Genomic DNA, 54,775 nt, shown 5'->3' on the forward strand with positions numbered 1-54,775 from the left:
TAACCATCCGAAAACTTATCGAAAAGAGCGATTGCTCATTTTGAAACATCTGACGAGAATTAAATTCTCATTTGTGAACTCACTTGCGTGAATTCGATACTCACTCGTTGTTCAGTTTTCAAAGATCAATTTCTTGTTTGTCAGCCGCTTAATGTCTCAGCAGCGACCTTTATAATATATCATACTGTTGTGCTTTTTGGCAAGTGTTTTTTTGAAAAAAGTTTTTTTCGTTTTTCTTGCCTGCGTTCACCTTTTTTGATAACCAAAAGGGGCGCGAGATATAATTTATCATGGCGCCCCCCTTTTCGTCAAGCTATTATTTTATCTTTTTTTTCATTTGTCTTAACTCTTACTATTGCCTTTCTCTTTAATGCTTGAACTGTGAGGACTTCCCGCCCCAAGCATACTTGGACAGCTCCTTCTGGGGAGCAAAACGCGCATACATACGAAATACCGTTTTATAGCGGTTGGCGATAGCATGCCTGATATTCTGGTCCAAGCGTTGATCGCTCAAATCTAACAGCATCTCATCCAGCTCTTTGCGCAAAACATAGTCCAGTTCCTTGCACTCCTTCTCGTTGAACAACATCCCCAACATATGCTTGGCCTCCTTCGCAAGGGTTTCATTTTACAATTTCTCAAATGCAGAAACTGATGGTTATAGAAAAGTAGTTCATTTGCCGGTATGGCACAGTTGAAGTTGCTTACCTTTTATTTACCCACTTTCCTTAAATACATGACTCTAATGTTATGCTCATTTCCCAGATATTTTATGATAAAAGAGAAAATGTAATTGTACTCTCAATAATAGCCGCAACAAACAGCAGGATAACGATCCATATGGATGCCGTTAATGTCTGTCTCATAAAGAAAGACCAATCTTCTCCCCTAGCCCCGCTTCTCCCTGATCTTCTGAAGATACTGGCAACCACCCTAGCTCCAAACTGCAGTCCAAAAGCGCAAGCAATAATAATAGCGGGGATCTCGATAATCCCGTGCGGCAGCAATCCTTTTACAATCAACGAGAACAAATCCTGACCTTGAAGTGCAGACAAGTGCACAATATAGCCGATCACCGCACCATTGATTAAGAGGAATAACGCTGGCAGTATGCCAAACAACGCTCCGAGAAAGATAATGACAACACCTTTGATACTGTTATTCAAAAATATAAATACAAAGAAGCTCCATTGGGGATTGGACGACTCCTTAAGCGTTCCACTAATTGTTCTGAGCCCCTCCAGTTGCTGCATAAGCAGCTTTTCCAAACCTTCTGTACCGATCCAACCTATCACTATACCAAGGGCGAATAGCAGCAATGAGAACAGCAATGCCTTTCGGATAGATTTAAGATCTTTGGCAAAAGTGAAGAACGATAGCATATATACCTCCTGATATTAGCGATCTCCCCATACCGAGGGTCATAACATGACGGTACGAGCATACATTTAGAACAAACAAGCATTTGCTGGGGAGAGGAGCGCTGTCATTTATGAATTCTTTTTATGTATTTAGCGGCAAGAAGATCAAAAGGTTCTTTTATATCTTCGCTGCTGCGCTGCTTGCTGCCGGTGTAGTGTATGTCGAGAGGGGTAATATTACGGTGTTTTCTCAAGCCGCCCCCCCTGCCGCGATCTACAGTATACCGACGGAGAAGAAGCTGATTGCCCTGACGTTTGATATTAGCTGGGGAGAGAAAAGGCCTGGACCTATTCTGAAGGTGCTGGAAGACAAAAAAGTGGATAAGGCAACTTTCTTCCTATCCTCGCCATGGAGCAAAACTCACCCCGATATTGTGACAAGCATCAAAGATGCGGGCTATGAGATTGGCAGTCACGGGCACAAGCACGTCAATTACAGCACACTGAGCAACGAGGAAATTCGTACGCAAATCAGCACCGCTCACACCGTATTGACCGAGTTGACTGGGAAGGAACCGAATCTGATTCGTATGCCTAATGGCGACTTTGACAAAAGAGTGCTGCAGGTGGCCACCGATCTCGGTTACAAAGTGATTCAATGGGACACTGATTCTCTGGATTGGAAAAATATCGGCGTAGACAATATCGTTAACCGTGTGACGAAAAAAGCTCATCCGGGAGATATCGTGCTTCTGCATGCCAGCGACTCCTGTAAACAGACACACGAGGCCCTCCCCAGAATTATTGATGAGCTGCGCGCCCAAGGTTATGAATTCGTTACCGTATCCGAGCTTCTGAGCCAAGGCAGCACTGAAGGCAAGGAAGTCCGGGATTCTGCTTGGCTGAACGACCGGCTGGAGGATGCAGCTGGCATGTAATACCTGAATTGCCTTCCCTGTGGTACCGCTGACTGCACAATAGGCCTAATCCTCAAATCTTAATGACGTGGCGAAATGAGCTCCGAGATGTCGGGTGTGGGGGTGTCCAGTTTCGGATAACTCAGATCAAGACCCTCCAGCGTCTTTACTACAATGGATAGAGCCAAATAATTGCGGTACCACCGGTGATTGGCCGGAATCCAATACCATGGTGCTTTTGCTATACTGCTCTCCCGGAAAACATCTTCGTACGCCTTCTGGTAATCATCCCAATACTCCCGCTCCTGCAAATCACTGACATCAAATTTCCAGTGTTTCTTGGGATCATGGAGACGCTCCTGAATTTTCTCCATTTGCTTCTCCTTGGAAATATGCAAAAAGAGCTTGATGATTGTCGTTCCTTCTTCAACAAGCATTTCCTCAAACTGGCGGATATAGCGGAAACGGTTCTTTAATTCTTCTTTGGTCAGACCACCGTGTACACGTGGAACCAGCACATCCTCATAATGGGAGCGATTAAAGGCAGAAATATAGCCCTTGGGTGGCGTCTTTTGATGCACTCTCCACAAGAAATCATGCGCCGCTTCATCCAGCGTAGGCTTCTTAAAGCTGGTGACCGTGAAACCTTGGGGATTGAGTCCCGAGAAAATATGCTTAACTGTTCCGTCCTTCCCGCTGGAATCCATGCCTTGCAGGATCACGAGCAATGAGTGTTTTTTCTGAGCAAAAAGAATGTCCTGAAGTTCCGCAAGCCGCTCTTTCAGCCGCTCCGTCTCCGCACTTGCCTCTTCCTTCGATTTGAACGACCCCTTTTCACCCGGATCCAGTTTGCTCAGCGAGATTTCATTTGTGTCTTTTATCATATAGCGCTTAATGCCCATATATTCCCCTCCCCATTAAGATGAATCCGCAATAACAGCGTCTTTCTGAGATTACCCTCTAGCTTCTGTTTTTAACCGTTCTTCCCACATAAAATAAAAATCCCCGCCTCCTTGCAGGATAAGGAAACGAGGGGTTCAGCACATTCTCCTTCAGGCAGCCTTGAGCTTCAAAACACGGTGAAGCATCAGGATTTGGAAGGCATTGCAGGCGATCAAAGGAACAATAATAAATACGGTGGCACTGTCAACGCCAATACGAAGCACGCCGATGGTTTCTACGATAGTAATCGCTGTCATAAAGAAAAAAGTCGGAATCCAGGCAGAGAAGTTCGTGCTTCTTACCTTAAAATAAGTCACAACAATAGCGGATAACAGAATCAGAATCCCCAAGAACAGATCTGACGTTACGTCTCGTTCCCCACCCACGACAGAGCGCAAGAAAACGAGTTCCAGCAAGGCGAGCACGGCCAACACCAGTTGTATGTACTGCCAGGCTTTTCGTGGAAATACACCGATACCCATGTAATTCAGAATCAGATAAGCGAAAAAACCAAGCTGGGAATAAACGCTGACTAGCATTCCATACCCCAATAAAATAAGCGGGTACAGCAGAAAATCTGCGGTGCTTTTAAAATCAATCTTGCCATTCACTGCCTGTAGTGCAAGACCGGCAATAACAGCCCCGGCCGCCCCTATAAGCAGCGTTGTCCAAAATAAATAAAACCACTTTTTAATGCTCAGCCAGTTCACCCCCCTCATGTCAGATTTATTTTACCAAGGTTACCGTCAAAAAACCATTGCTCTGTGACATTAAATGTATTCTCAAGCGGCATACTACATATCAAAATCCTACAAAGGAGGGCAGTGCCAATGAAATGGAGGACGATGGGCTTCACCTGTTTCACATTGAGCTTGGTTCTGACCTTGACGGCCTGCGGAAGCGAGCAAAGCAGTTCTTCCTCAGGACAAGGCAGTTACAAGGAAATGAAGACCATGGTTGTTGATATATTAAAAAGTGATGATGGGAAAAAGGCAGTCGAGGAGGCGCTTTCGAGTCCCAGCTCCGGAGGTGGTGAAGGTGGTGGGAGCGGAATGAGTATGAAAATGATGCCGCTTCAGACCACGGAACAAATTCGTACGGCAGTCAAGGATACCCTGACAGCGCCGGAGTATAAAAAGGAACTCGAGAAGATCATGAAAGACCCGAAGTTTGCGGGTGAGTTCGCCAAGGCTATTAATACACAAAGTAAAGAACTCCATCAACAGCTGATCAAGGACCCTTCGTACCAGAAATCGGTTGGGGAAATTATGAAGTCTCCAGAAATGACGAAGATGTATCTGGATCTCACCAAAACCCCAGACTACCGCAAGCAAACGATGACCATTATGCAGGATGCGATGCAGAATCCTCTGTTCCGCATGGAAGTACTCAATCTTTTGAAGACCGTGGTTCAAGAAGAGCTTCAGCCGAAGGCTCAGAAGAAAGAGGGCGGAGGGCAAGGCGGCGAAGGTGGAAAACAAGATAGCGGTGGAGGCGGAGGCGAAGATTCCGGATCCTAAATAATATACAAAAAAGAGGCCTTTCCCCCGCGAAACGGAGAAATGGCCTCTTCTTCTTTTTTATGTGAAATTGCTTTACTCTTCCTCATACTTAGCGATCAGCTTGTCCGCTACTTCAGCAAATAACAAGGCTGCCGTTGTCTCTGCTTTATATACTGAAGGAGAGAAATCCGGCTCCGAGATATGATTATCTGGTGCCCCGAGTGGAATCTGAGCCAAAAGCTCAGTATGTAAAGTCTCCGCCAGTCTGGCACCGCCTCCGCGTCCGAAGATGTATTCCTTCTCTCCACAGGCTGAGCATTCGTAATAGGACATATTCTCAATTACCCCGATCACCTCATGATCGGTCTGCAAAGCCATAGCGCCCGCTCTGGCGGCTACAAAGGCCGCTGTGGCATGCGGAGTGGTCACGATGATCTCTTTGCTCTGTGGGAGCATCTGATGCACGTCCAGGGCCACATCACCTGTTCCAGGGGGAAGATCCAACAACATATAATCTAATTCTCCCCAGCCTACATCACTGACGAATTGACGCAGCATCTTGCCAAGCATCGGTCCACGCCAAATGACAGGACTGTTCTCACGGATGAAGAAGCCCATGGACATCACTTTTACACCAAAACGTTCCACAGGAATGATAGTCCCTTCTTCGACCACCGGCCCTTCCTCAATGCCCATCATATCTGGAACACTGAAGCCGTAGATATCAGCGTCGATCAGGCCTACCTTCTTACCTTTACGGGCCAGGGCTACCGCCAAGTTGACTGTAACGGTCGATTTCCCTACACCGCCTTTACCACTGGCTACAGCAATAAACTTCACACCTGATTCCGGACTGATTAGCTCATGATCATCAAGACCGGCCGCATGGCCTTTTTTAAGCTTAACGTCATGCTCCGCTTCAGCTTCCTCGGAACGGCCACTCCTATGGAGCGAGCGCTCATAGTCTGTGGCATCCCTAAGCCGGATATGCACATTCCCCGCACCGCCATTCTCCAACAAATCCCGCACCTGCTGTTCCAACTCCATGCGTTTTTGCTCTTCTGAATCCAGACAGACAATGGAAAGTGAGACTCGGTCTTCTTTAATCATTATGTCACGAATTAATTGCAGCTCGATAAGGCTTTTTCCGGTTTCCGGGTCTTTAATGTTCTGCAAAAGTTCCTGAATTTGTTCCCTGGTCAGCATGGAAAGCACCTCAGTTTCACTCCGGACAGGAATGCTCCGGTGTTTTTGTCTTATTATAGCATTACCTTTCTGCAGAAGAGTAGTCCTTACCCGGCTGCTCCGACTCGTATCGGAGGATTCCCCGGTATATACTGGTAGCTACTTTACGCTGATATACATCATCCCCAAGCAGCAGAGACTCCTGAGGATGCGACAGAAAACCGACTTCCACAAGCACGGACGGTATCTTCAGCGCCTTCAGCAGATACACCGTGTTAACCGTCTTGGCCACACGATCCGTGTTCTCCAGTGTATTTCTTAGCTCAGCCTGTACGAAATCGGCCAATGGCTTGTTATCTTTGTTATTTGGATAGTAAAAGGTTTGTGCTCCGCTCCAGCGATTGGAGGGAATGCTGTTCATATGAACACTGACAAACAGATCCACCCGCTTCTCCTCAATCGTTCTGACCCGTCGCTTTAGGTCCTCTGTCTTGCGCTTCGCATAGCCCTTAGTATCATTCTGAGCCAAGTCGTAATCGCCCTCACGGGTCATCACCACAATGGCACCGGCTTGCTGCAGATAATCCCGTAGATAAAGAGATACCGCCAGATTGATATCCTTCTCAATCAGCCCTTCCCGGCTAACAGCACCGCCATCCGGTCCTCCATGGCCAGCATCTATAGCGATGACTTTGCCCGACAACGGTAAGCTCCAATAATTCGTTGTTTTAGCTGTGGGCATATCATAAGCAATGATTCCAATCATCAATGCCAATAAGGCTATGCCGAGCATACCTTTTCTGATACTGCTCCATGAGATCCAGACCGAGACTTTACTGTTCTTTCGGCCAGACATAACAAAGACCCCCTCGTCCCGATAGATTCTACTCATCTATATGGGACAAGAGGGTCAATTATTACTGGCTTTGCATTATCGAACCGAGGCCTCCGGTGACATCCCTTCAATTAACACCTGAGCGACCTCCGGGCGGGTGAATTCAGGTGGCGGACAAGTACCCTCACGCAGCAACCCTCGTACCTTTGTACCAGACAAGGTCAAATGATCTTCTCCTGGATGCGGGCAAGTCTTGCTCGAAGCCATATTGCCACATTTTTTGCAGAAAAAACTATGTTCAAAGAATAATGGCGTTATACCAAGTTCATCAGCGGTAAAGTTCGCAAAGATTTCCTGTGCTTCATAAGTTCCATAGTAGTCGCCCACTCCCGCATGATCACGTCCAACAATGAAATGAGTGCAGCCGTAGTTTTTACGTACTATGGCATGGAAAATCGCTTCCCGTGGTCCTGCGTAACGCATGGCTGCCGGAAATACACCTAGAAAAGTTCGATCTTCTGGATAATAATTCTCTAAAAGAACCAGGTAGCTTTTCATCCGTACATTGGCCGGAACATCATCCGACTTGGTCTCTCCAACCAACGGGTTCAGGAACAGTGCGTCTACAACCTCCATAGCGCACTTCTGAATATACTCATGGGCGCGGTGCACCGGATTGCGTGTCTGAAAGCCTACAACCGTTCTCCAGCCCTTATCCGCAAATATTTTACGAGTCTCCGAGGGGTCAAAGTAGAATTCTCCGAACTTCGTTGGCTGCGGACGGTTCAATACTGTAATCGGGCCTCCAACATAGGTAGCGGAACGTGACATTAATTTGCTAAATCCTGGATGCTCAGGGTCTGTAGTCTTGAAAATATTCTGTGCTTCCACGTTCTGATCCACATTATATATACTTTCAACGTTCAGCAAACCGTAGGTTACACCGTCCTCTTCCCCAACCAGTGTTACCTGTTCGCCAATACTAAGGGTTGCCGCTACTTTTTCGTCTAAGGCCAAGGTAACTGGTATACTCCACACTGTACCGTCAGCCAGACGCATATTATGCACAACAGATTGATAGTCCTGTTCGTTCAGAAATCCCGTGAGCGGAGAAAATGCTCCTACAGCGATAAGATCCAGATCAGAAATTGTCCATGTGTTAATGGCAATGGATTTGTTATGAACAGAGGCTTGCAGCAGTTGTTCCCGCTCTGCCCCTTCTACTACACGCCTAACCAATGTTCCGCCATGCGGAAGTATTGAAGTCATTGATACTCTCCCCTTCTGTGTTGTCGCGGCAGTATGCCTTATTTATGCAATCCGCATTCGGTTTTTTCAGAACCTGACCAACGTCCCGCACGCGGGTCTTCACCAGGCATAACCTGTCTTGTGCAATACTCACAACCGATGCTCGGGTAATTACGGTCATGCAGTGGGTTATAGACCACATTGTTCTCACGGATGTAGTTCCAGACATCTTCACTTGTCCAGTTAGCAATTGGATTAAATTTAACAAGACCAAATTTATAATCATATTCGACTTTTTTGGCATTGGCACGGGTAGGCGCTTGATCGCGTCTGATTCCGGTTATCCATGCCTCATATTGAGACAAAATTCGCGTAAGCGGCTCAACTTTACGGATAGCACAGCATTGATTGGGATCTGTACTCCATAGCGCTTCACCGTACTGAAGTGCTTGCTCCTGCGGAGTGATTTGCGGAGCTACACGGACAAACTCCAGGCCATATTTTTCGGAAATCAAATCTCGGGTCTCATAGGTTTCTTGGAAGTGGAAGTCAGTATCGAGGTAAAAAATATCTGTAGAAGGGCTAACTTTTTGAAGCATATCCACCAGCACGACATCTTCAGCACCAAAGCTGCAGGCAAACGTTATATTCGGAAACGTCTCGACCGCCCAGCGGATGATTTCTTCAGGAGAAGCATTCTCCAGTTCTTCAGCTTTGATCTTGATCAAATCTTCTTTTTCAAGCAGGTTCATTAAACATATCCCCCATCCTTATAGAAAAACTTGATTAATCCCAACTATTTTTATATGGAATAGTATATAACTTTCCCTGAAGATGTCAATAAATTTGGATGAAATAAACAAATCGATAAGAGAATACTAATATAAAAAGAAGACCCATCTCCATAGGAAAAGGGTCTTCTTGTATAAAAATTAACGTTTCGAGAACTGAGGAGCACGACGAGCTGCTTTAAGGCCGTATTTCTTACGTTCCTTCATACGTGGGTCACGAGTCAGGAAGCCGGCTTTCTTCAGCGATGGACGGAACTCAGGATCAGCTTTCAGCAATGCACGGGAAATCCCGTGACGGATTGCGCCAGCTTGACCAGAGATACCGCCACCATGAGCCAGTACGATTACATCGTAGCTGTTCAGGGTTTCAGTCAGGTTCAAAGGTTGTTTTACGATCAGTTTGAGTGTTTCCAAACCGAAATATTCGTTGATATCGCGTTTGTTAATGACAATGCGTCCTTCACCCGGTACAAGGCGAACACGTGCTACCGAATGTTTACGACGACCTGTCCCATAGTATTGTACTTGTGCCATGAAACTGTCCTCCCTTATTCTTATCCGCGAAGTTCGTAAACTTCAGGTTTTTGTGCTGCATGTGGATGCTCAGCGCCTGCATAGACTTTCAATCTCAACTTCATTTGATTGCCTTGACGAGTCTTAGGAATCATACCGTGAACAGCAGATTCAAGAACACGCTCAGGTTTAGTCTTAAGCAATTCACCAGCAGTAGTAACTTTCAATCCGCCCGGGTGCATCGAGTGACGATAGTACTTTTTGTTCTCCAATTTCTTACCAGTCAATTCAATTTTCTCAGCGTTGATAACAACTACGAAATCTCCTGTATCAACGTGTGGAGTGAATTGCGGTTTGTGTTTGCCGCGGATCAAAGCAGCGGCTTCGCTTGCCAAACGACCAAGTGTTTTGCCTTCGGCATCAATGATGTGCCAATTGCGTTCAACTTCGTTTGGCTTCGCCATATAGGTGGTACGCATGAATGTTTCCTCCTTGTTCTCGTACGAAAATCTTCTGTTTCGTATATCTTGTTTCTCATTGAATTACAATTGTGAATGTTAGTGTAAAGCAGTTTGTTGGTGTAATCTTGATCGGGGCTGTGGGATAGCCATCAAGAAAACACAACTTTTATTTTACAGTATAAGCATCACAAGTGCAAGTGAAACTTAAGCTTCAATCTGCTTTTTTATAATCGGCCTCTTCATATTCTACACTCCACAGCATCAGCCCTTTAGCCACAGCCGTAGGGCCTGCTGCACCACGATCGCAGGCTGCCAGAATATGTGCTACTTTATCCGCAGAGTACTTCCCTTCACCCACATTAAGCAGCGTCCCCATAATTATGCGGACCATATGCTGCAAGAACCCACTTCCGGTAATAAAAACATGAATAACTCCCTGATCCCGGGGATTCGGCCTGCACATACTTCTGTCTACCTCCATATGCGCTTCATAGATCGTTCGAACATGTGAAGTCTTCGTCGAATGCCTTGAAGCAAAGGAAGTAAAGTCATGCGTACCCAGAAGATGGGCCAATCCCTGCTGCATGGCCGATACATCCAGAATACCCGGATGATGCAGCTGCCAGCGTCTCTGAAAAGGATCCGGGAACTGATTCGCGTTAATCGTATACCGGTAGGTCTTGCGCTTTGCGCTTCTCCGGGAATGGAACGACAGCGAGACTTCTCTCGCTTCCGTAACCACTATATCTTGCGGCAATCTCGCATTCAGGGCCAGACACCAGCGTTCCACCGGAATTTGCGAGGAGGTGATGAAATTGAACGGCTGGCCGTAAGCATGTACTCCAGCATCCGTGCGTCCTGAAGCGTGTATCTTGAGGTTTTCGCCCGTCAAGTTGAGTATAGCCTCTTCCAGCCGGTCTTGAATCGTATTGCCCTGTGGCTGGGTCTGAAAGCCATCATAAGTCGTTCCGTCATAATTGACCTTCATCAATAGATTACGCATTCCATTCTCCTTTACAAAAAAAAGAGCCCCTGCGGGAGCTCCTTCTACTCTAACAAGGCGATTCCCGCGGTTAGTTGCACGGCAGGGCCTATAAGCCCCTGCTGCACAATAACACTGATCTTTCCATCAACCATTTTCCGAGGAAAATGATTTCTGGGGTTACCGGAAATCAATACCTCCGTTACTACGCGCGGTCTACCAGCTCAAGGTAAACCATAGGCGCAGCATCGCCACGGCGAGGTCCCAGTTTCATGATACGAGTGTATCCACCTGGACGCTCTGTGTAACGAGGAGCAATATCAGAGAACAATTTTTGGATTGCATCTTGTTCGCCATCGACAGTCTCGCGACGTACAAATGCAGCTACTTGACGGCGAGCATGAAGATCGCCCTTTTTCGCTTTAGTGATTAGTTTCTCAGCGATGGAACGAACTTCCTTCGCCTTGGCTTCCGTTGTTTGGATACGCTCATACAAGAACAGATCCGTTACCAAGTCGCGAAACAAAGCTTTACGCGCGCTGGAATCACGGCCCAATTTTTGGTATGCCATTTCATTCCCTCCTTTACTATAGCAATCTGATCGCTATTCTTCTGTACGGAGACCCAAACCGAGTTCCTCAAGCTTCTCCTGAACTTCTTCCAAAGATTTACGACCAAGGTTACGCACCTTCATCATATCTTCTTCCGTTTTCGTGGTAAGCTCCTGCACGGTGTTGATACCGGCACGTTTGAGGCAGTTGTAGGAACGGACAGAAAGATCAAGCTCTTCGATTGTCATCTCAAGCACTTTTTCTTTTTTGTCTTCTTCTTTTTCGACCATAATTTCGGCGTCTTTCGCTTCATCCGTAAGTCCTACGAACAATACGAGGTGCTCGTTCAAAATTTTGGCTCCGAGGCTTACAGCCTCTTCCGGTCTAATACTACCATCTGTCCAGATCTCAAGCGTCAATTTGTCATAGTTGGTTACTTGCCCAACACGAGTGTTGTCAATGACATAGTTAACACGTGAGATAGGGGTGTAGATGGAGTCAACCGGGATAACACCGATTGGCTGGTCTTCGCGTTTGTTCCGATCCGCTTGGACATAGCCACGGCCACGGCCTGCAAAAATTCGCATGTGAAGTCTCGCACCAGGTCCCAGCGTTGCAATATGAAGATCCGGGTTCAGGATCTCAACGTCGCTGTCCGCACGGATATCACCTGCGGTCACGACGCCTTCCCCTTCAGCATCAATCTCGAACACTTTCTCCTCATCGGAATGAATCTTCAGGGAGAGAGCTTTCAGGTTCAAAATGATTTCCGTCACATCTTCCATTACGCCAGGAATGGTGGAGAACTCATGCAGAACACCGTCAATTTGGACCGAAGTTACTGCGGCTCCCGGCAGGGAGGACAGCAGGATCCGGCGAAGCGAGTTCCCCAGAGTCGTGCCATATCCACGTTCCAGCGGTTCAACTACGAATTTCCCATAGGTTCCTTCTTCATTGGCTTCTACGGTCTCAATCTTCGGCTTTTCGATTTCTATCACGAGTGTACCCCTCCTTCAAACGTCGCTCCTATATGAAACTGTCACCCATCAGGTGCATCATGTAGTATGCCTAAACACCTATTATTAGCAGATGCGTCAGAATTATACCACAATCACGATACTGATTTCACTATACGCGGCGACGTTTTGGCGGACGGCATCCATTGTGAGGAACTGGAGTAACGTCTTTAATGAGGTTAACTTCAAGACCAGCGGCTTGAAGGGAACGGATGGCTGCTTCGCGGCCCGCGCCCGGTCCTTTAACCATAACTTCAACGGATTTCATGCCGTGTTCCATAGCGGCTTTCGCTGCTGTCTCGGCTGCCATTTGCGCTGCATATGGAGTCGATTTACGGGAACCTCTAAATCCTTGGCCGCCGGAGCTAGCCCAGGAAATTGCATTACCGTGAGGATCCGTGATGGTAACGATGGTGTTGTTGAACGTGGAACGAATGTGTGCCACGCCACTCTCGATATTTTTACGGTCGCGACGTTTGGTACGTACGACTTTTTTCGGTTTAGCCATTGTCTCTTATCCCCCCTTATTATTTCTTTTTGTTTGCTACCGTACGACGCGGGCCTTTCCGGGTACGGGCATTCGTTTTGGTACGTTGACCGCGAACAGGCAATCCACGACGGTGACGAACACCGCGGTAACAACCGATCTCGGACAGACGCTTAATATTTAAGGAAATTTCACGACGAAGGTCACCTTCAACCTTAACTGTCTTGTCGATCGTTTCACGCAGTTTGCTGACTTCATCTTCCGTCAAATCACGGACACGTGTATTAGCGCTAATGCCTGTTTCATTAAGAATTTTCTGGGAAGTCGTTTTACCGATTCCGAAAATATAAGTCAAGGCGATCTCAACGCGTTTGTCACGTGGCAAATCCACTCCAGCTATACGAGCCATTTTACGCTACACCCCCTTCTTAACCTTGTTTTTGTTTGTGTTTCGGATTTTCGCAAATTACCATAACAGTCCCTTTGCGGCGGATGACTTTGCATTTCTCGCAAATGGGCTTTACAGAAGGTCTTACCTTCATGCTAATTACCTCCTAAAAGTTTTACATAAGTAAAACTGGGTTCGAAAGCATACGCTTAGTTTTGCGGAGCAAAACTTATTTCGTAGTTCCCATCTATTTACGGTAAGTTATACGACCTTTAGTCAAATCATAAGGCGATAACTGCACGACGACTTTGTCTCCGGTCAGTATACGGATAAAGTGCATCCGCAATTTCCCGGATACATGGGCAAGAATTTGGTGACCGTTTTCCAGCTCAACCTTAAATGTTGCATTCGGCAACGGTTCAATGACCGTACCTTCCACCTCAATGACATCTTCCTTAGCCACAGTTAGTCTCCTTTCTCTTTCGCGCTTATTCCTTCCGGATCACCATACTTCGTCACTGCAAAACGCAGCTTTCCATTGGTCACCCTTCCGGTCTCTTTCAAACTGTCCACAACCTCACTGCTGATGAAAGGTATGAGCTCCAGATGAAGAATATTCTTCTTCTTCGGCACGTCAAACTTCCGTTTGTCCCCATCGGCAATGTATACAAATCTGCTGTCAACAACTGCGATAACAATGGCAGCCTCTCCGGCATCCTTGCCTTTGAGAATTCTCACCAATTGACCAACCTGCGGGCTGCTCCCAGTACTCAAATGAAGATCACCTACGCATTCAGTTTTGTGAAAATTTCCATGCCGTCCGGAGTAACTGCTACTGTATGTTCAAAATGAGCACACAATGAACCGTCTACCGTAACGACCGTCCAGTTATCTTCCAGCGTTTTGACATACCGTTCACCCACGTTTACCATCGGCTCAATCGCCAGCACCATGCCAGGTTTAAGCCTTGGTCCGCGGTCCGCTATGCCATAATTCGGAATTTGCGGTTCTTCATGCAGTTCTGCCCCAATGCCATGACCAACATACTCGCGTACCACCGAAAACCCGGCTTCTTCAATGTATTTCTGTATGGCGTGGGAGATTGTAAACAAGCGCACATCCGGCTTAACTAACGCCAGTCCTGCGTACAGGGAGCCCTCCGTAACGTCCAGCAAACGCTGAGCCTCTTCGGAAATGCTGCCCACCCCGTAGGTCCAGGCGGAATCACCGTGATAACCGCGGTACTCTGCGCCGATATCCAGCGAAATAATATCGCCTTCGATCAGCTTGCGTTTACCCGGAAATCCATGCACCAATTGTTCATTGACTGAAGCGCAAATGCTGGCAGGAAAACCGTTGTAACCTTTGAAAGACGGCACAGCACCTTGACTGCGAATGTATTGATCTGCAATTCTGTCGAGCTCTCCGGTTGTGATCCCTGGCTCAATAGCCTGTGATATCAAACGGTGACTCTCGGCAACAATTCGACCAGCTTCCCTCATAAAGGCAAGTTCCTGTTCGGACTTACATATGATCATTACACTAACCTCGCAGTAAAGACACTATTTCGGAAGAAACGACATCGATTTCGTTTTCCCCGTTCACCTGACGCAAAAGACCTTTATTCTCATAAAACGCGAGCAAAGGCGCTGTCTTGTTGTCGTACTCATCAAGACGCTTTCCTACGCTCTCTTCATTGTCATCTGGACGTTGATACAGCTCACCGCCATCAATGTCGCAAATGCCTTCTTGCTTTGGCGGATTGAAGATCAGATGATAGGATGCTCCGCACACGCTGCAGATTCTACGTCCCGTAAGACGTGCCATAAGCAGGCCGCGGTCAACATTCAAGTTGATCACATGATCCAAGGAAGTGTTCAAACGACTCAGGATTCCATCCAGCGCTTCCGCTTGCGAAAGGGTTCTTGGAAAACCGTCCAATAAAAAACCTTTTTCGCAATCGGACTGCTGCAGCCGTTCTTCCACGATTCCAATGGTCACATCATCTGGTACAAGCAAACCTTGATCGATATAGGACTTGGCCTGAAGTCCCACTGGAGTTTCCTGCTTGATTGCCAAGCGGAAGGCGTCTCCAGTTGAGATATGAGGAATACCAAGTTCTTTCACGACTACAGCTGCTTGTGTTCCCTTGCCTGCCCCAGGAGGGCCCATGAATAAAAAGTTCACGATTTCTCTCTCCCTCCAAGATTCGCCACCAAGCAAGAAACAGCACAATAGGTGCCGGGAAGTCTTCGTTTCTTAAGCCTCACCGGAACCTATCGCCTATTTATTGATGAAGCCTTTGTAATGGCGTTTAATCAAATGGCTCTCAATCTGTTTCATTGTATCCAATGCTACCCCGATCACGATCAGAATCGATGTACCACCAATCTGAACCGAGTCAGGCAACCCGGAAATCTTCCCGAAGAATACAGGAAGTACGGATATTACAGCCAGGAACAGCGCGCCTGACATCGTCAGACGGGACATTACCTTGGTCAAGTATTTCTCCGTTGCTTTACCAGGACGAATTCCCGGAATGTATCCACCATTCTTCTTCATGTTGTCAGCCATCTGCTGTGGGTTCATCTGAACGAACGTATAGAAGAACGTAAATCCGATGATCATCACAATATACAGAACCATGCCGAGGGGCTCATTAAACTTCAGGTTGCCAGCAACCCATTTTGCCCACTCATGTGTTGACCAGAAGTTGGAGATAACAACTGGGAATTGCAGTAAGGACACAGCGAAAATGACAGGGATAACGCCCGCTGCGTTAATCTTCAGCGGAATATGCGTGTTCTGTCCACCATACATCTTGTTGCCGACTACGCGTTTGGCATATTGTACAGGAATTTTCCGTATACCTTGTTGTACAAAGATTACTCCTGCAACAATAGCCACAAGCACGATCACAACAATCACGACTTTAAGAATATTCAGGAACGTCTGATCCGGCTGAATAAAGCTGGACTGAGCCGTAGCTGCTATATGTCCCGGAACGCCTGCGACGATTCCCGCAAAAATCAGGATCGAAATCCCGTTTCCGATACCCTTTTCGGTGATTTGTTCACCTAGCCACATCAAGAAGGAAGTACCTGCCGTCAGGATAATGGCAACCAGTAAGTAATCGGCAAAGGTAGCGTTAGGCATCATCTGTGCACTATAGATTCGGTTAAAACCTATAGAAGTGGCAAAGCCTTGAATTAGCGCCAATACTACAGTACCGTACCGCGTAATTTGGGCCAATTGCTTTTTCCCGTGCTCCCCTTGTTTAGCCCATTCAGCAAACTTAGGAACAACATCCATCGACAATAACTGCACGATGATGGATGCTGTGATGTACGGGTAGATACTAATCGCAAATATTGAGAAGTTCTTGAGCGCTCCTCCGGAGAAGGTGTTCAAAAGACTCATCAATGCTTCACCGGTCTGATTAGCCGATTGCAAGATATCCTTATTAACTCCAGGAACCGGCACATACGAACCAATGCGGTAGATGATCAAAACGAACAGGGTAAAAAGGATCTTTTTGCGCAAATCTTCAACATGCCATATATTCTTAAGCGTCTTGAACATTAGATCACCTCGGTTTTACCGCCGGCAGCCTGGATTTTCTCTACCGCAGATTGAGAGAACTTATTTGCTTGTACAGTCAATTTAACGGATAGTTCGCCGTTGCCGAGGATTTTAATACCGCTCTTGGAGTTCTTGACAACGCCAGTTTCCAGCAACAACGCAGGAGTTACTTCTGTTCCTTCTGCGAAGTTGTTCAGATCTTCCAGGTTCACAATCGCGTACTCTTTACGGGTAGGATTGATGAAACCACGTTTAGGCAGACGACGGTAGAGTGGGTTTTGACCACCCTCGAAGCCCGGGCGAACACCACCGCCGGAACGGGAGTTTTGACCCTTATGACCGCGACCGGAAGTTTTACCGTTACCGCTACTAGGACCGCGACCAACGCGGTTGCGTTCTTTACGGGACCCTGGAGCAGGAGCAAGTTCATGTAACTTCATCGTTTGCACCTCCTTATTGTTGTTAATTTATTACGAAGGATTTAGCCTTCGATTTCAGTAACAGATACCAAATGGCTCACTTTGTTGATCATTCCGCGAATTGCGGGATTGTCATTGTGAACCACTGTCGAATTGAGTTTACGCAGGCCGAGCGTCTTAACTGTAACACGTTGTGTTTCAGGACGTCCAATTACGCTGCGTACGAGGGTAATCTGCAATTTTGCCATTGACGTTCCCCTCCTTAACCGCGCAGTTCTTCGACAGATTTGCCGCGAAGTTTCGCGACCTCTTCAATGCGCTTCAGACGGGAAAGACCCTCCAAAGTTGCATTGACCATATTCATGGAGTTCGAAGAACCCAAAGATTTTGTCAAGATGTCGCCAACGCCTGCCAATTCCAATACCGCACGAACTGGTCCGCCAGCGATAACGCCCGTACCTTCGGATGCTGGTTTCAGCAACACGCGTCCTGCGCCGAAGTGACCAGTAACCAAGTGAGGAATCGAAGTTCCTACGATTGGAATGTGAATCAGGTTTTTCTTGGCATCTTCAATACCTTTGCGGATGGCTTCCGGAACTTCGCCGGCTTTACCGATACCCGCTCCGACGTAGCCGTTGCCATCGCCCACAACAACCAATGCACTAAAGCTGAAACGGCGTCCGCCTTTTACAACTTTAGCAACCCGGTTAATGTGTACAACTCTTTCTGTCAGCTCTAAACTGTTCGGATCTACACGCAAGTCGTTAACCTCCTTTTAAGAATTATTCTAGAATTCAAGACCAGCTTCGCGAGCTGCATCTGCCAATGCTTGAATCCGTCCATGGTACAAGTATCCACCGCGGTCAAATACAACCACTGTATGACCTTTTGCTTTAGCGCGCTCAGCGACCAATTGGCCTACTTTGCTTGCAGCTTCAACGCTACCGCCATTACCGATGCTACCGCTCAGTTCTTTATCAAGTGTAGAGGCAGATACGATAGTAACGCCTGTAACATCATCGATCAATTGAGCGTAGATGTGTTTCGAAGAACGGAACACATTCAAACGTGGACGCTCAGTAGTACCCTGAATTTTCTTACGAACACGCAGGTGTCTCTTGAGACGAGCCTTGTTTTTGTCCTCTTTTGTAATCATGCTTCCCTTTCACTCCCTTCAGTTTGCCGTAAACAGCTTCACTTTAAGATGCACGGGGTATCTTACAATTAAGATTGGGCCGATTATTTCTTCTTACCGGCTTTACCTTCCTTGCGGATGATACGCTCGCCTTCATATTTGATACCTTTACCTTTATACGGTTCAGGTTCACGTACGGAACGGATTTTGGCAGCATAAGCGCCTACGCGTTCTTTGTCGATACCTTTAACGATGATCTTCGTGTTCGCAGGAACTTCGAACTCGATACCCGCTTCCGGTGTAATTTCAACCGGGTGGGAGTAACCAACGTTCAGAACGATTTTATCTCCGGATTTGCTTGCACGATATCCGACCCCAACCAGTTCCAGAGATTTCGAAAAACCTTCAGTCACACCACTCACCATGTTGCTGACAACGGAGCGGGTTGTGCCGTGAAGTGAACGATGCAATTTGTTATCCGACGGGCGAACAACAGTGATTTCGTTATTTTCAACTGTAATCTTCATGTCTTTATGAAGCTCACGAGTCAAAGTGCCTTTTGGACCTTTTACTGTAATAACGGCGTTGTCCAAAGTGACATCTACACCGCTAGGTACTGCGATTGGTTTGCGACCAATACGAGACATGTGTTGCACCTCCTTATCTTGTGACGTTTATTACCAAACGTAGCAGACAACTTCTCCGCCCGATTTAGATTGACGAGCTTCTTTGTCGGTCATAACTCCCTTGGATGTGGAGATAATCGCGATTCCAAGGCCGCCGAGTACACGAGGAACTTCATTGCTCTTCGTGTAAACGCGAAGGCCTGGCTTACTGATTCTTTTCAGTCCAGAAATAACGCGCTCTTGGTTAGGGCCGTATTTCAAGAAGATACGGATAATCCCTTGTTTGCTATCCTCAACGAATTCAGCATCACGAATGAAGCCTTCACGCTTCAAGATGTCCGCGATTTGTTTTTTCATTGTAGAAGCAGGCATTTCTACTGTCTCGTGACGCACAATGTTAGCGTTACGAATACGAGTAAGCATATCTGCAATAGGATCAGACATAGTCATGTGTGTAAACCTCCTTCCCGTTTATAAACTTCTTACCAACTTGCTTTTTTCACGCCAGGGATCTGGCCTTTATAAGCTAATTCACGGAAACAAATTCTGCAAATTTTGAACTTTTGCAGTACCGAATGTGGACGACCACAACGCTCGCAACGTGTATAAGCACGTACTTTGAACTTAGGTTCGCGTTGTTGTTTAACTTTCATCGAAGTTTTTGCCACTTAGCCTGACACCTCCTAAACAGTTTCGGAGAAATGGATGAACCGACCTTATTTTACGAAAGGCGCTCCCAGTTGCGTAAGCAACTCACGGGATTCCTCGTCCGTCTTTGCCGTCGTTACGATAACGATGTCCATACCGCGGACTTTATCCACTTTGTCATACTCGATTTCTGGGAAGATCAATTGTTCTTTAAGACCCAGTGTGTAGTTACCACGGCCGTCAAAAGCCTTGTTGGAAATACCACGGAAGTCACGTACGCGTGGAAGCGTTACGTTGAACAATTTGTCCAGGAAGTAGTACATGCGATCTCCGCGCAGTGTTACTTTAACCCCGATCGGCATGTTCTCGCGCAGTTTGAAACCGGCGATGGACTTTTTAGCTTTAGTGATTACTGGCTTTTGACCAGCGATCAATTGCATATCGTTAACTGCTGCATCAAGTACTTTCGAGTTTTGAACAGCGTCACCCACACCCATGTTGATGACAACCTTCTCGATCTTAGGTACTTGCATAACAGTCGAATAGTTAAACTTCTGCATCAAAGCAGGAGTAATTTCGTTCAGAAAACGTTCTTTCATTCTTGCTGCCATGAAGATTTTCCTCCTTTCCTTAGGGCTGATTAGTCGATAATTTCTCCGGATCTCTTAGCAACCCGTACCTTCTTACCGTTATCCAATACTTTGTAACCGATGCGGGTTACTTTACCACTCTTCGGATCAATGTGCATTACGTTGGACACATGGATCGAAGCTTCCTGCTCGATGATTCCACCTTGTGGATTCAACTGGTTCGGCTTTTGGTGTTTTTTCACCAAGTTCACGCCTTCTACCAGGACTCGGTTTTGGCGAGGGTAAGCAGCGATGACACGACCTTTTTTACCTTTGTCTTTCCCGCTGATCACAATCACCACGTCGTCTTTTTTCACGTGCAGTTTATTGTTATGGGATTCCAGAACTTTTTTCACTCTAGGCATTTATTACACCTCCTATGACTAACCTTCGGTTTATTAAAACCGTGTGTATTAGATAACTTCCGGTGCCAAGGAAACGATCTTCATGTAGTCTTTATCGCGAAGTTCGCGAGCAACTGGTCCGAAGATACGCGTTCCGCGTGGGCTTCTGTCGTCTTTAACAACAACAGCTGCATTTTCGTCAAAAGAGATGTAAGAACCGTCTTTACGACGTACAGAACGCTTAGTGCGAACAACAACCGCTCTAACTACATCACCCTTTTTGACAACGCCGCCTGGTGTTGCTTGTTTTACCGAGCAAACGATCAGATCGCCAATTGCTGCTGTACGGCGTCCAGTACCACCCAGTACGCGGATACACATCAGTTCCTTCGCACCAGAGTTGTCAGCCACATGCAAACGTGTAAATGGTTGAATCATTATATTTTCCTCCTTCCGGAAAGGCTTTGCCCATTATCTTAGATAATAATCGCTTTTTCTACCACTTCAACCAGTCTCCAACGTTTGTCTTTCGACAATGGACGAGTTTCCATGACTTTAACGACATCACCAATTTTAGCTACATTCTCTTCATCATGTGCCTTGAATTTCTTCGTGGACTTGATGCGTTTGTGATACAAGTTGTGCTTCTTATAGGTTTCAACAGCAATTACGATGGTTTTATCCATTTTGTCGCTGACTACTTTACCAACCAGCACTTTACGTGCATTACGCTCTTCGCTCATAGTTAGCCTCCTTCCTGAATACGGATATAAAATCCGCCATCACTTAACTAATCCCAAGTACTCTTTGATGGATAATGGTTTTAGCACGAGCTATTTCCTTACGCACATCACGAATCCGAGTCGGGTTGTCCAGTTGGCCAGTTGCCAATTGAAAACGGAGATTGAAAAGCTCTTCCTTGAATCCGGCGATCTTTTGTTCAATCTCGGCAGTGGTTAAGTTGCGAAGTTCATTAGCTTTCATTTGCTTCACCACCCACTTCTTCACGTTTCACAAACTTAGTCTTAACAGGCAGCTTGTGAGCGGCAAGACGCATCGCTTCACGAGCGATTTCTTCCGACACGCCTCCGAGTTCGAACATAATCTTGCCCGGTTTAACTACGGCTACCCATTTCTCAACGTTACCTTTACCACTACCCATACGAACCTCAAGAGGCTTTTGAGTAATTGGCTTATCCGGGAAAATCTTAATCCACACTTTACCACCACGTTTGATGTAACGTGTCATCGCGATACGTGCAGCTTCGATTTGACGGTTAGTGATCCAAGATGGCTCCAGAGCTTGCAGACCGAATTCGCCGAAGTTCAGCGTGGTGCCGCCTTTTGCCATACCTTTCATGTGACCGCGTTGTTGCTTGCGGTGTTTAACGCGTTTTGGTACCAACATGATTAGTTGCCTCCTTCCTGAGCAGCTTGTTTCTTAGCTGGGGGAAGAACTTCTCCACGGTAGATCCATACTTTTACGCCGATACGGCCGTAAGTTGTATGTGCTTCAGCCGTTCCGTAATCGATATCGGCACGAAGCGTATGAAGTGGAACTGTTCCTTCGCTATAACCTTCTGAACGGGCAATCTCAGCGCCGCCAAGACGTCCGCCAACTTGTGTTTTAATCCCTTTTGCACCGGAACGCATAGTTCTTTGAATCGCTTGTTTCAAAGCACGACGGAACGATACGCGACGCTCCAATTGTTGTGCAATGCTTTCAGCAACCAGAATTGCATCCAATTCAGGGTGTTTGATTTCATTGATGTTGATGTGTACTTTCTTACCGCCGGCAATAGCAGTAACTGCGCTACGAAGAATTTCTACTTCTGCGCCACCCTTACCGATAACCATACCTGGCTTAGCAGTATGAATTGTTACGTTCACACGGTTTGCCGCTCTTTCGATCTCGATGCGGGAAACAGCGGAATCTTTCAATTTGCCTTTAAGGTATTCACGGATTTTGACGTCTTCCATTAAAAGAGTACCGAAATCTTTGCCTGCATACCATTTAGATTCCCAGTCACGAATAATTCCGACCCGGAGTCCGACTGGATTTACCTTTTGACCCACACGTTATCCCTCCCTTATTTCTCAGATACCACCAAAGTAATGTGGCTTGTGCGTTTATTGATCCGGCTAGCGCGGCCCATGGCGCGTGGACGGAAACGTTTCATAGTAGGACCCTGGTTAACGAAAACTTCGCTAACGAACAAGCTGTTCACGTCCATAGAATAGTTGTGCTCAGCATTCGCAATTGCTGAGTTAAGCAACTTCTCAACCACTGGAGAAGCCGACTTCGGAGTGTGGCGAAGAATTGCAATCGCTTCTCCAACTTGCTTACCGCGAATCAAGTCAACAACCAATTTCGCTTTACGAGCAGAAATGCGCACCGATCTAGCATGTGCTTTTGCTTCCATTGTTTTCCCTCCTCTCGAACGAAGAACTTAATTATCTTCTTGTTTTCTTATCGTCACCCGCGTGGCCTTTGTAAGTACGTGTTGGCGCGAACTCGCCCAATTTGTGACCTACCATATCTTCCGTTACGTATACTGGCACGTGTTTACGGCCGTCATATACACCAAACGTATGTCCGATAAACTGAGGGAAAATAGTGGAGCGACGGGACCAAGTTTTAACAACGACTTTCTTGTCTGCCGCGTTCAGTTCCTCAACTTTTTTCAGCAGGTAACCATCGATAAATGGTCCCTTTTTCAAACTGCGACCCATGTATGAATCCTCCCTTCATGACAAATCTTCAAACCGCGAATCGACGCTTCGCGCTTAACTTACTGCCAGAAGCGTCTTATTTCGTGCGGCGGCGAACGATATATTTATCAGATGCCTTGTTTTTCTTACGCGTTTTGTAACCAAGGGTTGGTTTACCCCAAGGAGACATAGGCGATTTACGTCCGATTGGAGCGCGGCCTTCACCACCACCGTGTGGGTGATCGTTAGGGTTCATTACTACCCCGCGAACTTCAGGACGTTGGCCAAGCCAGCGACTGCGTCCAGCTTTACCGATTTTGATCAATTCGTGATCTTCGTTACCTACGGAACCGATGGTTGCGCGGCAAACGCTCAGGATCTTACGAACTTCACCGGAGTTCAAGCGAACGGATACGTATTTTTCTTCTTTACCCAGCAATTGAGCTTCTGTACCAGCAGCACGAACCAATTGTCCGCCTTTACCTGGCTTCAACTCAATGTTGTGGATAACTGTACCAACCGGAATGTTTTCCAGTGGAAGGGTGTTACCAATTTTGATATCGGCTTTAGGGCCAGACTCAATCTTATCCCCAACTTTAAGGCCTTTAGGAGCGATGATGTAGCGTTTCTCTCCATCAGCATAGTGGATCAAAGCAATATTGGATGTACGGTTCGGGTCATACTCGATTGTAGCAACGCTACCAGGTATGCCGTCTTTCGTACGTTTGAAGTCGATAATACGGTATTTACGTTTGTGTCCGCCGCCGTGGTGACGAACCGTAATTTTACCTTGGTTGTTGCGGCCCGCTTTTTTGCTCAGTGGCGCAAGCAACGATTTCTCTGGCTGGTTTGTTGTGATTTCTTCAAACGTAGACACGGACATTGCGCGTCTGGCCGGAGAGGTCGGTTTGTACTTTTTGATTGGCACTATATTTCCCTCCTTACTTTAAGAGTATTATTCTACCGCTTCAAAGAATTCAAGCGGCTTGCTGTCCGGGCTCAGCTTAACGATGGCTTTTTTCCACTCTGGAGTATATCCGGAGTATTTGCCATAACGTTTCAGTTTGCCAGGTACACGCATTGTGTTCACACTAACTACTTTAACTTTGAAAATAGCCTCAACGGCTTTTTTGATTTCGGTCTTGTTAGCACGAATATCCACTTCAAAAGCGTATTTCAATTCGCTCATGTATTCGGAAGTGCGCTCCGTAATCACCGGACGTTTGATAATATCACGAGGATCTTTCATTACGCGAACACCTCCTCTACCTTCAGAACTGCTTCCTTGGTGATGATCAGTTTGTCGTACGAAAGTACGTCAAGAACATTGATGCCATCAGCCGCTACGAATTTCACCCCAGGGATGTTACGAGCGGAAAGAGCTACGTTATCGTTGTAGCTGTCAGCTACGATCAACGCTTTGCGATCTACTTTCAGATTGTTCAGAATAGCTGCGAATTCTTTCGTTTTCGGAGCATTCAATGTCAAGCTATCCAATACGATAATGTCTTTATCGAGAACTTTCGAAGACAACGCGGATTTGATAGCCAAACGGCGAACTTTCTTAGGCAGTTTCCAGGAATAGCTACGAGGAGTTGGTCCGAAGACTACGCCGCCGCCTTTCCATTGTGGGGAACGAATGGAGCCTTGACGAGCACGACCTGTACCTTTTTGTTTCCAAGGCTTACGTCCGCCGCCACGCACTTCAGAACGTCCTTTAACTTTGTGTGTACCACGACGAAGGGAAGCTCTTTGCAGCAATACAGCTTCATGCAGCACATGCACGTTCGGCTCAATACCGAATACTGTTTCACTCAGTTCAACTTCGCCAACTTCGCTACCACTGATATTAAAAAGTGTTACTTTTGGCATTTCATGTTCCTCCTTTCTTTAGGAATTATTTCTTAACGGTTTGTTTCACTTTCACAAAGCTGTTTTTAGGGCCCGGAATCGCGCCTTTAACCAGCAATACGTTACGTTCTACATCCACACGGATGATTTCAAGCTTTTGAACCGTCACAGTTGTGTGGCCCATGTGACCTGGAAGGCGTTTGCCCTTAGGAACACGGTTAGCTTGGATCGAACCCATGGAACCTGGTCTTCTGTGGTAACGGGAACCGTGAGCCATTGGTCCGCGGCTTTGTCCCCAACGCTTGATAACACCTTGGAAACCTTTACCCTTGGTTGTACCGGTTACGTCAACAAATTCGCCTTCTGCGAAAATGTCAGCCTTAAGCTCTTGTCCAACCTCGAGTGCCCCGAGATCAACACCGCGAATTTCGCGAACGTAGCGCTTAGGTGTTGCATTTGCCTTTTTGGCGTGACCTTGTTCAGGCTTGTTAGAGCGACTTTCCTTCTTGTCGGAAAAGCCCAACTGCACTGCTTCATATCCGTCGATATTCAGGTCTTTCTTTTGCAGTACCACACAAGGTCCAGCTTCGATAACAGTAACAGGAATTACGTTACCTTCTGCAGTAAACACTTGAGTCATACCGAGTTTTTTTCCCAAGATACCTTTCATGTTGACACCTCTTTTCTTTTCCTAAGTTCCTAATGTTAGTATTACAATTTGATTTCGATATCTACACCGGACGGCAGATCCAAGCGCATCAAGGCGTCCACAGTTTGTGGTGTTGGGTTCACAATATCGATCAAACGTTTGTGAGTCCGTTGTTCAAACTGTTCACGGGAATCCTTGTACTTGTGCACCGCACGGAGAATAGTAATGATTTGCTTCTCAGTTGGCAGCGGGATCGGCCCGGATACACCAGCACCGGAACGTTTTGCTGTTTCAACGATCTTCTCTGCGGATTGATCAAGAATTCTGTGGTCGTAAGCTTTCAAGCGAATACGAATTTTTTGCTTTGCCATTTTAGTCCCTCCTTCTATCGCCCAATTTGGTATCGGACATACTCCGTGAAAATTTTCCGACGTTCGTCCCCATGGCAAAGGGGCCGGGTGTGTCAGTAACCTCTCACATCATCGCAACGTCTCAGAACAACATTTATTATTATATAGAATAGGCGGATACTTTGCAAGCGAAAATAAAAAAACGCGCATAAATTTTTCATGCAGCGTTAATTTTGGTCCTAAATCGTCTTTCTTCTATATATAAGTTAAAGATTTTCCGTAGCTGATTTGAAAAACACTGCCGAGGACGCAGTCTGGGCTGTTGTGGATCCGATTCCTTCAATCGTCTCGATCAAAGTTCGTATTTCCTCTTCTACCGTAACAATCTCCTGAGTACTACGCTGCATGGCTTCCACAATCTCAGCGAAAAGTTGACTCGTCTCCGTGGATTTCTGCTTACCACTTTTAGTGAGTTCCTGGACCTTACGGATCTCCTCCACTACCTGTTGACTGAGCAGGCCTGACTTGCTCGTGAGCTCCCCAATCAATACTACTGTGGTCTTGGTATCCTCCGCAAGCCTGCTGACTTCGTGTGCGACTACAGCGAACCCTCTTCCATGCTCACCAGCCCTGGCTGCCTCTATAGTAGCATTTAGAGAAAGGATCTTGGTTTGATCGGCAATCTCCTGGACAGCAACCACAATCTTCTGGATCTGCTTAGCGGAACTGGACAGTTCATTCACCGATCGTTCCATCGCTTGGGTCCGCTCAAAGATATAGTTAATTCGTTCCGAGAGGTCACTCAAATGTGCTCGTCCATCCTGCGCCATCTCTTGAGACTCCTGAGCGGAAGCAGCCGTACGCTTGAAAGTATCATTAACTTCATTACTGCTGGCCACCAGCTGCTCCACAGCGGCGTTGGTATCCATGCTGAGATCTACCAGTTCACCACTGAATTCTGCTATTTTCTGCTTCAATTCATTTTTTACGGTCTCATACTGCACTTCTTTCTCGCGGATATTCTCTTTCTCGTAGGCTTCCAGCACTAGTTGCTGTTCCAGATTCAACAGCTTAGTCACAGTCTGGACAAAGGCCACTCGTTCCTGATCATTGGTTGCTTCATTGTGGATAACAGTGATAAATACATTTTGGAGGTTTTGAAAAGCGGATAAGTACCATTTGGGCTCAAGCCCAACTCTCTTATGGATGTTTGCAATGTGGAGGCGTTTGGCAATATATTCTTCATTAACATTGCCGTCGAAGATCTCGATGATGTGATCGTGCAGCGTTTTTTTCAGTCGCTCAATACTACTGTGCTCCTGAATGATGGCTTCTAACTTGCGCACGCCCAACACCGAGTTGTAAAACTGATCAATGATGTAATCAATATTGCGTTCGAGAATCGGCTTGATCTTACGTAGCTGAGATAAATCTTCTTTCGTAAGATCAATCATTTTCATCTGCTCATTAAGCTCCTCATGCCCGTCAAGACTATGAAAGACCCCATTAACTAACGTTAAGGAAGTAGCCTCATGAGAGGAATCTATATCGGGAGGTTTCACAGTGTTCCTTCGTAAAGCTAAAGTGTGCATAAAAGAAAACGGACATTTCCCCATAATAACACTCCCCAAATCCCTATCTTTTTACAATGAATATATTCTCATATTATCCTATCCATCTGTTAAGTGTAAAGAATTTTAAGTTGTTTTTTGTAGGAATTTGTTGAAATAAATCAGATAAAAGCTGTATCTATCTTTTTTCATGTCGCATTTTGTATTTTAATGTCTTATTTCTTACTTGCTCTCTTGAATATTAAAAAGAAGTCTCACATTGATACCAGAAGGTATCTTGCTAAAACTCCTTAAATAAAGGTCACCATTGGTAAGGTAAATCTTAGGTACACAATATTTTTCTACTCGTACGGATCTCGCTCATACCTATTAGGGCATCCAAGTCTAAAATATTGATCACTCGTTTACGCACCGCAATCCATTTCCACTTAACAAATTGGTTGAGCTTTCGGCTTAGCGTTTCTGCAGTTGTTCCGATCATTGCTGCGATTTCTTTTTTGGGTGCTGGCAAAAGGATCTCTCTCGAATGCTCTCCATATGCCCGAACTGCTGCATCCTTTGAATAGAAGTAGATGAGAATTTTGGCCAGCCGCTGTTCCACCTCTAGCATATGCATCGCACCAGCCCACTCCTCTGCATAATGGAGCTGCTCACTCATCGACAGTAGGAAGTTATACGCAAGCGTCGCATTACCCGCCAATAAAGGGAGGAACTGCTCTCTGTGCAAGCAGCATACTGTACCCTCTTCCAGCATCTCAGCATTAACATAACTCTCTGTGTTCTTCAGCATGGAGAACTGACCACAATAATCCCCTGGGAACAGAAACCGCAAAATATGCTCCTTTCCATCCCGACTGCTCTGTGTAAGTTTAATCATGCCCGAATGCAATACAAATAAAGAATCCGATGGTTCACCTTCAACGCATACCAGATCCCCCTTGCTATAGCGCTTCGACTCAATAATCCCCTCTATAAGTGCTACTTCTGCATCCGTTAGACCTTTAAATACCGGCACACGCTGAACACAGGAAGATAAACAACAACTAGAACAGGACATGTTATCTCCCTTCTTTATAGTGATACTCTTACCATAGCAAAGCGCTACCTTCATCCTTGTGATTACCATCACCGTAATTTTGAATAATTGATCTATATCAAGGACGTAACTCTTTAAGACTGTCACAATAGGCATATAGAAAAAGATTATCAGGAGGAAATGCTCATGCTGCAATACAGCTTTGAGGATATGAAGAGAATGGACCGGGCTCAGCTAGGCAATATGGTTCCACTAGAGCTTTTTCGCACGATACGCCTGATCGGACTGAACCAAGGTCTTCCTATGGGGGGAAAGGATGACTGCTTTTGCAAAGGGCTGCCTGTACAGGAGGAAAAAATGATCTGTGATCTAGAAGGCGCAATTCTAGAAGGGGCAATATCCAAAATTATGGGTCGAATAATACCGGTAAGAGAGATCAAGTGCGATGCCCCTGGTCACAAGCACTGTGAGTATGAGATCAGACTTTAACTAAACAACCTATAAGGAAAGGTAGATTTTCATGCAGAAATTGATTTTATCCGAAGCTATCCAATACAAAGAAAGCCGTTTTACAAAAAGAGTTCTCTTTCAAGAAGGCGAAAGCGTCGTATTCGTACTAAATTTCCTGCCCGGTCAGCAACTACCCACACATACACATCCAGGAACTGATGTCTACATTCTGATGCTTGATGGCAAGGGCACAAATTACTGTGGACGGAGTAGATAAGGAGAGCAATAAGGGAGAGGTTATCCACATCGGTGGAGAGGAAGCATTTGCTTTTCATAACAGTGGGGAAATCCCGGCAAGTCTATATGTCGTATTATGCAAAATCCCAGATGCAGCCTACACCCGTAACGTTTAGATGAATTTGTTCTCCTTAAAAAAGCTCTGTTGCCGCATTTAGTGGTGCAGAGTTTTTTATGTGTTTATGTATACATCTATGTATCTATGAATGTACAAAAAAACAGAGGATCTTCAAGAGAAGACCCTCTGTCCTTATTAAGCAACTATCCTAATGGATAGAGCCAAATTATTTAGTGATGGTTGCTACAGCGCCGGCGCCAACTGTACGTCCACCTTCACGAATGGAGAACTTAGTACCTTCTTCAATCGCGATTGGGGAGATCAGGGCAACCGTTACAGTGATGTTATCACCAGGCATAACCATTTCAGTACCTTCTGGCAGGTTGATGATACCAGTTACGTCAGTTGTACGGAAGTAGAACTGTGGACGGTAACCAGTGAAGAAAGGCTTGTGACGGCCACCTTCTTCTTTAGTCAGAACGTAGATTTGAGCACTGAATTCAGTGTGTGGCTTAACGGAAGCTGGTTTAGCCAATACTTGACCGCGCTCGATGTTGTTACGGTCTACACCACGAAGCAAAGCTCCGATGTTGTCGCCCGCTTGAGCGGAATCCAGCAATTTACGGAACATTTCAACGCCCGTAACTACGGATTTCTTAGTTTCTTCGTGAATACCAACGATTTCGATTTCTTCGCCCACTTTAATGGTTCCGCGTTCTACGCGACCAGTTGCCACAGTACCGCGGCCAGTGATGGAGAATACGTCCTCGACAGGCATCAAGAAAGGCTTGTCAGTTTGACGCTCTGGAAGTGGAATGTACTCATCGATGATGTTGAACATTTCAACGATCTTTTGAGCCCACTCGCCGTCTGGGTTTTGCAGAGCTTCACGAGCGGATCCACGAGTGATTGGAGTGTCGTCGCCTGGGAAGTCATACTCGCTCAGCAAGTCGCGAACTTCCATTTCAACCAGTTCCAACAACTCTTCGTCTTCAACCATATCACACTTGTTCAAGAAGACAACGATGTAAGGAACACCTACTTGGCGGGACAACAGGATGTGTTCGCGAGTTTGTGGCATTGGGCCGTCAGCTGCGGATACAACCAGGATCGCTCCGTCCATTTGCGCTGCGCCAGTGATCATGTTTTTAACATAGTCGGCGTGACCAGGGCAGTCTACGTGTGCGTAGTGACGAGCAGGAGTTTCATATTCAACGTGAGCTGTGGAGATAGTGATACCGCGCTCGCGCTCTTCTGGAGCTTTATCGATTTGGTCGAATGCTACAGCAGCACCACCGTAAGTTTTGGACAATACAGTTGTGATTGCAGCAGTCAGAGTTGTTTTACCATGGTCGACGTGACCGATAGTACCAATGTTAACGTGTGGTTTAGTACGTTCAAACTTTGCCTTTGCCATTTGAACAGTTCCTCCTTAATATGGTTTCCTTGTATTTTAGAGCCGTCCGTCTAGTAGATTCAAAGATGACTGTTAATCGGAACGGCAAGTCAAAACGTTGTCTTACTCTCCGCCTTTGTTCTTGGACACGATTTCTTCAGCGATGTTCTTAGGAACTTCTTCATAGTGAGAAAGCTCCATTGAGAATACGCCGCGTCCTTGTGTACCGGAACGCAGGGTTGTGGAGTATCCGAACATTTCGGAAAGAGGTACCTTCGCACGAATAATTTGAGCACCACCACGGGAATCCATACCTTCGATCCGTCCACGGCGGGAGTTCAACATACCCATTACGTCGCCCATGTATTCCTCAGGAACAGTTACTTCCACTTTCATGATTGGCTCAAGCAAGATAGGTTTACACTTATCTTTTGCTGCTTTAAGCGCCATCGAACCAGCAATTTTAAATGCCATTTCGTTGGAGTCAACATCATGGTAAGAACCATCTACGATGGTTGCCTTAACGTCTACAAGCGGGAAGCCTGCAAGTACGCCGTTTTTCATTTGCTCTTCAATACCAGCAAGTGCAGGGGCGATGTATTCTCTTGGTACAGAACCACCGACGATCTTGCTTTCGAATTGGCTGCCAGTACCCGGCTCGAGAGGTTCAAACTCAACCCACACGTGACCGTACTGACCGCGACCTCCGGATTGACGAACGAATTTACCTTCAACGCGTGCTGGAGCTTTGAATGTTTCACGGTAAGCAACCTGTGGTTTACCCACGTTGGTTTCTACCTTAAATTCGCGGCGCATACGGTCGATGATAATATCCAGGTGAAGCTCACCCATACCTGCCAGGATTGTTTGGCCTGTTTCTTCGTCAGTGTGAGCGCGAAGAGTAGGATCCTCTTCTGTCAACTTACCGAGAGCAACACCCAATTTGTCTTGGTCAGCTTTGGTTTTTGGTTCAACTGCGATTTCGATAACCGGATCAGGGAAGTTCATGGACTCCAGAATAACCGGATGTTTCTCATCACATAGTGTATCACCTGTACCTGTATCTTTCAAACCAACGGCTGCCGCGATATCACCGGAGTATACTACGGAGATTTCTTGGCGGCTGTTCGCATGCATCTGCAGGATACGGCCGATACGCTCGCGTTTGTTCTTAGTAGCGTTAACTACGTAAGAACCGGACTCCAGAATACCGGAGTATACGCGGAAGAACGTAAGTTTACCAACATAAGGGTCTGTCATGATTTTAAATGCCAATGCAGCAAACGGCTCTTCATCCGAAGAATGACGAACAGTTTCTGTACCGTCTTCAAGGTGACCTTGAATCGCAGGTACGTCCACAGGAGATGGCAAGTAATCAACAACAGCATCCAGCATCAGCTGAATACCTTTGTTACGGTAGGAAGATCCACAAATTACTGGGAAGATCTTAACTTCAACTACGCCTTTGCGAATTGCAGCTTTGATTTCCGGAATTGTAAGTTCTTCGCCTTCCAGATACTTCATAGTCAGATCTTCATCAAGTTCAGCAACTTTCTCGATCAACTCGGTACGCAGTTCCTCAACTTGGGCCAAATATTCTTCCGGAATATCCGTTACTTCGATGTTTTGGCCAAGATCATCTTTAAAGATGTGTGCTTTTTGCTCAACTAGGTCGATAATACCCGCGAAATCACTTTCTGCACCAATTGGCAGTTGAATAGCAACTGCATTGGCTTGAAGACGATCGCGCATAGTTTCGATTACGTTAAGGAAATCCGCACCGATAATGTCCATTTTGTTAACATATGCGATACGTGGAACGTTATAACGGTCAGCCTGTCTCCATACGGTTTCAGACTGAGGTTCAACGCCCTCTTTCGCACTAAATACGCCTACTGCCCCATCCAATACACGCAGGGAACGTTCAACTTCAACAGTGAAGTCAACGTGCCCTGGGGTATCAATGATATTGATGCGGTGACCTTTCCACGCAGCAGTTGTAGCAGCGGACGTAATCGTGATTCCGCGCTCTTGTTCTTGTTCCATCCAGTCCATTGTAGCTGCACCCTCGTGAACTTCACCGATTTTGTGCGTACGGCCTGTGTAGAAAAGAATCCGCTCAGTAGTAGTCGTCTTACCAGCATCAATATGCGCCATGATCCCGATATTACGTGTATTTTTTAAGGAGAACTCTCTTGCCATTGAATGGAGCTCCTTTCAAAATAGAAGTTATTTTAATGACTAGAATCCTACCAACGGTAGTGAGCAAACGCTTTGTTCGCTTCAGCCATTTTGTGCGTGTCTTCACGTTTCTTAACGGAAGCACCAGTGTTGTTGGAAGCGTCGATGATCTCAGCCGCCAAACGCTCTTCCATAGTCTTCTCACCGCGGTTACGTGAATAGTTCACGAGCCAACGTAATCCCAAAGCAGTACGTCTTTCAGGCTTAACCTCGATAGGTACTTGGTAGTTCGCACCGCCGACACGACGAGCCTTAACTTCCAATACCGGCATGATATTCTTGATGGCAGCTTCGAAAACTTCCATCGGCTCTTTACCCGTACGTTCTTGAATCAGCTTGAACGAATTGTACAGAATGCTTTGAGCGACACCTCTTTTACCATCCAGCATAATGCGGTTGATCAAACGAGTAACCAACTTGCTATTATACAATGGATCTGGCAGTACGTCTCTCTTAGTAACTGGACCTTTGCGTGGCATGGATATCCCCCTTTCTTAAATGGTTCTTACTTAGTTTTAATCTTATTTCTTCACTTTAGGACGTTTTGCACCATACTTGGAGCGAGCTTGCATACGGTTAGCTACGCCAGCTGTATCCAGTGCACCACGAACGATGTGATAACGAACTCCCGCAAGGTCTTTAACTTTACCTCCGCGCAGCAATACAACGCTGTGCTCTTGAAGGTTGTGTCCGATACCTGGGATGTAAGCAGTCACCTCAAGACGGTTCGTCAAACGAACACGGGCATACTTACGAAGTGCGGAGTTTGGTTTACGTGGAGTCATTGTGCCTACACGAGTGCACACACCGCGTTTTTGCGGGGCGCTCAAATTTGTAGTCTCACGCTTCAGGGCGTTATACCCTTTTTGAAGAGCAGGAGATTTGGATTTGTCGATTTTGGCTTGACGGCCTTTACGAACCAATTGATTAATTGTTGGCATGTTGTGCCACCCCCTTCCTGAATTGATAACCTTCTTACGAACTTAAGTCCACAGACCCAGGTGGTTCATAAAAAGACAAATGAAAAGTCCTTGCTGCCGAAGTACACCCCGGTACAAAAACATTTCTAGATGCTTGCTATTGTTTTAAGACGGCTGCCATCGCAGCGCCCACTTCTATTCCGCAGGCCTTGCCCAAATTCAGCATCGTATCTACATAAGTGACCTTGACACCTTGTTTGTTACAAAGCATAACAATCCTGGAAGTAAGCCGTTGATCTCCGTCCTCTGCCACATATACTTCTGCGGCTTGGCCCATCTCCACCGCTTTGACGGTTTGCTTGGTACCGATCTTGACCTGAGCATCCTGTAATCCTCTATCTTCAGTCATGAAAAATCATTACCTCCAATGAACAAGAATAACAAGACTACTCACGCACCTTAGACATATTAGCATTATCAGAAGGCCCTGTCAAGAAAAACAGCAATAAATTTATAAAATCCATATCAGGCAATCGCGTCACGTCTAACCATGTAGAAATGACGCGAATACACTGACAATGGTTGTTCTATTACTCAGCAGGAACTGTCTCTAAAGATTCCAGTTCTTCTTCTGCATTCGGATCAGAAAGTTTAACGTTGCGGTAACGATTCATACCTGTACCGGCAGGAATCAGCTTACCGATGATAACATTTTCTTTCAGGCCGAGAAGTTTATCCACTTTTCCTTTGATGGCTGCATCTGTAAGCACGCGTGTTGTCTCTTGGAAAGACGCGGCAGACAGGAAGGAGTCCGTCTCAAGGGAAGCCTTGGTAATACCGAGCAGTACCGGCTTGGCAACTGCAGGCTCATTACCCGACAGGATAGCTTCTTTGTTCGCTGCTTCGTATTCATGAATGTCTGCAAACGCACCTGGCAGGAGATTGGTATCCCCGGCATCGATGATGCGGATTTTGCGCAACATTTGTTTGATCATAACTTCAATGTGCTTATCATTGATTTCTACGCCTTGGTTACGATATACACGCTGTACTTCTTGCAGAATGTAGTTCTGTACCCCACGGATACCTTTGATACGCAGCATTTCTTTAGGGTCAATCGAACCGTCGGTCAGCTCATCGCCAGCTTCAATTTCCTGGCCTTCACTAACGCGCAGCCGTGATCCGTAAGTAATGGAGTAAGTTTTGGATTCAGCTTCACCTTGAACTTCGATTTCACGACGGTCTTTGGTTTCACGGATTTCCTTGATTACGCCATCAATCTCACTGATTGTCGCCTGACCTTTAGGGTTACGGGCTTCAAACAACTCCTGGATACGCGGCAAACCTTGTGTGATATCGTCTCCCGCAACGCCCCCGGTATGGAACGTACGCATGGTAAGCTGTGTTCCTGGTTCCCCGATGGATTGGGCAGCGATGATACCAACTGCTTCACCGATTTCCACGTGCTTGCCTGTTGCCAGGTTACGTCCGTAGCACTTCTTGCAGACACCGTGACGGGCACGGCAGCTAAGTACGGAACGAATTTGCAGTTTGGTTACACCAGCATTGACGATTGCTTCCGCTTTGTCAGAATCGATCAGGTCATTGCGGTGTACAATAATTTCCTTAGTTTCCGGATGACGAACGGTCTCGAAGCAGTAACGACCTTCAATACGGTCATACAGATCCTCGATAACTTCTTTACCATCCTGAATACGGCTAACAGTGAACCCTTTATCCGTACCGCAATCTTCTTCGCGAACGATAACATCCTGTGCTACGTCAACGAGACGACGAGTCAAGTAACCGGAGTCCGCTGTACGCAACGCTGTATCGGCCAGACCTTTACGCGCTCCGTGCGTGGAGATAAAGTACTCCAAGACGGTAAGACCTTCACGGAAGTTCGCTTTGATTGGGAGTTCGAAAATTCGTCCGGATGGTGTTGCCATCAGTCCGCGCATACCACCAAGCTGGGTGATCTGCGATTTGTTACCCCGTGCCTTCGAATCAACCATGAGCATAATGGAGTTGTAACGGTCCATTGATTTCAAGAGGATATTCGTAAGCTCGTCTTTGGTTTTCGACCAAATCTCAATGACACGGTCATACCGTTCGTCATTGGTGATCAAACCACGGCGATATTGGTTAGCAACTACATCAACCTTCGCGTCGGAATCCTTCAGAATTTGTGCTTTTTCTTCAGGTACAACAACGTCTGATACGGCAACCGTTACACCGGAACGAGTGGAGTAAGTGAAGCCCAGTTGCTTGATTTTATCCAAAATCACAGATGTTTTGGTCGTATGATAAGTCTCAAAACAACGAGCGATGATAAGCCCAAGATATTCCTTACCTACAGCACCAGCATCTGAAGCATTCATGATGCGCTCGTGGATATCGGCACCTTTTTCATAGATGAAGTACTTATCAGGCGTACCATGAAGCAGGTTTGTTTTGGTTGCTTCGTTAATATAAGGGAAGCTGCTCGGATAGATTTCATTAAAGATAATCTTTCCGACAGTTGTGATCATCAACGCATTTTGTTGCTCTTCAGTAAAGGATGTTTTGTTAAGCGCCTTAACTGGAATAGCAACACGAGCATGCAGACCTGCAGTTCCGCGTTGGTAAGCCGAAACAGCTTCGTTTACGGTGCGCAGAATCATACCGCTGCCCTTTTCTTCCTTGTTGTCCATGGTCAGGTAGTACGTACCAAGGACCATATCCTGGGAAGGTGTAACAACTGGTTTACCGTCTTTAGGGTTAAGAATGTTACCAGATGCCAGCATAAGAATGCGAGCTTCAGCTTGAGCTTCTGCTGACAGAGGTACGTGTACCGCCATTTGGTCACCGTCGAAGTCGGCGTTGTAAGCCGTACATACGAGCGGGTGAAGACGGATAGCATGACCTTCTACCAGAATCGGTTCAAACGCCTGGATACCGAGACGGTGAAGCGTAGGGGCACGGTTAAGCAGAACCGGGTGCTCTCTGATTACTTCTTCAAGCACATCCCATACTTCAGGACTAACGCGCTCAACTTTACGTTTTGCGCTCTTTATGTTGTGGGCAAGCCCTTTATTAACCAATTCTTTCATTACAAATGGCTTGAACAGTTCCAGCGCCATTTTCTTAGGCAGGCCGCATTGGTACATCTTGAGGTACGGACCTACGACGATAACGGAACGTCCGGAGTAGTCAACCCGTTTACCGAGCAAGTTCTGACGGAAACGTCCTTGTTTACCTTTCAGCATGTGGCTGAGGGATTTGAGCGGACGGTTACCAGGACCGGTTACTGGACGGCCACGACGACCATTGTCGATCAGGGCGTCAACTGCTTCCTGAAGCATCCGTTTTTCGTTTTGCACGATAATATCAGGGGCACCAAGATCAAGCAGTCTCTTCAGACGGTTGTTCCGGTTGATTACACGACGGTACAAATCATTCAAGTCAGACGTAGCAAAACGGCCACCATCCAATTGAACCATTGGGCGAAGCTCCGGTGGAATAACCGGGAGCACATCCATGATCATCCAATCAGGTTTGTTGCCGGAGTTGCGGAAAGCCTCGATAACTTCCAGGCGTTTGATAGCCCGGTTGCGGCGTTGGCCTTGAGCCGTACGCAGCTCTTCTTTAAGGAATTCCAATTCCTTGTCGATGTCGATATCTTGAAGAAGCTTTTTGACAGCTTCAGCACCCATACCGGCTTGGAATCCGTAGCCGTATTTCTCACGGTAGCTGCGGTATTCTTTTTCAGACAGCAATTGCTTCTTCTCAAGCGGAGTTTCACCTGGGTCAGTTACAACATAGGAAGCGAAATAGATAATCTCTTCCAGGGATCTTGGCGACATATCCAGTGCCAGCCCCATCCGGCTAGGAATACCTTTGAAGTACCAGATATGCGATACAGGAGCTGCTAATTCGATATGCCCCATACGTTCGCGACGAACTTTCGCACGTGTAACTTCTACGCCACAACGGTCACAGACAACACCCTTATAACGGACGCGTTTGTACTTACCGCAATGACATTCCCAGTCTTTTTGGGGTCCAAAGATACGCTCGCAAAAAAGACCCTCTTTTTCCGGTTTCAATGTACGATAGTTAATGGTTTCCGGTTTTTTAACTTCTCCGCGGGACCAAGAACGAATTTTCTCCGGAGATGCGAGTCCGATTTTCATAAATTCAAAATTGTTAACGTCCAACAAGGAGCAACCCTCCTTAACCTAATCCTGATTTAGTGCCGCTGGCCCTCCCTTGATCATGACAATCAAAAGAGGGCGCGGTCCTTTTGTAATGGAATTCCAACGTTTCGGGATCTATTAATCTACTCCGACTTCTGAGCCTTCCAAGTTGAGGCTGAGCTTGTCGCCTGACGTATCGTCCTCATCATCCAGTTCTTTCATCTCGATCTCCTGCTCATCACCGCTCAGGATTTTAACATCCATACCCAGTGACTGCAGTTCCTTGATCAATACTTTGAACGACTCAGGAACGCCCGGTTCAGGTACGTTCTCGCCTTTGACGATGGATTCGTACGTTTTCACACGACCAACCACGTCATCGGATTTCACAGTCAGAATTTCTTGCAAGGTATAAGCAGCACCGTAAGCTTCAAGCGCCCACACTTCCATCTCCCCGAAGCGCTGACCACCGAACTGAGCTTTACCACCCAGCGGCTGTTGCGTAACGAGAGAGTATGGTCCAGTAGAACGAGCATGAATCTTATCATCAACCATGTGCGCCAGCTTGATCATGTGCATGACGCCAACGGTAACCTCACGCTCGAAGCGTTCACCTGTCCGGCCGTCGTATAGCACGGTCTTACCGTTGCGCTGCATGCCTGCTTCTTCCATCGTGTCGAATACGTCGTTCTCACGTGCACCGTCGAATACCGGCGTTGCGATATGAATACCCAGACGCAAAGCAGCCATACCGATATGCACTTCAAGCACCTGTCCAATATTCATACGGGAAGGGACACCCAGCGGGTTGAGGACAACCTGTACTGGTGTACCGTCCGGCAGGAACGGCATGTCTTCTTCTGGCAGGATACGGGCAACGACACCCTTGTTACCGTGACGTCCGGCCATCTTGTCACCTTCAGAAATCTTACGCTTCTGAGCGATGTACACACGAACCAATTGATTCACACCCGGTGGCAGCTCATCGCCGTTCTCGCGTGTAAATACTTTAACGTCAACGATAATACCATCACTACCGTGAGGAACACGCAAGCTTGTATCACGTACTTCACGCGCCTTCTCACCGAAGATGGCATGTAGCAGGCGTTCTTCAGCCGTAAGTTCCGTTACACCCTTAGGCGTTACTTTACCTACAAGAATATCGCCAGCGCTGATTTCCGCACCGATGCGGATGATGCCGCGCTCGTCAAGATTGCGCAAAGCTTCTTCCCCAACGTTAGGAATATCACGAGTAATTTCCTCAGGTCCGAGCTTCGTGTCACGGGCTTCAGATTCGTATTCTTCGATATGGATCGAAGTGTATACATCCTCTTTAACCAATTTCTCACTCAGCAAGATCGCATCCTCGTAGTTGTAACCTTCCCAAGTCATGAACGCAACGACTACGTTACGACCAAGAGCCAATTCGCCCATTTCTGTGGAAGGTCCGTCTGCCAGGATATCACCTTTCTTAACTACGTCGCCTCTCTTAGCGAGTGGGCGTTGGTTAATACAGGTACCTTGGTTCGAACGCATGAATTTGTGTAATTTATATTTAACGATATCGCCTTTAACTTCTTTGCCTTCGACAGTCTCGACACGACGCAGCCAAATTTCGTTGGCAGAGGAACGCTCGATAACACCGTCATATTTGGAAACGATACATACGCCGGAATCTTTAGCAGATTTATGCTCCATTCCTGTACCCACTAGTGGAGCCTTAGGAATAAGCAATGGAACTGCCTGACGTTGCATGTTGGATCCCATCAGTGCGCGGTTGGAGTCATCGTTCTCCAGGAACGGAATGAGCGCCGTAGCGACCGATACAACCTGTTTAGGCGATACGTCCATGTAATCGACGCGATTACTCGGCATGGATGTAATGTTATCCGAATCTTTGTTGTAACGAACGATAACCATGTCTTCTTTGAAAGAACCGTCTTCTTCCAAAAGAACGTTGGCCTGTGCGACAACGTAGTTGTCCTCTTCATCCGCAGTCAGGTAATCAATTTGCTCAGTGACCTTACCTGTCTTCGGATCAACCCAACGGTACGGAGCTTCAATAAATCCGTATTCGTTGATGCGAGCGAAGGTGGACAAGGAGTTGATCAAACCGATGTTCGGACCTTCCGGCGTTTCAATTGGACACATCCGGCCATAGTGACTGTGATGGACGTCGCGAACTTCAAAGCCCGCGCGTTCCCGCGTAAGACCTCCGGGTCCGAGTGCGGAGAGACGACGTTTGTGTGTCAACTCTGCAAGCGGGTTAGTCTGGTCCATAAACTGGGACAACTGAGAGCTACCGAAGAACTCTTTAATCGATGCGATAACCGGACGAATGTTGATAAGCGCCTGTGGTGTAATCGCATTGGCATCCTGAATGGACATTCTCTCACGTACTACGCGTTCCATACGGGACAAGCCGATACGGAACTGATTCTGCAAGAGTTCGCCGACAGAACGCAGACGACGGTTACCCAAGTGGTCGATATCATCCGTGTTGCCGATACCGTGCAGCAAATTAATAAAATAGCTGATTGAGGAAATAATATCAGCCGGAGTAATATGCTTGACCGCTTTATCGATATTGCCATTGGCAATCAGCTTGATCACCCGTCCATCTTCAATCGGCGAATAAACGTCGATCGTCTGAAGCGGAATATCTTCACTGTCAAGCACTCCGCCAGTTACGCGGTAGTTCTTGTGAGCAACATCTTTCTCAAAATGCGGAATCAGCTCATCAAGCAAACGACGGTCTACCATTTGTCCTGCTTCAGCCAGGATTTCGCCAGTGGCTTCATCTACCAAAGGCTGAGCCAGACGCTGATTGAACAGACGGTTCTTAATGTGCAGCTTTTTGTTGATTTTGTAACGACCTACGTTAGCTAGGTCATAACGTTTTGGATCAAAGAAACGTGCAACCAGCAAGCTCTTAGCATTATCAAGAGTTGGCGGCTCGCCCGGACGAAGACGCTCATAAATTTCGATAAGCGCTTTTTCCGTAGAATCCGTATTGTCTTTATCCAGCGTATTGCGAATATATTCATCATTACCAAGCAATTCCAAAATCTCAGCATCACTGCCGAAACCTAGTGCACGCAGAAGCACGGTAACCGGAATTTTACGGGTCCGGTCAATCCGAACATACATGATGTCCTTCGCGTCGGTTTCAAGCTCTAGCCATGCGCCGCGGTTAGGAATTACTGTAGCGGTGTAGGTTTTCTTGGCGTTCTTATCTACTTTTGTGCTGAAATAGACGCTTGGAGAGCGAACCAACTGGCTGACAATAACCCGTTCCGCACCATTGATAATAAACGTGCCGGTCTCCGTCATCAGCGGGAAATCCCCCATGAACACTTCCTGCTCTTTGACCTCACCGGTTTCCTTATTGATGAGACGCACCTTTACCCGAAGAGGAGCCGCATATGTTACGTCCCGCTCTTTAGCGTCATCAACCGTATATTTCGGTTCACCCAGGCTGTAATCAATGAACTCGAGTACCAAATTGCCTGTGAAATCCTGGATCGGCGAGATGTCCTGAAACATTTCCCGTAATCCCTCTTCCAAAAACCAATCATACGATTTTTGTTGGATCTCGATCAGATTCGGAACCTCGAGAACTTCGTTAATTCTCGCATAGCTTCGCCGAGTGCGTCGACCATACTGAACAAGATGTCCTGCCAACTTTACTCACCCCTCATGTCTACTCACTTAAAAATTGATTGCGAACCCTTGTTTGGAACCGTATAATGGAACCATAACAGCAGGATTCAGCCCTAAATAAAGAAAGGCCCTTATCGAAAATCTTCGAAAAAAGAGCGCATTTATTTACGGCGAAAATACTCCTTATCCAGTAGATTTGCCCAAAACGTACATATTATACGTCAGCAAGCAACAGTTTATGCATTTGTCCTCACGCTCTCGGCTTCGTAATACCACCACAGACATGAAGCACACTTCCGCAAAAACATGCCGTACGGCATGCGCTTGCCGCCGACAATATATCACTTGACATTTCAGCAAACTAAAGACATGGAGCCTATCTTAATACTGACATTTTATAATAATACCACTATCAGTATCTCATGTCAACGACCAAATGCCTTTTATTTTTGAGCCCGCAGAATTCGGTAGCCCTTGTCTTTCCCCACTTCTTCAACTTCCGAGAATAAACTCTCCAGCTTGGTCACTGCCGACGGTGCACCTTGTTTCTTCTGAATGACTACCCACAGGCTTCCGCCTACTTCCAGGTGCTCATAAGCTTCTTCAAAAATTTGATGAACGACTGCTTTTCCCGCCCGAATCGGGGGATTGGTAAGGATCACATCGAATTTCTGGTCCTTCAATACGCTGAGCACGTCGCTTTCCATTACCGTAACATTCCTTATCCCGTTCTGCTGTGCATTCTCGCGCGCCAGTTCAACCGCACGGCTATTGATATCAACCATCGTTACATGTCCCCCAGGGACAAGATGAGCTGCGCTGATTCCAATAGGTCCATACCCACAGCCGACATCAAGCACAGCCGAACCATCCGGGATCTCCATCATTTCTATCAGTACACGGCTACCATAATCAATATCGCCTTTTGAGAAAACACCGGCATCGCTCGTAAAGCTGAGATTCTTCCCTCTGAGAACGGTATTAATCGTGCGTCTGTTATGACGCACTTCGGGCTGCTGCGAATAATAATGCTGCGACATGTAGCTCCTCCCTTTTCCTTAAACCCATTGAATGTACAAGCATTCCCTTTTCATACAGCAAACCCCTTGAACATGTTCAAGGGGTCTTTTGTAAGCCGGAAGGAATGACTTCGCTTCCGAACGCTGTACCTGTTGCTTTAAAACTATTTTACTTCTACTACTGCGCCAGCTTCTTCCAATTTTGCTTTGGTAGCTTCTGCGTCTTCTTTGCTTACTTTTTCTTTGATTGGTTTTGGTGCGTTGTCTACGAGGTCTTTAGCTTCTTTCAAGCCAAGGCCAGTGATTTCACGAACGATCTTGATAACGTTGATTTTGGAAGCACCAGCGCTAGTCAGGATTACGTCGAATTCGCTTTGCTCTTCAACAACAGCTGCTGCTGCGCCACCTACAACAACTGGAGCTGCTGCAGTTACGCCGAATTCTTCTTCAATTGCTTTAACCAGGTCGTTCAGTTCCAATACGCTCATGCCTTTAATTGCTTCCAAGATTGCTTCTTTACTCATGATTGAACCTCCATTTTATATTTAAATTTGTTTGTGTTAATGAATTACACTGCAAAGAGCAAAGGCTTACGCGCTTTGTTCTTCTTTCTCAGCAACAGCTTTAACTGCAAGTGCGAAGTTACGCACAGGAGCTTGAAGCACGCTAAGCAGCATGGACAGCAAACCTTCGCGGGAAGGAAGCTCTGCCAGTGCCTTAATTTGGTCCGCGTCGATGACACGGCCTTCTACTACGCCGCCTTTCAATTTCAAAGCGTCGTTTTTCTTGGCGAACTCGTTCAAGATCTTAGCCGGAGCTACTGCATCAGTTTCACTGAATGCGATCGCTGTAGGACCAGTCAGAACTTCGTCCAACTCAGTCAATTCAGCCGCTGCAGTTGCACGGCGAAGCAATGTGTTCTTCAGGACTTGAAAGTCAACGCCAGCTTCACGAAGCTGCTTACGCAGTTCAGTCACTTGGGAAACGTTCAAACCGCGGTAGTCCGCAACAACAGTAGTTACGCTACCTTTAAACTTAGCAGTAATCACATCTACTGCATCTTGTTTAGCTTGAATTACTTTTGCATTTGCCAATGTATACACCTCCTGAAAATTTATGTGACGGCGTTCCATCCGAGGAATCCGCGCCGTTCCTACGCAGGCATTAGAAAAGCCTCCGCAGAATCACGAAGGCTTGATAAAACGATAGCTACACGGCAAGCCGGGCAACCTCTTGTTTCTATCACAACACCTCGGTAGGAAATTAAGCCTTAGGGCACCTACTGTCTACGGTAAGCATATTCAAGTTCAAGAATGATACCTTAGTTCGTCACAACTGTTATAGATTATCAAAGATGACTGCAAGAGTCAATCCCTAATTATCTGAATGCAGTAGTGTTTACACGAGCGCTTGGTCCCATAGTGGAAGAAATCGAGATACCTTTAAGGTATACACCTTTAGCAGCAGCCGGTTTCGCACGGTTCAAAGCGTCGATCAGAGCTTTAAGGTTGTCATTCAATTTTGCTTCGTCAAAGGACACTTTGCCGATAGGCGCGTGAATTTGACCAGCTTTATCGAGACGGTATTCGATTTTACCGGCTTTGATTTCTTGCACAGCCTTAGTAACATCGAATGTAACTGTACCTGCTTTAGGGTTAGGCATAAGGCCTTTACCACCGAGCAGACGTCCCAGTTTACCGACTTCACTCATCATGTCAGGTGTAGCTACGCAGACATCGAATTCAAACCAGCCTTGTTGGATTTTGTTGATCATATCTTGATCGCCTACAAAATCAGCACCAGCAGCTTCCGCTTCCTTCGCTTTTTCACCTTTTGCAAATACAAGCACGCGTTGTGTTTTACCTGTGCCGTGAGGCAGGACAACAACACCACGAACAGCTTGGTCTTGTTTACGAGGGTCTACGCCCAGACGAACTGCTGCTTCAACGGTTTCGTCGAATTTTGCAGTCGCAGCCTTTTTCACAAGCTCTACAGCTTCTGAAGGCTCGTAAGTCGCTTCGCTGTTAATCAGCTTAGCAGCTTCTTGGTATTTCTTACCGTGTTTAGCCATGAAATGTTCCTCCTTTGTGGTAATAGCGGAATTTCCTCCCACGTATTGCGGTCATAATTGACCAATGCATCGAATACTTATTAGTCTTCGATTGTGATACCCATACTGCGGGCAGTACCTTCAACCATACGCATAGCAGCTTCTACGGAAGCAGCGTTAAGGTCGGGCATTTTTTGCTCAGCAATTTCACGAACCGCTGCGCGGCCCAGCTTAGCAACTTTTTTCTTGTTTGGTTCACCGGATCCTTTTTCTACTTTAGCAGCGATGCGAAGCAGAACGGCAGCCGGAGGAGTTTTGGTGATGAATGTAAAGGAACGGTCTTCAAATACTGAAATTTCAACCGGGATGATCAGGCCAGCCTGGTCAGCAGTACGAGCGTTGAATTCCTTACAGAATGCCATGATGTTGACACCCGCTTGACCAAGCGCCGGACCTACTGGTGGGGCTGGGTTCGCTTTCCCTGCAGGAATTTGCAGTTTCACCATTTTAATAACTTTTTTAGCCATGAGTGACACCTCCTTGCGTCAATAGTGGTCTTCGAACGCATTTAGCGCTCTCCCACAAGAAACCCTTGCGTTTTGTTATATTTTCTCCACTTGAGTGAAATCCAACTCCAGCGGGGTTTCCCGTCCAAACATGTTAACGTGTACCTTAACTTTACTCTTGTCAGCCAAAATTTCTTCCACGGAGCCCACAAAATTCGCAAATGGACCAACCATAATACGTACGGATTCCTTGATTTCGAAATCAATCTTCGCTTTAGGTTCAACCATACCCATATGCTTCAGAATTTGTTCTACCTCTTCTGGAAGCAGCGGTGTAGGTTTGGAACCCGAGCCTGTCGAACCAACAAATCCAGTAACGCCCGGTGTATTGCGAACAACATACCAGGAATCATCAGTCTGAATCATTTCCACCAAAACATAACCAGGGTAAACTTTACGCATGACAGTTTTTTTCTTGCCATCCTTGTTTACCAGTTCTTCTTCCATAGGAACAAGAACACGGAATATTTTGTCTTCCATGCCCATGGACTCAACGCGCTTTTCCAAATTGGCTTTGACCTTATTCTCATACCCAGAATAGGTATGAACGACATACCATCTTTTTTCCATACCAAGCCACCTGGAACCTCTCTAAATAATCGCTTCAATCACAGCGGAAATACCGATGTCCAGAACCCAGAAGTAAATAGCGACAACTATAATTGTACCAACAACGATCAATGTATAGTTCTTCAATTCCTTACGACTAGGCCAGCGAACTTTTTTGAGTTCACTCCAGCTTTCAGTGAAAAAGGAAAACATAGACTTGAAACTACGTTTCACGCCGACTACACCTCCCAAAGACTATCTGGTTTCGCGATGAGGAGTTTGCGAGTTACAATACTTGCAAAATTTCTTCATCTCCATGCGGTCGGGGTGATTTCGCTTGTTTTTGGTTGTCGCATAGTTTCTTTGTTTGCAACTTGTACAAGCCAAAGTGATAATTACCCGCATGATGTGCACCTCCCGAAGACGTCCTTCTAACGGTAAAATTAGAAGACGCAAAATTGATCCTAAAAAATGCCGCGAATTTAGGCCTACCTAAAACACTTTAGCATAATGTCAAGGCCTGTGTCAACGAAAGAATTGCCCTTCTGCACTGGGTATTTCCGGGTGTTATCGTCACGTGTTGTACCCTGCCTTTGGTCTTGTCTTTTCCACTGGTTATCGCTGTCATCCTTATCATTATGGAGCATTCCGACTGCGAATAAACCTGTCTGCACGGCATTCTAGCATTTTGCTGCAAAAGTTAAGAATCTTCCGTTCCGGTAACTATAACAAAATAATCAACCGGAAATTAAAATCCCACTAAAAAAAGACTCGTTTACCCGAGTCTCTCCTGTCCATTATATCATCAATTGTCACGCACTTCCAGATATCTTTCCAATTTACGCTTCACTCGCTGTAAAGCATTATCGATCGACTTCACATGTCGCTTCAAGTCCTCGGCAATTTCCTGATAGGAGCGGCCATCCAGATAGAGCATCAGCACTTTACGCTCCAGATCACTAAGGATCTCCGCCATCTTGTCTTCCAGCCCGATGAATTCCTCCTGATTAATAATCAGCTCTTCGGGATCAAGCACCTGAGACCCACAGATCACATCCATCAGTGTCCGGTCGGAGTCTTCATCATAAATGGGCTTGTCCAAAGATACGTAAGAATTGAGCGGAATATGCTTCTGACGAGTTGCCGTCTTGATCGCAGTAATAATCTGTCTAGTGATGCACAGCTCTGCAAAAGCCTTGAAAGAAGAAAGCTTGTCTCCCTTGAAATCACGAATGGCCTTGTACAGACCGATCATGCCTTCCTGGACAATATCTTCGCGGTCAGCCCCGATCAAAAAGTAGGAACGCGCTTTGGCACGTACAAAATTACGGTATTTGTTAATCAAATGCTCCAATGCGCCACTGTCGCCACCACGGAAAGCCTCGACAATATCTTCATCGCTTATGAAATCATACTCAGACAGCATTATTTCCTTGAGGTCGACACTCACCAAGAATCCCCCCGGCTGCAACGCAAGACACATCGTTACTTCGCGAAATATACGAACAGTATATATTATGTTACCTAAAAACGTCAACCGAAGTTTCCCCAAAATCAATCATGAATAGCATAATATGGGTTTACAATGACATATCCGGGTCAATTTCCGTATTATTTCATTGCCGCCGCCAATTTTCCAGCCTGCTGCGTACATCGGGTGGCAATTTATCCTCCAGGGAATGACGGGTTGAACCTGTGCTCCCCGGTTCTATGGCTTTCTTGACTTCCTTCTGATTCTCTTCCACTTCAAGCCGTAATTCCCTTGCCGAAACCCGAAGTGCTCCTTGTGCAAAAATAACATGCTGTTCCACAAAGTCGCTGGTGGCTACATAGATCTGCCGGCGACGGTGACTGAATTCACCGACCAACCGCTCTATGCATTCATCAGCTGTTTCTTTTTCCTTCGTGAAGTAGACCTGTACCTTGCCCTGCACGAACGAACGCCCCAGTCCCGGAACCCGGTAAGCATCAAAAACGGCGATAACCCGGCGGCCCGAATATGCCTGATAATCCGCGAGCAGATCCAGAAGTCGATCGCGCGCTTCCTGCATCCCCTTCATCGACAATGCCGCAAGCTCCGGCCAGCCGCCAATCATGTTATATCCGTCTACAAGCAGCACATCGCGCCAGTCGGCCATAGGCTATCCCTGCTGACGGCGGCGGCGCAGCACTTCGTACATCACTACGCCCGCAGCAACGGAAGCGTTAAGGGAATTGATTTTCCCGGACATTGGCAGCTTGAGCAGCACATCGCATTTTTCCCGAATCAGACGACCCATTCCCTTGTTCTCATTACCGATTACTACAGCTACCGGTCCTGTGAAAATATCCGAAGCATACAGATCCTGATCGGTATCGACGTCGGTACCCACAACCCATATTCCCTGTTCTTTCAAGCGATCGATAGTTTGTCCAAGATTAGTCACGCGCGCTACCGGAACATATTCCACCGCACCAGCCGAAGTTTTGGACACCGTCGCCGTAATTTGCGCAGAGCGGCGCTTCGGTACAATCACACCATGAACGCCGGTGCAATCCGCAGTACGCAGAATGGAACCGAGGTTATGAGGATCTTCGATCTCGTCTAGCAAAATGAGAAAAGGAGCTTCACCTTTAGCCGCAGCCGCGGCCAGCAAGTCATCAACCTCTACATACGCAAACGGCGCCGCTTGTGCTACTACACCCTGGTGCTGCACACCTGGAGCTAATTGGTCCAGCTTACGCTTGTCCACATGCTGAATCACAATCCCCGCTTTGCGGGCTTCAGCCACGATTGGCGCGGTCAGATGCTTTTGCGCAGTTTCGGCAATCCATATTTTATTCAGAGTACGTCCTGCACGCAGCGCCTCCAGCACAGAATGCTTTCCGGCCAATATTTCTTCTTCTGTTTTCAATTCTTCCATTTTTATTGCCTCCTGTTTGTGGTCATTCCTTACTAGATCATGGCCGGTTCTGCATAAACTCTATGCCGATGTGCACAATTTCCTGTAATCTTGCCTGCTGTCCCGTATAGTATAAATACCCGATCAAACATTCAAAAGCCGTAGCATGGCGGTATTCCAACACATTCGCATTTTTCGGGATCGATCCCGACTTTGCATTCCGTCCTTGGCGGGCAATATCCTGCTCTTCTTCAGTCAACACCGGCTCCAGATGTGCAAGAATGGCACACTGCGCCTTGGCCGACACCAGTCCCGTTGCCGTACGATGCAAATGATTCGGCCGCAGATTCGGCAGGGATACAAGGTATTGCCGGACGGCAACCTCATAAATAGCATCACCTACGTACGCTAGTACGATAGGTGAGAGGAGCCGCACCGGCTTGGATGGATCATACGGAAACCATCCTTCTATGTTCAATGTTTCTTCATCACTCATTTACGCCGCCACCGCATTCCCTGCGGAGTGTCTTCAAGGAGGATTCCCATAGCGCTCAGTTCATCGCGGATTTCATCGGAACGAGCCCAATTCTTGTTCTTGCGCGCCTCTGCCCGTTCAGCAATCAGCCGCTCCACTTCCTCGCCCGCTACTTCTTCTTCCACTTCAGACGTCAGGATCAATACTGTATTCATCTCATCAAAGGCCTTCAGCAGCGCAGCCAGATCGGCAGCAGCAGCGTTATTATCCGCCAAGGTCAGGTTCGCCAAGCTCACCCAATCGAATACAGCCGTAATGGCATCCGGCGTATTGAAGTCATCCTGCATTTTAGCATGGAACACCGCCAGAATACCGTCCAACTTGTCGTTGATTTCCTTGCTAGCCGTAGCGCCGTTCACAGTTCCAGCTAGTTCCAAACGATGCTTCACATTGCTTACCGCAACCGAAATCCGCTCCACACTTTTCTCCGCTGAGGCCAGCGCATCCATCGTGAAATTTAGCGGATTGCGATAGTGTGTGGAAAGCATGAAGTAACGGATCGCTCCCGCCTTGAAGCGCTCACGGATATCCTTTACCAGCAGGCCGTTTCCGAGTGATTTCGACATTTTCTCGTCTCCGATATTGACGAAACCATTATGCATCCAGTAGTTAGACAACGGCTTGTCAGTCAGGGCCTCAGTCTGTGCGCATTCGCATTCATGGTGCGGGAACTGCAAATCCTGTCCACCACCGTGGATATCCATAGTGTCACCAAGGAACTCGCGTGCCATAGCCGAGCACTCAATGTGCCAGCCTGGACGACCCGCTCCCCATGGGCTCTCCCAAGATACTTCTCCTGGCTTCGCCGCTTTCCAGAGTACAAAATCCTCGGGTTTCTCCTTGCGGGCGTCCACTTCCACCCGAATCCCAAACTGCAGTTCCTCCAGGTTCTGACGCGACAGCTTACCGTAATCTTTGAACTTGGCCGTCCGGTAGAACACGTCCCCGCCACTTTCATACGCAAAGCCCTTATCTTCAAGATCCTTAATGAATCCGATGATAATCCCCATACTATCCGTTACACGTGGATTCAGTGTGGCCGGCTTGACATCCAGTCCCTTAAGATCCTCGTAATAAGCGGCTATGAACATCTCCGCCACTTCAGCCACCGTAATGTTCATATCTTCCGCCTTGCGGATCATCTTGTCATCGACATCTGTGAAGTTCGTAACATACTGAACATCGTTGCCGAGCTGCTCCAGATAATTGCGAACCGTGTCGAATACGATAACCGGCCGGGCATTGCCGATGTGCATATACCCGTATACGGTAGGACCGCATACGTACATTTTTATCTTGCCCGGTTCCTGAGGCACAAACTGTTCCTTGCTGCGCGTCATAGTGTTGTAAATTTGCAAAGCCATCTCATTCCAATCCCTTCTGTTATCGCCGGATCCCCTTTTGAATACCGGTAAACTTAAATTTCATAATCGCCAATGTACTGCTGGCTTTCGAGACGCCGCTGCTCGGCCTTCTGTTTGTCTTCTGTACCGCCCAGCTGCTCCCGTATTTCTTCAATCTCCTTCTGCAAGAAGCGAAGTGAATCGACAAGCGGGTCTGGCATCTTCGTATGATCGAGCCGATCAGATACCCGTTCCCCGTTGCGTTTGACCACACGGCCCGGATTCCCTACAACTGTGCTATTGTTCGGCACTTCGCGCAGGACGACCGCATTGGAGCCTATATTGGAATTGTCGCCGATTCGGAAGGATCCTAATACCTTCGCACCGGAACCAATGACTACATTATTACCTATTGTAGGATGGCGTTTGCCCTTTTCCTTACCTGTTCCCCCCAGCGTGACCCCTTGATAGATGATGACATCATCACCAATCTCGCAGGTCTCCCCGATGACAATGCCCATGCCATGGTCAATAAACAACCTGTTGCCGATGACAGCCCCAGGGTGAATTTCCACGCCGGTCATAAATCTGCTGAATTGCGACACGATGCGCGCGAGTGTATAAAAATGACGCTTGAAAAAATAATGAGCGAGCCGATGACCCCAAATAGCGTGCAGACCTGCATAGGTGAAGACAACCTCAAACCAGCTTCGGGCTGCGGGATCATTGTCAAAAACGGCCCGAATGTCCGACTTGATATGCTTAAACATCGCGCTCCCCTTCTCTTGACTTCCTTGCCTCCTGCTTACAGGTCTGCGCGGAAGATAATGTCTTCTGGAACAACACCCGGTCTCTCTATAAAAAGCTTCTATAAGACCTATCCGGCAAATGTTCCAATTCCTTCACTAACTCTCTGCTCCAGCATATGCCGCATTCACTGATTTGACTGTCCGTACACGAACAATCATTTGTACACCCTAATGGAAAAATCAAATAAAAAACGTCCCTGCAGCATAACGCTGCAGAGACGTTAAAACGCGGTTCCACTCTGCTTGGACGGATTCCAGGCTGCCGTGAATATCAATAGCAGCGGTTCTTCGTCCCCCTTGACGTCCATAACGGGGACGTACCGGCGCAGCCTAACGGACCCTTGCAAAAGGACGCTCAGCCGTGCAGCTCACAGGCGCATGTTCCGTGGCAGACAAATGAATAACTCTCAGCCTGAAAAGATTGAACTCTTCGCGGTTATTCTCTCTGGCAATTGCCTTATTGCACGTACTTTTCCTGATCATAGCTATTAATAGTATTCTTCTATCTTAGCGAAAAGATGAAGGACTGACAAGGGGCAGTCCGCAATCACCCAGCAACGCTTAGGCGCCTTTAATCTGCGATTTCAAGCGTTCAATAACCCGATTTTGACCCAGCAGGGCAATGGTAGCATTGAGATCACGGCCATGAGTTTGTCCAGTCAATGCGACACGAATCGGCATGAATAGCGCTTTGCCCTTATGCCCGGTCTCCTTCTGCACTTCCTTGATTAAGGCAGCGATATGAGCTGCATTAAATTCGGAGGTGTTTTCGACCTTTGCCAGGAATGCAGATAGCACTACAGGGACTGTATCTTCCGCCAGTACCTGCACGGCTTCACTTTCCAGCTCCAGGTGGCTACGGAAGAACAGCTCTGACAGGCCTACGATATCGGAAGCGGACACCAGTTGCTCCTGATAGAGGGCAACAAGGCTTTCCGCCCAGGCTTGCTCTTCTTCGTTAAGTTCAGCAGGAAGTCTTCCCGCTTGCTGCAGATGAGGAATAGCCAGCGCGGCAATCCGCTTCGGATCAGCATTTTTAATATAATGGTTGTTCAAGTGGGCCAACTTGTTTGTATCGAACACAGCAGGGCTCTTGGACAATCTGTCCGACGTAAAGATGCGGATGAGTTCATCCTTGCTGTAGATTTCCTCTTCCCCTTCCGGCGACCAGCCGAGGAGAGAAATAAAATTGAACAGCGCTTCCGGCAGATATCCGAGCTTATCATACTGCTCAATGAACTGGATAACCGATTCATCACGCTTGCTGAGCTTCTTGTGGTTCTCGCCCACAATCAGCGTCATATGTCCGAATAGCGGCGCTTCCCAGCCCAGTGCTTCATAAATCATCAGCTGGCGCGGCGTGTTGGAGATATGGTCTTCCCCGCGCAGCACATGCGAGATTTTCATCAGATAGTCGTCCACGGTAACCGCGAAGTTGTAAGTTGGAATCCCATCTTTTTTCACAATAACAAAGTCGCCCATTTCCTTCGTATTGAAAGAAATACTGCCTTTAACGATATCATCAAAAGTGTACGTCCGGTCTTCCGGCACCCGGAAGCGGATGCTGGCTACACGTCCCTCGGCTTCAAACGCAAGGCGTTGCTCCTCGGTCAGATCACGATGCTTGCCGGAATAGCGCGGAGTCTCGCCTCGAGCTGTCTGCTCTTCGCGTTCTGCCTCCAGCTCCTCTTCCGTGCAATAGCAGTGATAAGCCAATCCACGGTCCAGCAAGTCCTGCCAGTGAACACGGTACAGATCCAGCCGCTCCGTCTGGCGGTAAGGGCCGTATTCGCCGCCTACATCAATACTTTCATCCCACTCAATACCGAGCCACTTCAAGTATTTCAGCTGGCTTTCTTCGCCACCGGCGATATTGCGCTTTACGTCCGTATCTTCGATCCGGATAATGAATTTCCCACCCTTGTTGCGGGCGTACAAATAATTAAATAACGCCGTTCTGGCGTTTCCGATATGTAAATGTCCCGTAGGGCTCGGTGCGTAACGCACCCGGATTTCATCCGCCATTTCAATCCCTCCGCTCATGTTGTTAAAAATAAAATTCCTGGTTCAGCCATCTCATGATGATATCACATCTTTAAGCAGACAGACAATAGATTGCGCTGCTATCCCCTCACCGCGTCCGGCAAAGCCGAGCTGCTCCGTGGTGGTTGCTTTAACGTTGACCTGAGTGCTCTCTGCACCCAGTACACGCGCGATAATTTCCGTCATTTGTGGAATATACGGTGCCATCTTCGGTTTTTGGGCAATAATAGTGGAATCGATGTTCCCAAGCTTGTATCCCCGCTCCCGTGCAAGCGCCCACACCTGCTCCAACAGTTTCAAGCTATCAGCGTCTTTGAAAGCCGGATCGGTATCCGGAAAATGGCGGCCGATATCTCCAAGTCCCAGTGCGCCCAAGATAGCGTCGCTGACCGCGTGCAGCAGCACGTCGGCATCAGAGTGACCCAGCAGCCCCTTTTCATATGGAATGGTTACTCCACCGATAATGCATGGCCTTCCTTCCACCAACTGATGCACGTCAAACCCTTGTCCTACAGCAATCATTTGTCTCCCTCTCCCCTGGTTCTTTCTGTGAATTCCGCAAAATCAAGATCTTCAGGCGTGGTAATCTTAATATTCCTGTAGCTACCCTCTACTACAGACACGGCAATACCGGCGCGTTCGGCCAGACTGGAATCATCCGTACCGAGAAACCCATCCTGCTCCGCCGTTTCATAGGCCATCAGCAAATCAGACAGACGAAAAGTCTGCGGGGTCTGAATCGCCCACAGACTTCGCCGATCCGGCGTAGACACCACGGTCCCTCCGCTGTCCACCTGCTTGATCGTATCCTTGACCGGAACAGCCAGCACAGCGGCTCCGCTCTGAAGTGCTTGCTGGTAACAGGCCTCAATCTCGCGAGGATGCACGAACGGCCGGACACCGTCATGAACCATTACCCATTCGGTGTTCAGTTGCAGTAGCCCTCTGTACACCGAGTGCTGTCGCTCGGAACCGCCTGGAACAATCATCTTAACCTTGTCCAGCTTATAAGCAGCTATCCATTCCTGGCATCGCTCCATATCCT

Annotated in this window: 72 protein-coding genes and 1 other annotated feature (1 of these 73 cut by a window edge); of the genes, 4 read left to right on the forward strand and 68 right to left on the reverse strand. The window is 47.1% G+C overall.

From position 1 onward, the window contains the following. Positions 1-367 precede the first annotated feature (367 nt). A complete protein-coding gene (locus ACFORK_RS27375) occupies positions 368-598 on the reverse strand; it encodes a hypothetical protein (protein ID WP_066367494.1) in 231 nt (76 codons plus the stop codon). Positions 599-770: 172 nt separating this feature from the next. Then, positions 771-1,382: a stage II sporulation protein M gene (locus ACFORK_RS27380; protein ID WP_379205138.1), complete on the reverse strand. Its 612-nt coding sequence runs from the start codon at positions 1,380-1,382 to the stop codon at positions 771-773. Between the two features lie 110 nt (positions 1,383-1,492). Here ACFORK_RS27380 and pdaB point away from each other — a divergent pair, with 110 nt between their 5' ends. After that, positions 1,493-2,299: a polysaccharide deacetylase family sporulation protein PdaB gene (gene pdaB / locus ACFORK_RS27385; RefSeq protein ID WP_379205140.1), complete on the forward strand. Its 807-nt coding sequence runs from the start codon at positions 1,493-1,495 to the stop codon at positions 2,297-2,299. A gap of 59 nt (positions 2,300-2,358) precedes the next feature. Here the strand turns inward: pdaB and ACFORK_RS27390 are convergent, their stop codons facing one another. Further along, on the reverse strand, positions 2,359-3,162 hold the full coding sequence (locus ACFORK_RS27390; protein ID WP_379205143.1) for a PPK2 family polyphosphate kinase: 804 nt from the start codon (positions 3,160-3,162) through the stop codon (positions 2,359-2,361). A gap of 168 nt (positions 3,163-3,330) precedes the next feature. Next, positions 3,331-3,921 (reverse strand): KinB-signaling pathway activation protein, encoded by a 591-nt coding sequence (locus tag ACFORK_RS27395; protein WP_379205253.1) that lies wholly within the window; start codon positions 3,919-3,921, stop codon positions 3,331-3,333. A gap of 129 nt (positions 3,922-4,050) precedes the next feature. Here ACFORK_RS27395 and gerD point away from each other — a divergent pair, with 129 nt between their 5' ends. Continuing rightward, positions 4,051-4,740, forward strand: coding sequence for a spore germination lipoprotein GerD (gerD, locus tag ACFORK_RS27400; RefSeq protein WP_379205145.1), 690 nt, complete (start codon positions 4,051-4,053; stop codon positions 4,738-4,740). Positions 4,741-4,815: 75 nt separating this feature from the next. Here gerD and ACFORK_RS27405 read toward each other — a convergent pair whose 3' ends face one another. From ACFORK_RS27405 to ACFORK_RS27600, 40 genes are all read right to left on the reverse strand, one after another. Beyond that, entirely contained in the window at positions 4,816-5,928 is a 1,113-nt protein-coding gene (locus ACFORK_RS27405; RefSeq protein WP_379205147.1) for an Mrp/NBP35 family ATP-binding protein, read from the reverse strand. A gap of 61 nt (positions 5,929-5,989) precedes the next feature. Further along, a complete protein-coding gene (gene cwlD / locus ACFORK_RS27410; protein WP_379205149.1) occupies positions 5,990-6,763 on the reverse strand; it encodes an N-acetylmuramoyl-L-alanine amidase CwlD in 774 nt (257 codons plus the stop codon). Positions 6,764-6,838: 75 nt separating this feature from the next. Beyond that, on the reverse strand, positions 6,839-8,011 hold the full coding sequence (gene sat / locus ACFORK_RS27415; RefSeq protein WP_379205151.1) for a sulfate adenylyltransferase: 1,173 nt from the start codon (positions 8,009-8,011) through the stop codon (positions 6,839-6,841). 38 nt (positions 8,012-8,049) lie between these two features. Next, positions 8,050-8,742 (reverse strand): phosphoadenylyl-sulfate reductase, encoded by a 693-nt coding sequence (locus ACFORK_RS27420; protein WP_379205153.1) that lies wholly within the window; start codon positions 8,740-8,742, stop codon positions 8,050-8,052. A gap of 180 nt (positions 8,743-8,922) precedes the next feature. Beyond that, positions 8,923-9,315 carry a 30S ribosomal protein S9 gene (rpsI, locus tag ACFORK_RS27425; protein ID WP_175370335.1) on the reverse strand — a complete coding sequence of 131 codons (393 nt, stop codon included), beginning with the start codon at positions 9,313-9,315 and terminating at the stop codon, positions 8,923-8,925. A 20-nt stretch (positions 9,316-9,335) separates the two neighbouring features. Beyond that, positions 9,336-9,773: a 50S ribosomal protein L13 gene (rplM, locus tag ACFORK_RS27430; RefSeq protein WP_066367540.1), complete on the reverse strand. Its 438-nt coding sequence runs from the start codon at positions 9,771-9,773 to the stop codon at positions 9,336-9,338. 193 nt (positions 9,774-9,966) lie between these two features. Continuing rightward, a complete protein-coding gene (truA, locus tag ACFORK_RS27435) occupies positions 9,967-10,758 on the reverse strand; it encodes a tRNA pseudouridine(38-40) synthase TruA (RefSeq protein ID WP_379205156.1) in 792 nt (263 codons plus the stop codon). 184 nt (positions 10,759-10,942) lie between these two features. Further along, positions 10,943-11,308 (reverse strand): 50S ribosomal protein L17, encoded by a 366-nt coding sequence (rplQ, locus tag ACFORK_RS27440; RefSeq protein WP_066367544.1) that lies wholly within the window; start codon positions 11,306-11,308, stop codon positions 10,943-10,945. Positions 11,309-11,341: 33 nt separating this feature from the next. Further along, positions 11,342-12,286: a DNA-directed RNA polymerase subunit alpha gene (locus tag ACFORK_RS27445; RefSeq protein WP_066367546.1), complete on the reverse strand. Its 945-nt coding sequence runs from the start codon at positions 12,284-12,286 to the stop codon at positions 11,342-11,344. A gap of 130 nt (positions 12,287-12,416) precedes the next feature. Then, positions 12,417-12,812 carry a 30S ribosomal protein S11 gene (rpsK, locus tag ACFORK_RS27450; RefSeq protein WP_066367554.1) on the reverse strand — a complete coding sequence of 132 codons (396 nt, stop codon included), beginning with the start codon at positions 12,810-12,812 and terminating at the stop codon, positions 12,417-12,419. Positions 12,813-12,831: 19 nt separating this feature from the next. Then, positions 12,832-13,200, reverse strand: a complete 369-nt coding sequence (gene rpsM, locus ACFORK_RS27455; protein WP_379205160.1) for a 30S ribosomal protein S13 — start codon at positions 13,198-13,200, stop codon at positions 12,832-12,834. A gap of 19 nt (positions 13,201-13,219) precedes the next feature. Beyond that, a complete protein-coding gene (gene rpmJ, locus ACFORK_RS27460) occupies positions 13,220-13,333 on the reverse strand; it encodes a 50S ribosomal protein L36 (protein WP_003322638.1) in 114 nt (37 codons plus the stop codon). Positions 13,334-13,426: 93 nt separating this feature from the next. Beyond that, the gene (gene infA, locus ACFORK_RS27465) at positions 13,427-13,642 is read right to left on the reverse strand and encodes a translation initiation factor IF-1 (RefSeq protein ID WP_006212898.1); all 216 of its coding nucleotides are present in this window, start codon (positions 13,640-13,642) and stop codon (positions 13,427-13,429) included. A 2-nt stretch (positions 13,643-13,644) separates the two neighbouring features. Continuing rightward, a complete protein-coding gene (locus tag ACFORK_RS27470) occupies positions 13,645-13,953 on the reverse strand; it encodes a hypothetical protein (protein ID WP_379205163.1) in 309 nt (102 codons plus the stop codon). Positions 13,954-13,964: 11 nt separating this feature from the next. After that, positions 13,965-14,717, reverse strand: a complete 753-nt coding sequence (gene map / locus ACFORK_RS27475; RefSeq protein WP_379205165.1) for a type I methionyl aminopeptidase — start codon at positions 14,715-14,717, stop codon at positions 13,965-13,967. A 4-nt stretch (positions 14,718-14,721) separates the two neighbouring features. Then, complete coding sequence (locus ACFORK_RS27480; RefSeq protein ID WP_379205167.1) at positions 14,722-15,366, reverse strand: adenylate kinase; 645 nt, start codon at positions 15,364-15,366, stop codon at positions 14,722-14,724. Between the two features lie 96 nt (positions 15,367-15,462). Further along, a complete protein-coding gene (gene secY, locus ACFORK_RS27485) occupies positions 15,463-16,761 on the reverse strand; it encodes a preprotein translocase subunit SecY (RefSeq protein WP_379205169.1) in 1,299 nt (432 codons plus the stop codon). Beyond that, entirely contained in the window at positions 16,761-17,201 is a 441-nt protein-coding gene (gene rplO / locus ACFORK_RS27490) for a 50S ribosomal protein L15 (protein WP_066367583.1), read from the reverse strand. The genes secY and rplO overlap by 1 nt, the downstream gene beginning before the upstream one ends. A 41-nt stretch (positions 17,202-17,242) precedes the next feature. Next, positions 17,243-17,428 (reverse strand): 50S ribosomal protein L30, encoded by a 186-nt coding sequence (gene rpmD / locus ACFORK_RS27495; RefSeq protein WP_175370341.1) that lies wholly within the window; start codon positions 17,426-17,428, stop codon positions 17,243-17,245. A 14-nt stretch (positions 17,429-17,442) separates the two neighbouring features. Further along, positions 17,443-17,940 (reverse strand): 30S ribosomal protein S5, encoded by a 498-nt coding sequence (gene rpsE, locus ACFORK_RS27500; protein WP_066367590.1) that lies wholly within the window; start codon positions 17,938-17,940, stop codon positions 17,443-17,445. 27 nt (positions 17,941-17,967) lie between these two features. Further along, the gene (rplR, locus tag ACFORK_RS27505; RefSeq protein ID WP_379205173.1) at positions 17,968-18,336 is read right to left on the reverse strand and encodes a 50S ribosomal protein L18; all 369 of its coding nucleotides are present in this window, start codon (positions 18,334-18,336) and stop codon (positions 17,968-17,970) included. An 83-nt stretch (positions 18,337-18,419) separates the two neighbouring features. Continuing rightward, positions 18,420-18,962: a 50S ribosomal protein L6 gene (gene rplF, locus ACFORK_RS27510; protein ID WP_379205175.1), complete on the reverse strand. Its 543-nt coding sequence runs from the start codon at positions 18,960-18,962 to the stop codon at positions 18,420-18,422. A gap of 30 nt (positions 18,963-18,992) precedes the next feature. Continuing rightward, on the reverse strand, positions 18,993-19,391 hold the full coding sequence (gene rpsH / locus ACFORK_RS27515) for a 30S ribosomal protein S8 (RefSeq protein ID WP_039877390.1): 399 nt from the start codon (positions 19,389-19,391) through the stop codon (positions 18,993-18,995). 32 nt (positions 19,392-19,423) lie between these two features. Further along, positions 19,424-19,609, reverse strand: coding sequence for a type Z 30S ribosomal protein S14 (locus ACFORK_RS27520; RefSeq protein ID WP_036589425.1), 186 nt, complete (start codon positions 19,607-19,609; stop codon positions 19,424-19,426). Positions 19,610-19,657: 48 nt separating this feature from the next. Continuing rightward, the gene (rplE, locus tag ACFORK_RS27525) at positions 19,658-20,200 is read right to left on the reverse strand and encodes a 50S ribosomal protein L5 (protein ID WP_379205178.1); all 543 of its coding nucleotides are present in this window, start codon (positions 20,198-20,200) and stop codon (positions 19,658-19,660) included. A gap of 29 nt (positions 20,201-20,229) precedes the next feature. Then, positions 20,230-20,583 (reverse strand): 50S ribosomal protein L24, encoded by a 354-nt coding sequence (gene rplX / locus ACFORK_RS27530; protein WP_379205180.1) that lies wholly within the window; start codon positions 20,581-20,583, stop codon positions 20,230-20,232. Positions 20,584-20,631: 48 nt separating this feature from the next. Next, complete coding sequence (gene rplN / locus ACFORK_RS27535) at positions 20,632-21,000, reverse strand: 50S ribosomal protein L14 (RefSeq protein WP_066367616.1); 369 nt, start codon at positions 20,998-21,000, stop codon at positions 20,632-20,634. 38 nt (positions 21,001-21,038) lie between these two features. Beyond that, the gene (gene rpsQ, locus ACFORK_RS27540) at positions 21,039-21,305 is read right to left on the reverse strand and encodes a 30S ribosomal protein S17 (protein WP_066367620.1); all 267 of its coding nucleotides are present in this window, start codon (positions 21,303-21,305) and stop codon (positions 21,039-21,041) included. A 43-nt stretch (positions 21,306-21,348) separates the two neighbouring features. Then, a complete protein-coding gene (rpmC, locus tag ACFORK_RS27545; protein ID WP_066367623.1) occupies positions 21,349-21,546 on the reverse strand; it encodes a 50S ribosomal protein L29 in 198 nt (65 codons plus the stop codon). Further along, positions 21,536-21,970 carry a 50S ribosomal protein L16 gene (rplP, locus tag ACFORK_RS27550; protein WP_379205183.1) on the reverse strand — a complete coding sequence of 145 codons (435 nt, stop codon included), beginning with the start codon at positions 21,968-21,970 and terminating at the stop codon, positions 21,536-21,538. Before rplP ends, rpmC begins: the two co-directional genes overlap by 11 nt. A 2-nt stretch (positions 21,971-21,972) precedes the next feature. Next, positions 21,973-22,638, reverse strand: a complete 666-nt coding sequence (gene rpsC / locus ACFORK_RS27555) for a 30S ribosomal protein S3 (protein WP_175370343.1) — start codon at positions 22,636-22,638, stop codon at positions 21,973-21,975. A 14-nt stretch (positions 22,639-22,652) separates the two neighbouring features. After that, positions 22,653-22,985 carry a 50S ribosomal protein L22 gene (rplV, locus tag ACFORK_RS27560; RefSeq protein WP_019908228.1) on the reverse strand — a complete coding sequence of 111 codons (333 nt, stop codon included), beginning with the start codon at positions 22,983-22,985 and terminating at the stop codon, positions 22,653-22,655. Between the two features lie 31 nt (positions 22,986-23,016). Then, positions 23,017-23,295, reverse strand: coding sequence for a 30S ribosomal protein S19 (rpsS, locus tag ACFORK_RS27565; RefSeq protein WP_019908227.1), 279 nt, complete (start codon positions 23,293-23,295; stop codon positions 23,017-23,019). Between the two features lie 76 nt (positions 23,296-23,371). Then, the gene (rplB, locus tag ACFORK_RS27570) at positions 23,372-24,202 is read right to left on the reverse strand and encodes a 50S ribosomal protein L2 (RefSeq protein WP_066367631.1); all 831 of its coding nucleotides are present in this window, start codon (positions 24,200-24,202) and stop codon (positions 23,372-23,374) included. A 27-nt stretch (positions 24,203-24,229) separates the two neighbouring features. Next, positions 24,230-24,523 (reverse strand): 50S ribosomal protein L23, encoded by a 294-nt coding sequence (gene rplW / locus ACFORK_RS27575; protein WP_019908225.1) that lies wholly within the window; start codon positions 24,521-24,523, stop codon positions 24,230-24,232. After that, the gene (rplD, locus tag ACFORK_RS27580; protein ID WP_379205187.1) at positions 24,523-25,146 is read right to left on the reverse strand and encodes a 50S ribosomal protein L4; all 624 of its coding nucleotides are present in this window, start codon (positions 25,144-25,146) and stop codon (positions 24,523-24,525) included. Before rplD ends, rplW begins: the two co-directional genes overlap by 1 nt. A gap of 25 nt (positions 25,147-25,171) precedes the next feature. After that, on the reverse strand, positions 25,172-25,795 hold the full coding sequence (gene rplC, locus ACFORK_RS27585) for a 50S ribosomal protein L3 (protein WP_066367635.1): 624 nt from the start codon (positions 25,793-25,795) through the stop codon (positions 25,172-25,174). A gap of 41 nt (positions 25,796-25,836) precedes the next feature. Further along, on the reverse strand, positions 25,837-26,145 hold the full coding sequence (gene rpsJ / locus ACFORK_RS27590; protein ID WP_017692074.1) for a 30S ribosomal protein S10: 309 nt from the start codon (positions 26,143-26,145) through the stop codon (positions 25,837-25,839). 245 nt (positions 26,146-26,390) lie between these two features. After that, the gene (locus tag ACFORK_RS27595) at positions 26,391-27,740 is read right to left on the reverse strand and encodes a protoglobin domain-containing protein (RefSeq protein WP_379205190.1); all 1,350 of its coding nucleotides are present in this window, start codon (positions 27,738-27,740) and stop codon (positions 26,391-26,393) included. 277 nt (positions 27,741-28,017) lie between these two features. Beyond that, complete coding sequence (locus tag ACFORK_RS27600; RefSeq protein WP_379205256.1) at positions 28,018-28,887, reverse strand: Crp/Fnr family transcriptional regulator; 870 nt, start codon at positions 28,885-28,887, stop codon at positions 28,018-28,020. Positions 28,888-28,917: 30 nt separating this feature from the next. Here ACFORK_RS27600 and ACFORK_RS27605 point away from each other — a divergent pair, with 30 nt between their 5' ends. Together ACFORK_RS27605 and ACFORK_RS27610 are read left to right on the forward strand one after the other, a co-directional pair. After that, positions 28,918-29,220, forward strand: a complete 303-nt coding sequence (locus tag ACFORK_RS27605; RefSeq protein ID WP_379205192.1) for a V4R domain-containing protein — start codon at positions 28,918-28,920, stop codon at positions 29,218-29,220. Between the two features lie 200 nt (positions 29,221-29,420). After that, entirely contained in the window at positions 29,421-29,594 is a 174-nt protein-coding gene (locus ACFORK_RS27610; RefSeq protein WP_379205195.1) for a cupin domain-containing protein, read from the forward strand. A 168-nt stretch (positions 29,595-29,762) separates the two neighbouring features. On the opposite strand, the gene tuf is transcribed toward ACFORK_RS27610, so the two are convergent. From tuf to ispD, 24 genes are all read right to left on the reverse strand, one after another. Further along, the gene (gene tuf / locus ACFORK_RS27615; protein WP_379205197.1) at positions 29,763-30,953 is read right to left on the reverse strand and encodes an elongation factor Tu; all 1,191 of its coding nucleotides are present in this window, start codon (positions 30,951-30,953) and stop codon (positions 29,763-29,765) included. Between the two features lie 102 nt (positions 30,954-31,055). After that, positions 31,056-33,134 (reverse strand): elongation factor G, encoded by a 2,079-nt coding sequence (fusA, locus tag ACFORK_RS27620; RefSeq protein ID WP_379205199.1) that lies wholly within the window; start codon positions 33,132-33,134, stop codon positions 31,056-31,058. A 47-nt stretch (positions 33,135-33,181) separates the two neighbouring features. After that, positions 33,182-33,652 (reverse strand): 30S ribosomal protein S7, encoded by a 471-nt coding sequence (gene rpsG, locus ACFORK_RS27625; RefSeq protein WP_019908219.1) that lies wholly within the window; start codon positions 33,650-33,652, stop codon positions 33,182-33,184. A 42-nt stretch (positions 33,653-33,694) separates the two neighbouring features. After that, positions 33,695-34,114: a 30S ribosomal protein S12 gene (rpsL, locus tag ACFORK_RS27630; protein ID WP_066367672.1), complete on the reverse strand. Its 420-nt coding sequence runs from the start codon at positions 34,112-34,114 to the stop codon at positions 33,695-33,697. Between the two features lie 136 nt (positions 34,115-34,250). After that, the gene (locus ACFORK_RS27635; RefSeq protein ID WP_066367675.1) at positions 34,251-34,502 is read right to left on the reverse strand and encodes a ribosomal L7Ae/L30e/S12e/Gadd45 family protein; all 252 of its coding nucleotides are present in this window, start codon (positions 34,500-34,502) and stop codon (positions 34,251-34,253) included. Positions 34,503-34,683: 181 nt separating this feature from the next. Next, entirely contained in the window at positions 34,684-38,295 is a 3,612-nt protein-coding gene (gene rpoC, locus ACFORK_RS27640) for a DNA-directed RNA polymerase subunit beta' (RefSeq protein ID WP_379205203.1), read from the reverse strand. Between the two features lie 114 nt (positions 38,296-38,409). Beyond that, entirely contained in the window at positions 38,410-41,955 is a 3,546-nt protein-coding gene (gene rpoB, locus ACFORK_RS27645) for a DNA-directed RNA polymerase subunit beta (protein ID WP_379205205.1), read from the reverse strand. Positions 41,956-42,377: 422 nt separating this feature from the next. Next, on the reverse strand, positions 42,378-42,974 hold the full coding sequence (locus tag ACFORK_RS27650; RefSeq protein WP_379205207.1) for a class I SAM-dependent methyltransferase: 597 nt from the start codon (positions 42,972-42,974) through the stop codon (positions 42,378-42,380). A gap of 143 nt (positions 42,975-43,117) precedes the next feature. Continuing rightward, positions 43,118-43,477 carry a 50S ribosomal protein L7/L12 gene (rplL, locus tag ACFORK_RS27655; RefSeq protein WP_379205210.1) on the reverse strand — a complete coding sequence of 120 codons (360 nt, stop codon included), beginning with the start codon at positions 43,475-43,477 and terminating at the stop codon, positions 43,118-43,120. Between the two features lie 66 nt (positions 43,478-43,543). After that, positions 43,544-44,047 carry a 50S ribosomal protein L10 gene (rplJ, locus tag ACFORK_RS27660; RefSeq protein ID WP_379205212.1) on the reverse strand — a complete coding sequence of 168 codons (504 nt, stop codon included), beginning with the start codon at positions 44,045-44,047 and terminating at the stop codon, positions 43,544-43,546. A gap of 63 nt (positions 44,048-44,110) precedes the next feature. Further along, positions 44,111-44,263: a sequence feature (ribosomal protein L10 leader region), on the reverse strand. A 68-nt stretch (positions 44,264-44,331) separates the two neighbouring features. Further along, on the reverse strand, positions 44,332-45,024 hold the full coding sequence (gene rplA, locus ACFORK_RS27665; protein ID WP_175370355.1) for a 50S ribosomal protein L1: 693 nt from the start codon (positions 45,022-45,024) through the stop codon (positions 44,332-44,334). A gap of 80 nt (positions 45,025-45,104) precedes the next feature. Further along, positions 45,105-45,530: a 50S ribosomal protein L11 gene (rplK, locus tag ACFORK_RS27670; RefSeq protein ID WP_379205215.1), complete on the reverse strand. Its 426-nt coding sequence runs from the start codon at positions 45,528-45,530 to the stop codon at positions 45,105-45,107. Between the two features lie 75 nt (positions 45,531-45,605). Next, positions 45,606-46,139: a transcription termination/antitermination protein NusG gene (gene nusG, locus ACFORK_RS27675; RefSeq protein WP_379205217.1), complete on the reverse strand. Its 534-nt coding sequence runs from the start codon at positions 46,137-46,139 to the stop codon at positions 45,606-45,608. 21 nt (positions 46,140-46,160) lie between these two features. Further along, complete coding sequence (gene secE / locus ACFORK_RS27680) at positions 46,161-46,352, reverse strand: preprotein translocase subunit SecE (protein WP_379205219.1); 192 nt, start codon at positions 46,350-46,352, stop codon at positions 46,161-46,163. 21 nt (positions 46,353-46,373) lie between these two features. Continuing rightward, entirely contained in the window at positions 46,374-46,523 is a 150-nt protein-coding gene (gene rpmG, locus ACFORK_RS27685; RefSeq protein ID WP_076099620.1) for a 50S ribosomal protein L33, read from the reverse strand. 400 nt (positions 46,524-46,923) lie between these two features. Continuing rightward, the gene (gene sigH / locus ACFORK_RS27690; RefSeq protein WP_066367714.1) at positions 46,924-47,568 is read right to left on the reverse strand and encodes an RNA polymerase sporulation sigma factor SigH; all 645 of its coding nucleotides are present in this window, start codon (positions 47,566-47,568) and stop codon (positions 46,924-46,926) included. A gap of 166 nt (positions 47,569-47,734) precedes the next feature. Continuing rightward, on the reverse strand, positions 47,735-48,256 hold the full coding sequence (locus tag ACFORK_RS27695; RefSeq protein WP_379205222.1) for an NYN domain-containing protein: 522 nt from the start codon (positions 48,254-48,256) through the stop codon (positions 47,735-47,737). Positions 48,257-48,259: 3 nt separating this feature from the next. After that, positions 48,260-49,021 (reverse strand): 23S rRNA (guanosine(2251)-2'-O)-methyltransferase RlmB, encoded by a 762-nt coding sequence (rlmB, locus tag ACFORK_RS27700; protein ID WP_379205224.1) that lies wholly within the window; start codon positions 49,019-49,021, stop codon positions 48,260-48,262. A gap of 37 nt (positions 49,022-49,058) precedes the next feature. Continuing rightward, on the reverse strand, positions 49,059-49,496 hold the full coding sequence (locus ACFORK_RS27705) for a Mini-ribonuclease 3 (RefSeq protein ID WP_379205226.1): 438 nt from the start codon (positions 49,494-49,496) through the stop codon (positions 49,059-49,061). Beyond that, positions 49,493-50,899 (reverse strand): cysteine--tRNA ligase, encoded by a 1,407-nt coding sequence (gene cysS, locus ACFORK_RS27710; protein WP_379205228.1) that lies wholly within the window; start codon positions 50,897-50,899, stop codon positions 49,493-49,495. Before cysS ends, ACFORK_RS27705 begins: the two co-directional genes overlap by 4 nt. A gap of 53 nt (positions 50,900-50,952) precedes the next feature. Further along, a complete protein-coding gene (gene cysE / locus ACFORK_RS27715; RefSeq protein ID WP_066367735.1) occupies positions 50,953-51,648 on the reverse strand; it encodes a serine O-acetyltransferase in 696 nt (231 codons plus the stop codon). Between the two features lie 600 nt (positions 51,649-52,248). Beyond that, on the reverse strand, positions 52,249-53,712 hold the full coding sequence (gltX, locus tag ACFORK_RS27720; RefSeq protein WP_379205259.1) for a glutamate--tRNA ligase: 1,464 nt from the start codon (positions 53,710-53,712) through the stop codon (positions 52,249-52,251). Between the two features lie 51 nt (positions 53,713-53,763). After that, positions 53,764-54,252, reverse strand: coding sequence for a 2-C-methyl-D-erythritol 2,4-cyclodiphosphate synthase (gene ispF, locus ACFORK_RS27725; RefSeq protein ID WP_379205231.1), 489 nt, complete (start codon positions 54,250-54,252; stop codon positions 53,764-53,766). After that, positions 54,249-54,775, reverse strand: partial view of a 2-C-methyl-D-erythritol 4-phosphate cytidylyltransferase gene (gene ispD / locus ACFORK_RS27730; RefSeq protein WP_379205234.1) — the 3' portion only. The gene runs 172 nt beyond the window's last position; the window shows 527 of its 699 coding nt (coding positions 173-699); the start codon falls outside the window, past its right edge; the stop codon is at positions 54,249-54,251. The genes ispF and ispD overlap by 4 nt, the downstream gene beginning before the upstream one ends.

This window comes from Paenibacillus sp. GCM10012306 (assembly GCF_042649265.1).
Classification (GTDB): domain Bacteria; phylum Bacillota; class Bacilli; order Paenibacillales; family Paenibacillaceae; genus Paenibacillus_AQ.

Excerpts from the sequence above, each read along its gene's own strand:
- ACFORK_RS27375 (WP_066367494.1), bottom strand. The coding sequence starts at position 598 with ATGTTGGGGATGTTGTTCAACGAGAAGGAGTGCAAGGAACTGGACTAT.
- ACFORK_RS27380 (WP_379205138.1), bottom strand. The coding sequence starts at position 1,382 with ATGCTATCGTTCTTCACTTTTGCCAAAGATCTTAAATCTATCCGAAAG.
- pdaB (WP_379205140.1), top strand. The coding sequence starts at position 1,493 with ATGAATTCTTTTTATGTATTTAGCGGCAAGAAGATCAAAAGGTTCTTT.
- ACFORK_RS27390 (WP_379205143.1), bottom strand. The coding sequence starts at position 3,162 with ATGATAAAAGACACAAATGAAATCTCGCTGAGCAAACTGGATCCGGGT.
- gerD (WP_379205145.1), top strand. The coding sequence starts at position 4,051 with ATGAAATGGAGGACGATGGGCTTCACCTGTTTCACATTGAGCTTGGTT.
- ACFORK_RS27405 (WP_379205147.1), bottom strand. The coding sequence starts at position 5,928 with ATGCTGACCAGGGAACAAATTCAGGAACTTTTGCAGAACATTAAAGAC.
- cwlD (WP_379205149.1), bottom strand. The coding sequence starts at position 6,763 with ATGTCTGGCCGAAAGAACAGTAAAGTCTCGGTCTGGATCTCATGGAGC.
- sat (WP_379205151.1), bottom strand. The coding sequence starts at position 8,011 with ATGACTTCAATACTTCCGCATGGCGGAACATTGGTTAGGCGTGTAGTA.
- ACFORK_RS27420 (WP_379205153.1), bottom strand. The coding sequence starts at position 8,742 with ATGAACCTGCTTGAAAAAGAAGATTTGATCAAGATCAAAGCTGAAGAA.
- rpsI (WP_175370335.1), bottom strand. The coding sequence starts at position 9,315 with ATGGCACAAGTACAATACTATGGGACAGGTCGTCGTAAACATTCGGTA.
- rplM (WP_066367540.1), bottom strand. The coding sequence starts at position 9,773 with ATGCGTACCACCTATATGGCGAAGCCAAACGAAGTTGAACGCAATTGG.
- truA (WP_379205156.1), bottom strand. The coding sequence starts at position 10,758 with ATGCGTAATCTATTGATGAAGGTCAATTATGACGGAACGACTTATGAT.
- rplQ (WP_066367544.1), bottom strand. The coding sequence starts at position 11,308 with ATGGCATACCAAAAATTGGGCCGTGATTCCAGCGCGCGTAAAGCTTTG.
- rpsK (WP_066367554.1), bottom strand. The coding sequence starts at position 12,812 with ATGGCTAAACCGAAAAAAGTCGTACGTACCAAACGTCGCGACCGTAAA.
- rpsM (WP_379205160.1), bottom strand. The coding sequence starts at position 13,200 with ATGGCTCGTATAGCTGGAGTGGATTTGCCACGTGACAAACGCGTTGAG.
- rpmJ (WP_003322638.1), bottom strand. The coding sequence starts at position 13,333 with ATGAAGGTAAGACCTTCTGTAAAGCCCATTTGCGAGAAATGCAAAGTC.
- map (WP_379205165.1), bottom strand. The coding sequence starts at position 14,717 with ATGATCATATGTAAGTCCGAACAGGAACTTGCCTTTATGAGGGAAGCT.
- secY (WP_379205169.1), bottom strand. The coding sequence starts at position 16,761 with ATGTTCAAGACGCTTAAGAATATATGGCATGTTGAAGATTTGCGCAAA.
- rplO (WP_066367583.1), bottom strand. The coding sequence starts at position 17,201 with ATGAAGTTACATGAACTTGCTCCTGCTCCAGGGTCCCGTAAAGAACGC.
- rpmD (WP_175370341.1), bottom strand. The coding sequence starts at position 17,428 with ATGGCAAAATTGCAGATTACCCTCGTACGCAGCGTAATTGGACGTCCT.
- rplR (WP_379205173.1), bottom strand. The coding sequence starts at position 18,336 with ATGATTACAAAAGAGGACAAAAACAAGGCTCGTCTCAAGAGACACCTG.
- rplF (WP_379205175.1), bottom strand. The coding sequence starts at position 18,962 with ATGTCTCGTATTGGTCGCAAACCAATCGCAGTACCTAGCGGTGTAGAT.
- rpsH (WP_039877390.1), bottom strand. The coding sequence starts at position 19,391 with ATGACTATGTCTGATCCTATTGCAGATATGCTTACTCGTATTCGTAAC.
- rplE (WP_379205178.1), bottom strand. The coding sequence starts at position 20,200 with ATGGCAGCAAGAATGAAAGAACGTTTTCTGAACGAAATTACTCCTGCT.
- rplX (WP_379205180.1), bottom strand. The coding sequence starts at position 20,583 with ATGCCTAGAGTGAAAAAAGTTCTGGAATCCCATAACAATAAACTGCAC.
- rplN (WP_066367616.1), bottom strand. The coding sequence starts at position 21,000 with ATGATTCAACCATTTACACGTTTGCATGTGGCTGACAACTCTGGTGCG.
- rpsQ (WP_066367620.1), bottom strand. The coding sequence starts at position 21,305 with ATGAGCGAAGAGCGTAATGCACGTAAAGTGCTGGTTGGTAAAGTAGTC.
- rpmC (WP_066367623.1), bottom strand. The coding sequence starts at position 21,546 with ATGAAAGCTAATGAACTTCGCAACTTAACCACTGCCGAGATTGAACAA.
- rplP (WP_379205183.1), bottom strand. The coding sequence starts at position 21,970 with ATGTTGGTACCAAAACGCGTTAAACACCGCAAGCAACAACGCGGTCAC.
- rplV (WP_019908228.1), bottom strand. The coding sequence starts at position 22,985 with ATGGAAGCAAAAGCACATGCTAGATCGGTGCGCATTTCTGCTCGTAAA.
- rpsS (WP_019908227.1), bottom strand. The coding sequence starts at position 23,295 with ATGGGTCGCAGTTTGAAAAAGGGACCATTTATCGATGGTTACCTGCTG.
- rplW (WP_019908225.1), bottom strand. The coding sequence starts at position 24,523 with ATGAAAGATCCTCGTGATATTATCAAACGTCCGGTGATTACGGAGCGC.
- rplD (WP_379205187.1), bottom strand. The coding sequence starts at position 25,146 with ATGCCAAAAGTAACACTTTTTAATATCAGTGGTAGCGAAGTTGGCGAA.
- rplC (WP_066367635.1), bottom strand. The coding sequence starts at position 25,795 with ATGAAAGGTATCTTGGGAAAAAAACTCGGTATGACTCAAGTGTTTACT.
- rpsJ (WP_017692074.1), bottom strand. The coding sequence starts at position 26,145 with ATGGCAAAGCAAAAAATTCGTATTCGCTTGAAAGCTTACGACCACAGA.
- ACFORK_RS27595 (WP_379205190.1), bottom strand. The coding sequence starts at position 27,740 with ATGGGGAAATGTCCGTTTTCTTTTATGCACACTTTAGCTTTACGAAGG.
- ACFORK_RS27600 (WP_379205256.1), bottom strand. The coding sequence starts at position 28,887 with ATGCCTATTGTGACAGTCTTAAAGAGTTACGTCCTTGATATAGATCAA.
- ACFORK_RS27605 (WP_379205192.1), top strand. The coding sequence starts at position 28,918 with ATGCTGCAATACAGCTTTGAGGATATGAAGAGAATGGACCGGGCTCAG.
- ACFORK_RS27610 (WP_379205195.1), top strand. The coding sequence starts at position 29,421 with ATGGCAAGGGCACAAATTACTGTGGACGGAGTAGATAAGGAGAGCAAT.
- tuf (WP_379205197.1), bottom strand. The coding sequence starts at position 30,953 with ATGGCAAAGGCAAAGTTTGAACGTACTAAACCACACGTTAACATTGGT.
- fusA (WP_379205199.1), bottom strand. The coding sequence starts at position 33,134 with ATGGCAAGAGAGTTCTCCTTAAAAAATACACGTAATATCGGGATCATG.
- rpsG (WP_019908219.1), bottom strand. The coding sequence starts at position 33,652 with ATGCCACGCAAAGGTCCAGTTACTAAGAGAGACGTACTGCCAGATCCA.
- rpsL (WP_066367672.1), bottom strand. The coding sequence starts at position 34,114 with ATGCCAACAATTAATCAATTGGTTCGTAAAGGCCGTCAAGCCAAAATC.
- ACFORK_RS27635 (WP_066367675.1), bottom strand. The coding sequence starts at position 34,502 with ATGACTGAAGATAGAGGATTACAGGATGCTCAGGTCAAGATCGGTACC.
- ACFORK_RS27650 (WP_379205207.1), bottom strand. The coding sequence starts at position 42,974 with ATGTCGCAGCATTATTATTCGCAGCAGCCCGAAGTGCGTCATAACAGA.
- rplL (WP_379205210.1), bottom strand. The coding sequence starts at position 43,477 with ATGAGTAAAGAAGCAATCTTGGAAGCAATTAAAGGCATGAGCGTATTG.
- rplA (WP_175370355.1), bottom strand. The coding sequence starts at position 45,024 with ATGGCTAAACACGGTAAGAAATACCAAGAAGCTGCTAAGCTGATTAAC.
- rplK (WP_379205215.1), bottom strand. The coding sequence starts at position 45,530 with ATGGCTAAAAAAGTTATTAAAATGGTGAAACTGCAAATTCCTGCAGGG.
- nusG (WP_379205217.1), bottom strand. The coding sequence starts at position 46,139 with ATGGAAAAAAGATGGTATGTCGTTCATACCTATTCTGGGTATGAGAAT.
- rpmG (WP_076099620.1), bottom strand. The coding sequence starts at position 46,523 with ATGCGGGTAATTATCACTTTGGCTTGTACAAGTTGCAAACAAAGAAAC.
- ACFORK_RS27695 (WP_379205222.1), bottom strand. The coding sequence starts at position 48,256 with ATGGCCGACTGGCGCGATGTGCTGCTTGTAGACGGATATAACATGATT.
- rlmB (WP_379205224.1), bottom strand. The coding sequence starts at position 49,021 with ATGGAAGAATTGAAAACAGAAGAAGAAATATTGGCCGGAAAGCATTCT.
- ACFORK_RS27705 (WP_379205226.1), bottom strand. The coding sequence starts at position 49,496 with ATGAGTGATGAAGAAACATTGAACATAGAAGGATGGTTTCCGTATGAT.
- cysS (WP_379205228.1), bottom strand. The coding sequence starts at position 50,899 with ATGGCTTTGCAAATTTACAACACTATGACGCGCAGCAAGGAACAGTTT.
- cysE (WP_066367735.1), bottom strand. The coding sequence starts at position 51,648 with ATGTTTAAGCATATCAAGTCGGACATTCGGGCCGTTTTTGACAATGAT.
- gltX (WP_379205259.1), bottom strand. The coding sequence starts at position 53,712 with ATGGCGGATGAAATCCGGGTGCGTTACGCACCGAGCCCTACGGGACAT.
- ispF (WP_379205231.1), bottom strand. The coding sequence starts at position 54,252 with ATGATTGCTGTAGGACAAGGGTTTGACGTGCATCAGTTGGTGGAAGGA.